Genomic DNA, 56,771 nt, shown 5'->3' with positions numbered 1-56,771 from the left:
CAGTACGCAACCGCCCCGCGGCTTGTTCCTATGGCCAGGACGGTTTGTGCACCATCGACGAAGGTGGTGAACGCGGTCGCATGGTCCCCTTCCGAGGTCCAGGCGTCCATCAGCCACCAGTCGCCGCTCCAGCAGCCAACTGTCCCGTCTGGCAGTCCGACAACGACCGTCACAGAGCCGTCCGACGCTTTATGCGTGGTGAGGGCTGTCACCGGGCCGTCGATTCCTGTGTGGGGCAGGGCGATCGATCTCGTGACCTCTCCCGTGTCGGCCAACCTCATGACCAGGTTCCGGTCGGGGCCGACCGAGACCAGCTCGGCGGGACCGAGGCTGCCTGGCAGCACTGCGAGCAGCGTTCCGTCGGCAGACCGGGAGGGTCCCACCGCGCGACGGGTCCACACCTCGGGGTTCCAGACACGGACAGTCTGGTCGAGCGAACCGGAGACCAGGATGGGGGCTCCGTCGAGACCGGGTACAACCGCCATACCTGTTACGGCGCTTGTGTGGTCGGTGGGGAACCGGCAGGTCTCTTCGCCTGTTTCGGGATTCCACAGCTGTACGGCGCCGTCATCAGTGCCGACCGCGAGCAGAGAACCGGAGCCTGGCTGAGGGTAGGGCGTCAGCACGGTTGCGGACTGCCTGATCGTGCAGTGCCGGCGTTCGGCACCGGTCAGGGTGTCCCAGAATCTGACCGTTCCCGAGGCGTGCGTGGCCAAGGCCAGCACGGGACTGCCGTTCCGCCCATCGAGCAGGGCAAGTGCGGATACCTGCTCCCTCGGAACCGGCACGGTGCACACCGGGTCGAGAGAGGTGCCGTCGAGGATTTCGACGGCGTCTGCTCTGTGAACGGCCAGGAGTGTGCGGTCATCGGGGAGGGCCAGGGCGGCGAGTGTGTTAACCGGACTCACCGGGGCGTCTCCATCCGCTGCATCGTCGGTCAGAATGATCCTGGTGAGCGGATCGCATAGGACAAGGCCCTCGGACGTACCGATCGCCAGCCGGACCGCCCCGTCCCGGCCGCTGAAGGACACCATGTCGTGAACGGGCCTGGTGACCGGCAGTTGCGCGGTATGGCCGCTCAGCGGGTCGCACGTCCACGCGCCGTTGTCGCAGCCGACGGCCAGCAGGGGCTCTCCCTGCGGACCGGACACGACAGCCAGCGCACGCGCGAAGGGGCCGTGCCCAGGGACCGGTGGGCCGACCGGAGTCACGGTGGACGGATCCCATACCCGTACGGTGCCGTCGGTGCCGCCCGCGGCAATCAGCGGTGTCCCGTCCCGCAAGGCGAAGGACACGAGGGAGCAGACATCCGCGCCTTCCCGTGCCAGGACGTTGCCCGGAACCTTGAGGTCCTTCCACCTCGGCACGAAATGCCCGACGGCCGGGCTGCTGGTGTCGCGGGTGTCCAAAGGAACAGCGGCCTCGGGCTCCCATAGGGAGAAGCGCAGGCTTTCCGCACGCGCGAGGGGTGGCGCGTCGGCGAGGAAGGGCTCGATCCGCGTCCACGCCAAGAGGCGCGTCATGCCCTCGGCGTGCTCCGACAGAAGTCCGAGCGCACCCCGCACGTTGCCGCTCGTCTCGTAGGGCAGGAACTTTTCGGTGACGATCCTGTCGTTCAGCACACCTCCGGCTGCTGCGTGCTGGATCAGGTGGCGGCACAGATACGGGTGCGGCGGTTCGTCCCTCGGTTCCTGCAGTGCGCTGAAAGCGACAGCCAGTTGCTGGTGGGCCTCCCTGGTGGCCGCCATCGATTCCTCAGGTGTGCTGGGCGTCGCCGTGTCACCGAGAAGGGCGCGGAAGTTGCCCCGCAGCACTTCGCTGATGCGCTCGTGAATCGGCCGGTAGACGTACCTGTCGTCCTCCACTCCGGTCGTCAGGTAACCCTTGAGCCGGCTCTCCTGTACCTGCCGGACCACCGTCTGGGGAGCGGCGGTGGCACTTCCTGCCAGCGTTTGCACCGCGCATGGCCACACGTCGGCCCACGGGAGGCCGCTCCCTTGCGCGAGTGCTGTGGCTCGCAAGGCCTGAACGAGGTGCTCGGCTGCCAGGCCGGTGTCGCGTTGTGTCGCGTCGAGGTCCTGCCGCAGGAGCTCCTGTGTCCCCTGCCGCAGGGTGCGCCGCCACTCCGGGTCGTCCGGGTCAGGCAGCCGCCGCCCCAGTGCGTGAAGCGCTGCGGCGGCGAGGCGGGCGTCGAGGAACGACGGTGCCACCTCCTCGGCCACCGCGGCAGCGAGCTCGTCCAGCCTGCAGGGGTCCGGACGTTCTGACGAGTCGGAACCGTCGAACAGGGCCCTGAGCAGCGTGCTCACGTACGCCGCGATGTCATCCGCGGTGCCGGTGTCCGTCCGCAGGGGCTCGTCCGCGTCCGTGGAACGGACCAGGAGGTCTAGCAGATCCGATGTCCGGTCCTGTGAGGGGCGGAGTCGGCCAACTGTGGCTGCCTGCGCACTGCGGATGCCCAGAAGCATCCGGACGGCGGGCTGTCCGTCGTCCGTCCACTGGTCGGCCAGTTGGCGGATGAGGTTGGTGACAATCCATCGGGGGTTCCTCGCCTCGTCGATGCCGTCGATGACGATCGTGAGAGGCCGGCCCTCCTGGCGGACGGTGGCCAGCACGTGGTCCAGAAGCTGATCGAGTGGGCTGATCCCTCTGGCACCGGTGGGCGGCTTGTCCGCGATCGCTGTGTACAGTGCCGCGGCCAGCCCATCAACGTCCGTGTTCCGGGCGAGCACCGCAGCATCGACGACTCCCTCCGGCACGAGGAGATCGGGCGGTATCGCCTTGATGAACGGCCGGTACCTCTCGTCGGACCGGAACGTCGGATCGCTGAGTGTGACGGCCCGAGCGAGCAGTGCGGACTTGCCCGACCCTGCTTCCCCTGTGACGACGAGTGTGCCGCTCCGCCCCTCAAGGAAGTCGGTCATGCGCCGTGCATGGCTGGTCCGGCCGGTGAAGTACCAGCCAAGATCATCGTGAGAAGGCCGACCGGAAGCGCGGGAAAGCCAGTACGAGTCGAGGTCGGGCCGGAGCTCGTAGCCGGGGTTGGGGAGGCAGGGGCTGGGCTGCTCGTGGTCGCTGCGACTCGGCAGGCCATGTTCCGGCCAGAGGAACTGGACTTCGGGTGCGACCCCCGGTTCGTACAAGGCCGTCATCGACGCGAAAAGTTCTTCAAAGCTTAGGTGAGAGCGTGCGAACCCAGACTCTGGAGACTTGAAGTGAGCGAAAACTGCTTCAAGAAAGCGCGTGAACTGTTCCGGATGTGGGGTCCCCGTCTCGTTGGCAGACGAGATGACAACGAGCGAGTTCAGCTTCCGCCGTGTGTCGTTCAGCGCTTGAACGCGCTTCAGCAGATCCCTGCGGAGGACACCGGAGAAGCAGGAATCAACCATGACCAGGACATGGTCGGCATCGGAATCCAGCACCCTCGTGATCAGGTCGGCGGTCTGAAACGCCGTCGCCGGAAGACGGTGCTCGCGGGACTTCGGCAGCAGCAGGAAATGATCATCTGACGGCCGACCGACTCCGTGGCCAGTGATGTAGACGACAAGGGCGTGATCGTGGGCAGCGTCCTCCGGCCTCTGCTCATCCAGGAATGCGCGGAGATCGTAAACGCTGTGGAGTTTCTCGGGTGCAGCAATGGTGAAGCTGCGCTCCGTGCCGAGACCCTCATCGGCCCACCACCCCCTCACGGCAGCGACCTGTGCGGCGATGCCCTTTCTGAAGACGGCGTCTCTGGCAGCGTCGTCGGTGTCGTACTCCGAGACAGCAATCTCGACCAACCGTCGTTGCTTCGTCTTCGGAGCCGTGCCCTGATTCACCGCCAGTCGTCCGCAATCACGCGCGCGACCGGAGTGGTCCGCAGGTAGCGGAGTGCGCTGTGCGGGTCACCGATGCCGTTGTTGACTTCCGCATCGGTGACCTCCGGCGAGAGAGTGCTGAGCCCCGTGCCTCCGGAGATGAAGTCTCCGGGGTCGAAGACGTTGACCCATGCGATGCCGCCGGGCAGCTTCAAAGGCTCTCCGTCGGCGATGTTCAGCCCACGCCGCACCGAGGGGATGGTCAAAGGGGACCCGCACGTCACGAGCGTGTGCACGGCAGCTGTCCGGTCCGGCGCGATCTCGCCCCGGCGCAGCAGGTCGTAAGCGATCACGCTGCCCAGTGAATGCCCGATGACGACGGAGGTATCCGCACCGAAAGCCTCGGCAACCAAGGCCCGAACCTGCGCGGCGAGGTCGGGCTCGTACAGGTAGAACCGCACCTCACGCATCGTGCTCACGAAGAGCTTGCCCCCGCCTCGGGGGAAGCGGCGGTCGTACGCCATCACCAGCCGCGTCAAGCGCGCAGGCCAAAGCTGCGGCAAACCAAGCGTCTGCAACCCCAGCTCCTGGACACGGGCCAGGTCTTCCTGACGGACGACTTCCTCCAGCGCCGTGGCTACGAAGTCGGCTTCCTCCTCGTTCAAAGGCACCGAGGCGTCGAAGAGATCCTCCTCTGGGCCCAGATGGTTCGCTCCTCGTGCCAGGAGCCCCGTCCAGTGCGGCAGTTCCAACGCGCCAGCAGGTAGGTCCGGCATGTCCAGCTCGCCAAGACCGCCATTGAGAGCTCGGGACCAGTCGTCCGTCAGCTGCGCTTTCGACGTCCTGGTATGCCGAATGCCGTGTACCCCAACTATGCCCGTCACGTTCCTGCTTCCCCCACCTGCATGCCGTTCAGTCAGACAACGAGACTAGTGCGGCTCCGTGTTCTGACGAGCGGAATCCGACTTCTTGGGCGCCGACTGCTCCACGGCTCCTTGCTGCGCCACCAAGCAGCATTCGGATGAATTGTTAGCGTGTACCTGGTACACCTGCGGCGATGCATCCCCGCGGGTGCGGGGAGCAGCACGCGTGACCGAGGCCGATCAGGTGGGTGTCGGGAACATCCCCGCGGGTGCGGGGAGCAGAACGCGCTCGGCCACCTGGACGCGAACGCGCTGGGAACATCCCCGCGGGTGCGGGGAGCAGGCGTTGGCCATGCCCCCGGGACCGGTCGCTCGGGGAACATCCCCGCGTGTACGGGGAGCAAGTGAGGATCCCCCCAAGGACGTCGAAGAAGTCGCGAACATCCCCGCGGGTGCGGGTAGACAGGGCATCCGGTCCTCCACCGACACCCAGTCCGGAGGAACGTCCCCGCGGGTGCGGGGAGCAGGCCGGAATGGACACGATCGGCCCGGTGCCCGGGGGAACATCCCCGCAGCTGCGGGGAGCCGGGCAGGTCGAACACTCCGGCGAGCGTGGTGGGTGGAACATCCCCGCGGGTGCGGGGAGCGGCGAGGATCAGAACCTAGACCCCGCGCGATTCGTGGGAACATCCCCGCGGGTGCGGGGAGCAGTGCCGGAGGCGCCGCTGCATCGAGGCGCGGATGGGAACATCCCTGCGGGTGCGGGGAGCAGCCATCGACAGCAGCTTTGGCGGAGGGCGCCCAGGGAACATCCCCGCGCGTGCGGGGAGCAGTCGAGCTGGTGGAGGGAGCCGAACGGCCACCAGGGAACATCCCCGCGGGCGCGGGGAGCAGGCCGTGGCCTTCCGTGATGACCACAACGAGCCGGGAACATCCCCGCGGGTGCGGGGAGCAGTACCTGCGCGCGAGCACGGTCACCACCGGCGGGGGAACATCCCCGCGGGTGTGGGGAGCAGGCGGTCGGGTTTTGGGTAGCGGTCTTTGCTCTGGGAACATCCCCGCGGGTGCGGGGAGCAGCCACCGACGGCTCCGGTGGTGGCGGCTCCGAGGGGAACATCCCCGCGGGTGCGAGGAGCAGATCATCGACCAGGCGATCGATATCGCCAAGCAGGGAACATCCCCGCGGGTGCGGGGAGCAGGACAAAGCAGCTTCCAGCGCGGGCCAGGGCAAGGGAACATCCCCGCGGGTGCGGGGAGCAGACCGGTCCGAACGCGCGCCTGATGCTGCATCAGGGAACATCCCCGTGGGTGCGGGGAGCAGTCGGGCATGCTGGCACTGACCCCGGAGGGCTGGGGAACATCCCCCGCGGGTGCGGGAAGCAGCGCGAAAGCGAGTTCGGCGCCGAGGTCCGCATGGGAACATCCCCGCGGGTGCGGAGAGCAGCGCACCTCGTGCAGCGTGGCGAGACTCCTCGGGGGAACATCCCCGCGGGTGCGGGGAGCAGTGGTCGGGATCGGCAGCATCTACACCGCCAACGGGAACATCCCCGCGGGTGCGGGGAGCAGTCCACCGGTCCCGGCGGAAGCCAGTCCGGCAGGGGAACATCCCCGCGGGTGCGGGGAGCAGGCGACGGTCCCACCCGCCCCGATGATCGCGGCGGGAACATCCCCGCGCCTGCGGGGAGCAGCCGTGCCCGACAAGGTCAACGGACAAGTTCCAGGGAACATCCCCGCGCCTGCGGGGAGCAGCTGAGCTTGGACGGGATGAAGCGGACCGTGCGGGGAACATCCCCGCGCCTGCGGGGAGCAGGGGAAGTGCGCTGGGGGGAAGTGACCACCGCAGGGAACATCCCCGCAGGTGCGGGGAGCAGCGAACTCGTGGCGCGCGACCTGGTCGCGGGGGAGGGAACATCCCCGCGGGTGCGGGGAGCCAGACGGCCACGTCCTCCGCAGCGACGAGAGCGCCGGGACCATCCCCGCGGGTGCGGGGAGCAGGCCGGAATGGACACGATCGGCCCGGTGCCTGGGGGAACATCCCCGCAGCTGCGGGGAGCCGGGAAGGTCGAACACTCCGGCGAGCGTGGTGGGTGGAACATCCCCGCGGGTGCGGGGAGCAGGTGATGACGTTCGTCAGCGTCAGGCCCGGCACGGGAACATCCCCGCGGGTGCGGGGAGCAGGCTGTCTGACCTGCTGGTCTGGGGCTAGGACTGCACGGTTTCGCGTACTTTCACCGATCTCAGCAAAGGGTGCATTTCGTGCTTATCTCTTTCTGGGGTGGGTGCCGATAGCGAATCGGTCACCTTATGGCTTGAGTGTGCCTGTCGGGGGCTGGATAGCTCTATCGGCTGCAGATCAAGTTTGTTTCCTCGGTTTGGCCTGCTGGGTTTTAGTTTGCGTGTAGGCATCTTGCATGACCAGTGGAGGTGTTGTCGGTTGTGGGTGTTGTCGCGGCTTCAGGTGTCGGCGCGGTCGCAGACCCGCGGGCGGAAACGGCGCCCCCTCCATCCCGGTGCCGGCCGATCCCCCGCCGGAGGCATTGCCTTGACCGTGGCCCGCATCATGCGGTGGTCGACACAACCGGGAAGATGGCAGACCCGCGCAGCCCAGCGGCCCATGCGCCGGCGCTCACTCCGGCGACTGGGTGCGTCCGGATCGGCGCGGACAACCCGATTCCACGGCATCGCTCATCGCACTGCGCGCTCACCGCGCGCCGCCGCCAATAGGATCTAATGGGCAGGCACACGCGGAGTAGACGAATACTGATCATCACTGGTCGAAACTCCGTCGTGGACTCGAATGCCCCTCAACCTTGGATGGTTGTGCATGACCTCTGCCTCCCCTCATCTCGATCCTGCCCTGCCCTGCCCTGCCCTGCCCTGCCCGCACAGGACACGGCAGGCTCGCGACCTGCGCCGCAGCACAGCGATCTTTTTCTCCAGCCGCGCTACACCGTCGACCTGCCGCCGCTGGATGAGGAGGAAGACACCTTCTCCCCGCCCTCGCCCCGGCCCGCACAAAAGCGGCGCGGAGCCACCCGAGGTCGTTGACCGCGGACAGTCCCGTGCGCGAAGCCTCGGTGCTATCCACGAACGAGGTGGTCAAGTCGGTACCGTGCCAGCTCCGCAACCGGCCCGCTCCAGCGAGGACCTGGCAGCGCCATCCGTCCCTCTCCAGACCTCGGCCTATCTCGTGAGACGGGCCGTGTGCGATCCAGCGAAGGCGCTCAGGCTCGCGTCGGCCTCGCCGAGGTGGACCAGCGCTGAGTGCCGCCAAGGATGAAGCGGTGCCGCCACATCGTCAAGACCTCTTGGCGGGTCATTGACCCCGTCGGCGACGTCCAGGTGTCGGAGGCGAACGACGTGGGTGCGTCGGGCTGCTGGACGTCGACCGGACACAGATTCACCCACTTGTTGGTGTGGATCTGTCGCTCACCGTGGGTCTTTCACTCCGTACCTGCGGCGCCTCTCGATCGGTCTCCAGGCGCCCCGCCGAGCTCCCAGCGGCCTCAAACGGCGCAAAGTCTCCATCGGGGCATGCGGCCGCGCGTTCGGCACCCCCTGCATCCACGAACACGCCTGCGTTCGCTGTCCGATGCTCTGGCCCGACGCTGCCCAGCGTGACCGTCTCGTCGAGATCCGCGACAACCTCCTCGCCCGCATCGCCGAGGCCGAACGCGAAGGATGGCTCGGTGAGATGGAAGGGCTGCGGGTCAGCCTTGCCGGAGCAGAGGAAAAGCTCACCCAACTCGAAAGGCGCCCATCCCGCGTCGTCGTTGACCTCGGCATTCCCGTCAGCAGGACGCCATCCTCATGACGGCCGTCCGAGGCCCGGACAGCTTGGTGCCGCCATGCGGCAAGATACGAGCGAGGACATAGAGGGGGGTCTCATGGACGGCAAACTCTGCGATGGCTGGGTTCACTCGCTCAATGCTCAGACACTCTGTTTCACGGGCAAAGTGCTCATCGATGGGGAATGGACAGTCCGAAAGGACTGCGAGGAGATAGCCCAACAGCTCGGTGCAAGCTGGAAGACGGACTTCTCCCGCAAGATCACAGTCTTCGTACACGGCGATCTCGCCAGCCAGGCCGTGACCGACCCGCACCGCGAGTACAGCAAGAAGCTCGTGCGCGCGGCATGGGAACGCGACCGGGGATACCACGTATGCGTCGTGGACGGGGATGGCTTCGCTGACCTGATCGGCGGACATCCCGCGCGCTGCCGAGAGCTGCAACGGGCGCAGGGCATCGACGATCACGTCCTTGTCCTTCCTCAGACTGGAGACGGGATCTTGGGCGGCCCGCTTCAGCAACACAGAGTCGGCCGCCACGAGCCTGGTGCACTGGCGCTCGACCTTGCCCACCTCGACAAGGGCACGGAAGCGCACGAGTCGACTATCGCGGAACTCATCGAACACCTGGGACGCCAGCACATCGAACTCCGCGGACACGCTCGCAATGCTCCCCGCTTCGATGCGGGCTGGTCACGCGGCAACGATGTCTTCATCGCCGAGGTCAAGAGTTTGACTGGCGCAAGTGAAGACCAGCAGATTCGACTGGGGATCGGGCAAGTCCTCGACTATGCCCATCAACTTCAACTGGCGAGGACATGTGGTCGAGTGCGTCCCGTCCTGGTGCTGGAGAAACAGCCGACCGCCTCCAGATGGACCTCACTCGCGGAGGCCAGCGGGATCCTACTCACATGGGCCCCCGACTTCGCCGGGTGCTGAAGCCTCGTATCACCCTTCCACGGAAGGGTGATACGGCGGAGAGCAGCTGCTCACGCGGAGCCGCATCGCACAAGTTCAGAGAAGGCGTCATCAACCAGGGCCTGTTCTACCTGGGATGGCTGATGGACCATCGCGCCGAGTTCGAGCAGCTGGTCCGCGACTGGCTCGGGGTGACGGCCGCGTCCCAGGTCCTGTGGAGCGGACCGCGCCTGATCTGTATCACCGGCGACTTCACGCGCTACGACGTGCATGCCGTTCGCGAGCACAGGCGGTCGATCGACCTGGTCCGCTACCGACTCTTCGGCAGCGACCTGCTCGGCCTTGAGACCGTGGCGTCCGTGAGCGGCGGCATGCAGGTAGCACGTCGGCCGCGCCGCCAGGCGGTTGCCCGGGCGGCGGCCGACGTCCAGGGCGCGTCGATGGTGGAGCTGGCGAACGCTGTCGATGAGGTACTACTCGGGCTCGGGGACGGTGTGAACCGCGTCGAGCGCAAGACCTACCGGGCCTATCAGCGGCTGCGGAACTTCGCCTGTCTCTGCCCGCCGCAGCGCAGCAAGCTGCTGGTCTACCTGAAGGTCGATCCGCAGGACGTCGACCTCGTTCCGGGTTTCACCCGTGACGTGTCCGGTCTCGGTCACCACGGGACGGGTGATCTGGAGGTGCAGCTGCGTACGCCGCGAGACGTGGAGCGGGCGCAGGATCTGTTCCGCGCCAGCTACGCGGCGGCGTGATCGTCTGCCGGCCTATGGCTGCTCTGTGGCCGTGGGGTGGCCCCTTTCGACGTGCGAGTAGGGCGTGGCGGTGGACTACCAATGATGTGCGGGATCGCCGGTTGGGCTAACCGGCGATCCCGCGCTATGTTGCCCCGCTCTTGCGTGCTGACGATCAGCGCGTACGGCTGGCAGCGGGGGTGGCCGCGACCGCGGGGGTGACCGGCGGGCTGGTGACGAGGCTCGTTCTGCGTTCGGGGGTTCCGGTCTGTGGGTGGCGAGTGCCGGTTTTGTGGGCGAGGGCCTCGGAGAGATCGGCCAGCAGCGAACTCGGGGTGTGCGGGGACGCGGTGACGGCCCAGGTGGGCCGGTCAGGGCCGGGACCGGCCCAGACGGTCCAGGTGGCCAGGTTCTGGCTCGGGTGCTGGGCGGTGAAGGCGTCGAACTGGACGCCCGCGTCCCCGGTGGGGGACGTCCAGCGGATCCATCGCCCGTCCACGGTGTGCTTCCACCCGGCGTCGGAGAGGGGCTGCGTGGCCACGGTGACCATCTTCTCGTCCACCGGGGCGCTGATGGCCGCGTCCCAGCCGTCGCCGTCGCCGTCGCCGTCGGCGAGGTGGTTCAGCAGCTCCTCCAACATCGGGTCGGGGATGGCGCCGGTCGCGGTGAGGACCCACATGCGGTCGGAAACGGGTGTCTCGTAGGCGGCCACGGTCCACGCTGTTTCGTGAGCGGGCGTTTCGTGGACGCGCTCGATGCGCAGGGTCTGGGACTCGTGGATGGCGTGGGTCGTCTCGTCCGACCAAGTCCGCCACTTCTCCCATTCGCTGTGGGAGTCGAGGAGCGCGTCGTGGTCGCCGGCATCGGCCAGGTAGGCCGGGACGGTCTCCGGCTCCGCACGGGCCGGTTCGGCCTTGGCTGCGGTGAGCGAGAGCGGGGCGCGGGCCTCGGCAGCGGCGCGTTCGTTGTCGGTCAGGGGTGCCGGGCCGGGGCGCATCTCGGCGCCGTGGACCTTCTCGAAGGCGAGCAGGGCCCCAGCGGGTCCCCTGGACGTCGGCCGCCGCCCGGGCAACCGCCTGGCGGCGCGGGTGAGTCGAAGGTGTCGGTGACCTGGCGCAGGTGGTCCTCGCCGTGGAGGTAGACGGACTTGCCGTTGCGGTGGAGGTAGGTGCCGACCGCGACGGTGGTAGTGGCCGTCGTGGGCGTGGGCGTGGGCGTGGATGAGGAGCTGGCCGTGGCGGATGTCGTCGTGGACCTTCTGCGCCTGATTGGAGACGTCGCGGATTTCGCTGCGGGTGCACCACGACATCGGATAGTTCGCCCAGGTCCATTCCTCGTCCATGGCCTCCTGGAGCCGAGGGGTGATCTCCACGGTGATGTCGTCGGCGGACAGGTGTTTGGCTGCGCCCTTGGCCCAGAAGGGCTCTTCATGGTCGATGCGGACCAGGACCAGGACGTTGTCGGCGACGACGGTCCAGTCGGCTGCCTCCAGACTCAGGTGGGCAACGTGGGCCTGGGTGCCGGTCAGGACAGCAGTCACGGCGCTTGGATGGGCGGGGTGGGTGTCGAGGCGAACGTGGGCGTCGATGGTGGGAGTCACGTTGGGGTGTCGTCTCTTCTGCCGGTGGCCGGGCCTTCGGGTCCGGCCACCGGCGTGTGCGGGGTGCTATCGGGTTGCTCGCGCGGCGCGGCCGGTGTACGCGGCCGTCGTTGTTGGCGGGCCGGCACGGGTGGTGGGCGCCGGTCGCGGTTGCGGCGTCGGGACCGTTCCGGTGGCGTGCTGCCAGCGGGTGCGGACGGCGCCGATGTCGGCGAGGGAGCGGCGGGCACCGACGACGAGCTGGAACGGGGTGTTCGCCGTGTCGCCGGCGTACGCCTCGATGCGCCGGCCGGTGCGACCGGCGGTGGCCAGGAGGGAGCGCTGCAGTGCGCGCTCGCTCCAGTGCTCCACGGAACCGGCCGGTTCGGCCAGCAGGTGGAGCACCTCGCCCGGTTCGCTCCCGTCGTCGAGCAGGCCGCGCTGTTGGGCCTCCCACAGGACGGTGACGGGGTCGACGGGCTCGCGGCGGCGCGCCAGGGCGGTCAGGCACTGCCACAGGCCGACGTGCAAGGGCAGGGTGAGGTCGTCGGGTAGTAGCCACCGGACGGACTCGATGTCGGCGGGGTTGGCGGTGGCGGTCGCGAGCAGCATCTGCTCCTCCTCGACCGCCTCCGTGTAGTCGGGCGCGACGGGCGGCGATGGTGCCGCGGTGCGGGGCAGCACGCCTGCGCGCGGCGGGAAGCGGGCTGCGATGTCGTCCACGACCGCGGCGAGCGCGTCGGCCTCGGCGAGCACCGCCTGGACGGGGTGCGGGAGGGAGACATCGTGGACGGTCTGGACGAGGCGTTCGGCGGCCGTCTGCAGACGGCGGCGGGCATGTTCGGCCTCGACCATCCGCGCGTAGGCAGGCGCGTGGCGGGGCCAGGGGCAGACCTGGACGAGGGTGTGCAGGTACGAGGCGGTCAGCCCGCGAGCCTGCTCGAGTCCCGTGGCGAGCACGCGGTCGAGCCACTTGGTGTTCTTTGCGTGCTCGGCAGGGTCGGGCAGTGGCAGGGTGGTGATCGCGGCGTACAGGGCAGCGTGCGCGGCGGTGGAGAACGAGTCGGCGGCGATGCCGCTCACGTCGTCCAGGCGGTACGGGTCGAGGAGGAGGGCCCCGAGCAGGGCCTGCTCGACGTGGAACACCGGCTGGGGCGGGGCGATGGCGTCGAGGTCGTCTTCGTCGGGTTCGGGGGCGTGGGGCATCAGGCGGCGAGGGTGAAGTCGTCGGAGTCGAGGGTGCCGCCGAGGTGTGGGGCGAGGAGGTGGCCGGCGAGCAGCGGGGGCACGGCGTTGCCTATCTGGGAGAACTGCTGGCCCTTGTTGCCGGCCCAGGGATAGTCGGCGGGGAAGGTCTGCAGGATGCCCGCCTCGCGGGCGGTGATCCGGATCGGCTCGGGAACCGCTGGCGCGTCGACATCCATGGCCGGCGGTGAGGCGGGCTCGGCGATCCAAGTGCACTCATTCGCGCGGTGCCCGAAGAACAGCGTGCCAGTCGGCTCGGACAGTGGACGGACAGTGGCGTTGGCCTGGTTGTTGCTGCGCAGGGACCAGGACCAGCGGTGCGCCTCGGCGGTGAACGTCGGCGCCGGAGCGTCGGCGGCTCGGTTCTCGCGTGTGCCGTGCCGAGCCGCCCATCCGGCGCCTTCGCGGCGGGACTGCAGGACCACTCCGTCCGGCCGGGGCATCCAGGTGCCGCGATCCCGGGCGTCGGACAGCGTCTTGCGGGAGCCCGACGGGAACGGTTCGGGTCCGCCGCCGGGGCCACCGCCCGCGCAGACGGTGGGGACGGGCCGGTCGGTCGCGCCCCATCCCAGGGCCTCGGCCATGCTGACCCAGCGGGCGCGGCCCGGACCGAACAGCGAGTCCGGCTCGGCGAGTTGTGAGTGCGTGGGGGTAGGCGGCTGCGCAATACGGACGCGGGAGGCCAGGAGTATCGCCCGCTTCCTGGTCTGCGGGACGCCGAAGTCGGCCGCGTTGAGGATCCCGTACCAGACGGAGAACCCCCACTCGCGCAGGACGGCCGCGTACTGCTTCCACAAGGGCAGGACGTGCGGCACTTCCTCCATGGCGACCCAGTCGGGCTCGCCGACCGTGTTCAGGGCGTACAGATAGCGCATCGGCTCGGCAGCGAGCAGGGAGCGCTCGTCGCGGCACGCGGCGAGGAGGCGTTCGCGGGTGTCGCGTCCGGCGGCCAGGTCCTCGACCGCCGCGTGCACCAGCGGCTGGTCGAGCAGGCCGAGGCGTTTGCCGGCCATGCTCCACGCCTGGCACGGAGGGGAAGCGATCATTCCGCGGGTGCGGCCGATGAAGGGCCAGGTCGGATACATTGCCACGTCGGTGCGGATGGTCAACTGCCCAGCCGCGGCCCGGGTCTTGCACGCCCACTCGTCCCATTCCAGCCCGACGTCGCGCACGCCGAGGACGTGCAGCGCCCTGCTCCAGCCGCCCGGCCCCGCGAAGAGGTCGAGTATCACGTGGCCAGCCCGAAGTCGGACTGTGTCGGCGCGTGCTTCGCGACGGCGCGGGCGGTGATCGCCTGCGACGCGCGGGCGGACGCCGCGGATAGCTCCTCCGCGCCGGGCTCCCGGTACCACGGCCGGAGGTCGAGCATGGCGGCGCGCATGCCGGTGGCGAAGCAAAGCGCAGTGCCCTTGGGCAGGGCGCGGATCGCGTCGGGGGGCAGGATCCGCTCCTGCCGCATCGACACCGATGTGCTCTTGCCGGACTCTGAGTGCGAGGTGGACGTGGTCTCCACGTCGTGGTCGCCGATCAGGCGGCTGAGCTTGTCGGCGAAGTCGGGGTCGTCGATGCCGCTGCCGATCACCTTGACGGTCGAGGCGGACCACATGGCGTCCATGCCCGCGTCTCCCCAGACCTTCTGGCCCTGGCGGTAGGACTGCAGGATCGTGATCGGGATGATCCCGCGGCTGCCGAGGTGGGAGTACAGGTCTGGCAAGTCGCTGATTTTGCACACGTTGGCGGCCTCGTCGAGGATCGCCAGCATGGGCGGATCCAGGCGCCCGCCGGCACGTTCGGCCTGGGCGGTCGCGGCCCGCATCACCGAGTCTGCGCACGCGGCGATCAGCGCCGAGGCTCCGCCGCCGCCGTCCTTGCTGAGCAGGAACAGCGTGTCGGTGGACGTGACGAACTGCTCCGGCCGGAATTCCGGGACGTCCTTCTGCGGGGTCACCCACGCGGCGATTTCCGCGTTTAGGAGTGCGGAGGCGTACTGCCGGGCTGTCTCGTAGATGCCGTCCCTCGTTTCCGGGGGGCCCTCGACGGTGCCCTTGAGCTGAGTGGCGACGGCGGCGAAGTCGTGGTCGCGCAGGATGTCCAGCGGCGTGCGGTCGGCGGGGAAGGCGAGCCACTGCATGATGTCGGTGATGGGTCGCTCGTCGAGCGCCGCGGCCAGGAGCAGCTGGGACAAGATGTTGCTGCCGGCCTTCGACCAGAAGTCGCCCTGCTGGGAGGCGTCTACCGAGGCTGCGAGGAAGTGTCCGGCCAGCCGGTTCGCCCCGTCCAAGGTGGTCGCGCTGGCGAGAGGGTTCCACCACATCTCGCGGGCGGCATGCGCGATCTGCTGTGGATCCATGGTCCACACCGCCCCCGCCCGGGCCCTTGCCTCGTAGGCGGTGGTGAAGGCGTCGCCGGCGGCCTTGTTCGACGTCAGCAGGACCGGGCCGGGTGCGCCGAGCATGGACGGGATGGCGAGCGAGGTGGTCTTGCCGGACCGGGGCGCCATGATCGCGACGGTGACGTCCTCGAACCCCATCCGTACCTCGTGGCGGCTGCCCTGCAGGTTGCCGAGAAGGATGCCGGTGTCCTTCGCGTCGATGTGCTTGCTGTCCTTCAGGCTGGGGCGCAGGGAGCGGGCTTTGTCGGTGATCGCCTTGGCCATCAGCGGCTCGATGTCCCGGGCCTTGGCCATGTCGGTGATCTTCTTCCGGCCGCCTCTTCGGTTCTTGTGCTGGGCGCACAGGACGCCCGCCCCCACCCCGAGGGCGAGGAGCAAGAGAACGGGGACGATGCGGGCACCGATCAGAAGGGACGTTTCTCCTGTGGCGGGCCAGACCTGCTCGGGGTGGAGCAGGGCGTTGGTCGGCTGGTAGGGGGCCCAGCTGGCTCCGGTGAGGTAGGCGGTGATGTTGCCGGACAGCCAGGCCAGGTGGGACAGGGGGACGACGACGGCGAGCACGCCGATCAGGAGGCGCAGGACGAGGTCGTATCCGTCGGTGTTGCTGCTGGAGGAGGAAGGGGGCAAGGGCTACGTGCTTCCGGGCGGGGAGGTGAGGGTCAGCGGCTGCGGCCGTGCCTGGGCGGCGCCTGCCGCGAGGGGATCGGGACCGGCGGCGTGGGGGTGTGCCGGGCAGCGAGGGAGTGGACGCGGTCTTCCAGCGCGTCGGCGACGCACACGGCGAGCACGTCGGTGGTCTTGCGGGTGACGACGTCCTGGTCGAGGGTCGGCAGACTGCGCCGGCTGTCGGTGCGGTGCACGGGCTTCGGGTCGGCGAGCGCGGCGGTGAACGCGGCGACGAGGTGTGGCGGGGTGTGGGCGCCGAAGCGGGCCTGCCAGACCTTCTGGTGCATGGCGAGGGTGACGGTGACGAACCAGGCTCCCGGATCAGCCGGTGTTCCCAGCCGCTCGACGTACGCAGTCTTGTCGGGGGAAGCGAGGCCGTTACCGGCGTACGGTGACCAGCCGGCCTGCCGGAGCGCTCCGTACGGGTCGCACGGCGCGTCAGTCGCTGGGGCCGGATCGGTGAGGGCGTCGCTGACTGCGGCGATCAGCTCGACCGCGGTGCGGGCGCCGAAGCTCGCGTACCAGGCGGGCCGGTTCGGCTCTGCGGCGTGGTGCAGGCTCCACCACTGGTCATCGGGGTCGGGCTCCAGGCGCAGGAGGGCCTTCTGATCGGGGCTGGAAAGCAGGACGCGCGGCATCAGGGGGTCGTCGCCGTGACTCCATCCGCAGGCGCGGTGGAGGGGGACGGTGATCCAGGCGGGATCGCCCCCGCCGGCGAGGTGGCGCGGGGTGATGAAGTCGACCTCGACGGTCTCGGGAGTCGGCGGCATGGTCACTTCCGTGCCGCAGTTCGCCGGGCGGATGCGAGGGCCGGTGTGGGAACCAGGGGTGAAGGGGCACTGCGGGCTGCGGCGCTGATTTCCCGGAGCGCCTTGCCGTGGCTGGCCCAGTCGTCGAGGTAGCTCCACGATTCGGCGTGATGTTCGGCGAGGGCGTCGTCGAAGTCGGCGGTGCCGGGCTTGGCGGTGGCGGGCAGGGCATCGCGGGGGCGCAGCCATTGCTCGTGCAGTACGTCGAGCCGGTCGAGGGCTGTGTGCAGGACGCCAAGCTGGTAGACCCAGTGGCTCTGCACCGTGTTCTCCGGCAGTTGGGCCAGCTGTGTCTCGGCCGTCGCCAGCAGATGCCGGGCGCCGTAGCGGAGCGGTTCGAACGCCTCGGCGGTGTCGGCGTCACGCTGGCTCTTGCGCATGCCGTAGGCGTGGTCGTCGTGGGGCCAGCCGTCGAGGTCGGTGTGCTCGTCGGAGTAGGCGTCCCAGGCGTCGAGGATCTTCTGGCTGTCCCGCATGTAGTGGTCGAGGCGGCGCAGGAAGTCGCGGTGTGCGTGGTCGTCTCGGGAGATGAGGAGGAGTCCTGTCGGTTCAGCGGCGAGCGGCCGGCTGCGCGGTGCTGGCGTGGGCCGGGGCCGTCGCGGGATTCGTCTGCTGGCGGCGTGCGGTGCGGGCCTGCGCGCGGAGTGCCTTGACACGGGTGGTGTGCGCGTCGACCGTCTGCTCGGGCGTGAGGGGGCTGGGCTTCTGCGTCACGCCGTAGGTGGCAGTGCGGTCGAACATGCCGCGCTGCAACGGTGCGGGGTCGGTGAGCGCGGTGACGAAGGCGGTCACGAGGTGCTCGGGCGTATGACCGTGGAAGGCGGCGTGCCAGAGGTGAGTGCCACGGCTGCCAATGCCGACGGGGTGGTCGCGCACGTCGAAACGCCAGGCGACTCGCACCTGTTCGCGCCAGGGCACCGTGCCCGCGCCGTTCTCGGGTAGGCGCTCCACCTTGCAACCCGGCGGATCGCTGTATGCGATTCCGCGGCCGTCGATGAGCCAGCCTGCGGCGTCCAGGACGGACAGCGGGCTCGTTGGTTCGGCGGGCGCTTGAGCGACGAGCGCGTCGGTGAGGCCAGTGAGGACTTCGGCGGGGACGTGCTCGCCGAACTCGGCGTACCAGCCCGGCACGGTGCCGGAGGGCTCTGCCCGCAGCCGCCACCACGCCGAGGTGCGGGACTGCGGGTCGAACTGGAGCCGGTGGCGAAGGTCAGGGCTCACCAGGATGATCTCGGCGCTCAGGGGGTCGGAGACGGCCTTCCATCCGGCGGCGGCCAGACCGTGGGTGACGTGGCGGGCGTCTCCGGGGCCAGCGAGGTGGCGGGGGCTGGTGTCGTACGGGATCTGCACGGCGTGCTTGTCGGCGAAGGCGGCGAGCTGCCGTTCGCTCAGGGGCACCAGCAGCACCCCTGCTCGCTCGTCGGCGAACTGCCGTACAGGTCACGGAGATCGTCCAGCACGTAGTGGAGGGTGTGCTGGTCGGCCAGTTCCCATGCGGCCGTGCGCAGCTCGGTGATCAGCAGGTCGCCCTTCGCCGTGCGCGGCGTGTCCTGGTTCTCCTGCACGGCGCGGGCGAGGGCACGCAGCGTGTCGGCGAGTTGGACGGGTAGGCCCGTGTACTCGTCGAGGAGGGGCTCGACGAGGGCGAGGGCTTCTGCGGGGTCGGGGTTCTCGCGCAGGTAGTCGGTGAGGTCCGCGAGCGTTTCGGTCAGGGTGTGGATGGTGTCCGGGGTGAGTGCGGGCATCGGGCTCCTCGGGGCGGGGCTGTTGCGGTCAGCGGCGGGTGCGTGCGCCGTCGGCCGGGGTGTAGGGGCGGGCGCTGGTGCGCGGCCTGGTGCTGCGGGCGCTGTTGCGGGCCCAGGTGGCGGTGCGGGCGGCCGTGATGCGGGCTTGCTGCCACTCGCTGAGCTGGTAGGGCTTCACGGACACCGACCAGGTCCGGATCTGCGCGCTCAGCGGCACGCGTCCGCGCGGGCGCACCACGGGGTCCGGGTTGGCGAGTTCGGTGGAGAAGGCTTGCACCAGGTACATCGGGGCGTTCAGCGTGAAGTTGGCCGTCCAGCCGTTGCCCTGCTTGTCCTGCGCTCCGGTCCACCACATCGCCGCCCCGTCGGGGCTCTGCCGGTACTGCATCCACGCGGTGCCGTCGGGGCTCGTCGCCATGTAGTCCTGGCCCTCGAAGCGCGTGTGCCAGTTCTGCTCCTGCAGCGGGGCCCAGACGTTGGGGGCGTGGGCGGAGCGGGGGCGGGTGAGGGCGTCGGTCAGGCCGGCGACGATCTCCACCGGCGTTTGCCGACCCAGGTGGGCGGACCACTCGCCGTTCGCCCCGTCGGCCCGGCCGTGGATGGTCCATCCGCCGGGGAGAACGTAGGGGTCGTAGGCGATGCGGACGGTGCGGTCCGGGCTCTCCATGTGCAGGGGGCCGCCCTTCTTGGACTTGTCCCGCCAGCCGGAGGCGCGCAGGAACTCCGAGACGTGCCGGACGTCGCCGCCGCCGGCCAGGGCACGGGGCTGGACGAGGTAGTGCTGCTCGGCCTGCTCGCCCGGTCCCCAGCCCTGCCACTGCTTCTTCTTCATCGGCGGCGCCGGACGACGAGCGGTGCGGGTGTGGGGGGCTTCGCCGCCGTAGTGGCGGGCTGGGCGCCGACGCGCTGGAGGGTGTCTTTGTGTTCGTCCAGGTCGAGGGTGATGTCGCCGAGTTCGTTCGAGGCACGGCCCAGGGCGAGCCACACCTCCGCGGGGAGCGCGCCTCGCTCTGCCTGGTGCTTGGCGAACACGCTGCCGGTGGCGACGAGGTGGGTGACGCCGCCGAGGACTCCGCTGTCCGGGTCGAGCACGCTCGCGATGACCTGAGCGGCCTGCGGCGGGGGAAGCTGAGAGAGGTGGTCGGCGAGCTGGCCGAGCTGGCGGGTGATCTCGGCGGCCAGTCTCACCGGGTAGGGGGTGGGGTGGGACATGCTCCTCCGGGGCGGTGGACGGTCAGTGGTGGTGGCGCTGCCCGATGCGCTGTGTCTCGGCGAGGACGGCCTCCGGGCGGGCGCCGGCCAGCGGTGAGGTGCGGTCGGGGCCGGTCGGAATGCAGGCGCGCAGATAGCGGCGGAAGTGGGCTGTGGCGAGTCGGGGCTTGAGCCGGTTGCTGATCGGAGGGGGTGTGCGGGTTGCTACGGGTTTCTCCGGGTCTCGGATGGTGAGGTGGGCGGCCCCGGCGCGCTGCCGGGACCGCCCAGGCGCATTACTGGGTGCGGCTGGCCGGGGTTGCAGGCGAGGAGGAGCCGGCCGGTGCCTGTTGCCGCGCGGCAGGGCGGCCCGCTCGGGTGCGCAGCTCCTGCACGGCCTGCTGGTAGGCGGATTCGTCGAAGACTTCGGGCGTGCAGTTGACCTCGTACCCGGCCAGGAGCAGGACGGGGATGGCGCGGTTTGCCAGCCGCTTCTGCTCGCCGGCGTTGAGGTGCTCGGGCACGGTGTGCCAGATGTAGAGCGGCGTGTCCGTGGGGTATGCGTGGCGCTCCAGACCGAGGTGTTCCAGCAGGTCGTGGAGCTGGGCGGGGGCGCCGGTCGGGGTGTCGGCGTGGATGGTGGTCGTCAGGGCCTTGATGTAGATCTCGACGTCCGTGCCGTATTCGTCGGCCAGGTTGGCCATGTGGTTCTCCGGGGTCAGCGGCGGCGGGATTCCGCAGGCTGGGCGCGGCTCGGCGGTGGTGAGGCAGTGGCCAGCCGCTGTGTAGGGCGTGCGGCGTGGTTGCGGGCGTGAAGGATGGAGCGCGCGGCCTCGCTCATGGAGGTGGCGGTGCTTCCGAGCCGTGCGATGGGATCGGGTTCCCCGGCGGGCGCGGCCCCTGGGAAGTCGCTGGCGGCGATCCAGGCGCGGACGACGACCTCTCTGGCGAGGGGCAGCAGCCCGTGGACGAGGGCAGCGACCTCGGTCAGGACCTCGGCCACCTCGCTGCTCGTTGTGGCGGCTGCGGCTCGCTCAGCGAGCCCCGCCAGGTAGCGCAGGGCGGCCTCACGTTTACCGTCTGGTGCGACCAGCATGTTCAGCGTGGGGTCGAGGTGGACGCTGTGACCGGCGGCGAGCAGGGCGTGCGAGGCTGCGGTCGCCTTCAGGCGCTGCTGCTCGACGGGCAGGCCGTGCGGAAGCCGGTGATAGTCCCCGCGAGGTCCGGGAGCGGAGAGGAAGCCGCCGGTTCGCTGGAGGATGTCTGCCGCCTGTTCGGTGCCGCCGATGGCGACGACCAGGTCGGTGAGTGGGTCCTTGGTGATGGTGACGTACTCCAGCACCCAGAAGTCGGGCTCCGTCTGCTTCACCGAGACCGGGTGGCCGGCGTACGGGGACCGGCCGGGACGGGCGGCACGGAAGCGGCGGCGGCGATGGGCGCGGTCCGGCCTGCGGGATGCTGCAGAGCGGTGCCGATGCCGAGCGCGTCGAGGCGCGGGCCGATCTCGCGCAGGCCGCGGGCCTGGGCCTGGGTGTCGTCCCCACTCAGGCGGTAGATGCCACTGTGCGGGTCCTGGACGAAGCCGTGGGCCATGAGGACAGCTCCGGAGCGGTCGTCGGCGGGGGCAGTGGCGATGCTGCCGTCCGGCTGCCAGGTCAGGACGACCCGGTCCGGCTGGGAGGGCTGGATGCCGCCCAGGGCGTTGTGGCGGACCTGGGCGAGGGCGCTGTCGTAGCGTGCGAGCAGGTCGGCGGCGATCTGCTCGGCGCTTAGGAACGGGTCATCGGCCAGGGCGATGCCGTTGGGCTCGGGGACGGCGCGGTACGCCTCGTCGGGCAGGGAGTGTGGGGCGATGGCGGCTATGAGGAAGCCGTTGCGCTCGTCGTGCCGGTCCAGAAGGACGAGCTGCGCGCCGTCCGGTCGGCTCAGGACGGCGGCCTGCTGCAGGGGGCGCTCGGCGAGAGAGGCGGCGACCAGGTCCAGGTCCCAGATGCGGTCGGCGAGTTTGGCGAGGTCGTCCTTGGCGTCGGCCGGCAGGTGGGAGCTGGTCCAGCTGTCGGGGAGTTCGCCGGCGAGGACGTCGGCGTACGAGGTGAGGCGCTCGGAGGTGTCGTGGTCGTGCATGGTGTCCTTGGGCGAGGTGGGAGTCAGCGGCGCAGTCCGGCGGCCAACGGGGGCGGCGGGGCCGGGAGGGTGCGCGGCGGTGGCGGGCAGGCGCACACGGCAGAGCGCTCTTGCTCGGCTGACGGGACTTCCCCGGTGCAGGTGCTGCGGCCGGGGTGCGGGGCATGCCGGTCGGCGAGCTGGTTGCGGGTCTCAGAGAGGTCGGTACGGACGACGCGAAGGTGCTCGTCGGCGAGGTAGCGCAGCCGCCGCGCGATGTAGGGGTCGGCCGCCTGGCCGAGCCCGTCGTGGAAGTCGGCGGTGGCGGTGAGGACTTCCTCCAGCGCGGCGAGGATGCCGTCGTGGGAGGCGGTCAGCTCGGTCAGCGCATCGGCCGCCTCGTCCGTGGTGGTGGCCTCACGAAGGCGCTCGGCGAGATGCGCGACGGAGGCCCCCAGCGGCAGGTAGCTGGCCGGACGCGAGTCGGTATCGAGGTCCGCGTCGCAGTCGACGTGGTATCCGGCTGCTCGCAGGCGGGCGACGGCGTCGGCGGCGAGACGGGACTCGTCGTCCTCGGCCATGCCGGTGGGGACACGGTGGTACGTCTCGTGGACGCGGACGACGGCGACGAAGCCCGCGCGCTGGAGGATGCTGTGCGCCTCGGAGTCGCCGCCGCGGGCGAGGAGTTCGTCGGAGTGCGGGTCGCGGCGGATGTCCAGGAAGCGGTCGGTGCGGGGCAAGGAGACGTTTCTCCTACGGCGATCGGTGGGCGATGTGCCGGACGGCGGCTGGGGCCGGGACGGCACGGGGCTGGACCAGGCGGGTTGCGGTGGTGTCCAGGTCCTGCTGGATGGCGTGGAGACGGCGGGCGATCAGCTCCAGGCGGTGTGCCGTATCGGTGCTGGCTGCTCCCGGCTGGCGGGCGATCCGGTGCGAGGTGTGCTCGACGAGTCCGCGCACTGCGGCCAGCGGGTCGGCCTGTTCGTCGGCGAGCTGCGTAAGGATGGTCGCGAGCTGGGCTGATGCCGTGAGTGCCGCGCGGACGGCAGGCCGCGAAGGGGGGGCGGATCGGACAGGGATCAGGTGGAGGTCTTGTTCGATGCGACGCGCCTCCTGTGCCAGGCGCCGCAGTTTGTCCGCGGGAGGAGCGTGCCACGCGCCGTCGAGGTGGATCAGATTGGCGATCAAGTCGAGGCGCCCTGGCTGGGCCTGGACGGCGATCCACCGGCAGCCAGGTTCCTTGCCGGGGATCTCGATGCCGGCGGCCCGTGCGAGCCGCTGAGCGACCTCGGCCTACTCCGGTCCGGTCAGTTCCCGGTCGTCCGGGTGAAGGCGGATGTCGAGGTGGAGGATCGCCCGCCGGTCGTCGTCGGGGCTGGCGGCGAACGGATGCTCCAGGTAGAGATCTTCGAGGTGCTCGGCCCACTGGACAGCCGTCCAGATCCTCTGCTCGTCGTCCAGGGTGAAGTAATCCAGGCCGGGCCAGTGGGCGACGATCGTGTGCTCCGTCAGGCCCTCGTTCGGTGAGACCGGCCGCCCCAGCGCCTCGGCCAACGGGCCGTGCGGCGTGTGGGTGCGTTCGTGGAGGCGGGGGATCACCGGCCGCTCCGGATGTCGGCGATGTGCACGAGCTGGCCCAGGGCGGTGGTGGTGTACCAGCCGCAGTCGATCAGCTCGTTGCGGTCGGCGAACCGTGCGAGGAGGGTGTCCTCCATGGCCCGCAGGTAGATCAGGCAGTCCGGGCAGCGGCGCGAGAGGTGCACGAGGTAGCGGGGGTGGGCGGTGACGTAGGACTGGGCGCCGCCGGTCGCATCCCGCAGGCGCCACCCGTCCTCGTCGGTCGGGGTGTGCCAGGACGGGGCCACGACGCGCATCGCGTCGCCCCACAGTTCTCCGCCGGCCACCCCTTCAGGACGACGACGGTGTCACCGGCCCGGAAGTGGGCGTGGGTGATGTCCCGGTCGGTGGTGAGCGGGTCGGGCGTCGGTGCGAACGCTGAGGTGGGCGGGGGCTGGGACATGAGTTCCTTCCGCGCGATTGCTGGCGGGGTGGGAGCATCAATAGTCCGGAGGAACGCCGGTTTGGCTAACCGGCGTTTCCCGACTATGTTGCCCCGCCGTCAGCGGAACGGGTTCTCCGTCCCGCGGTCCGCCTCACTGGCCGCGTCGAGGAGTTCGAGCAGGTCAGTGCCGTCGGCGTCGCGCTGGTCGATCCACCATCCAACACGGGTGATGACCCGGGCCTTCTCTTCCAGCTCCGCCCAGTCCGCATCGTCCCAAGTGCCCTCGATGACAAGCGCGGTGTGCGCGGCCGTCATCAGCTGGTGGCGGGAGCGCTCGCCCCAGTCCAGGGCCTTCTCCGGACCCTCCAGCTCCGGCATGTCGAACTGCTTGGCCCACGCGACGGCTGCCTGCTTCTCCTCGGCGCGCTTGGCCGCGAGCCATTCCTCCTTGGACTCGGAGTCGGCATCGCGCGCCGCCTTCCAACAGTCGGTGCAGTCCTTCGACGCGAGCCAACGGGCAAAGCCTGCCCGCTTGTCGGCAGGGCGATTGGACAGGTCGTGATCCACACGGTGGGAGCAGGCGTGCTCCACGGTCCACTGCGTACGCACGGCCATAAGTCGGTCTCCTCAAAGGGGTTGGAAGGTGGTGGGGTTGCGCCCTGATCAGGGCGTCTTGCGCCGGCCTCGGAGCGGGCGGCGGTGTTGGCCGCGCAGCAGCTGTCCGGCGGGGCGGAGCTGTCGGTGCGCGGCGAGAAGGACGGCGAAAGTGAAGGCCGCACCGGCGGCGGGGAGCGCCGCGCTGGCGAGCGGCTGCTCGGCGAAGCGTCCGGCCAGGGCGGTACCGGCGGACTGTCCGACGCCGATCGACAGGATCAGCCACGCGTACGCCTCGCTGGTTCGGCCCGCCGGGGTGAGAGCGTCCGTGCTCACGTAGGCACAGGCGACCACGACTGTCAGGAACGCACCGGGCACGGCGACCGCGGCGGTGGCCGCGAACCCGGCCGAGTCAGGAGCGGGAGCCACCCGGCCAAGAACGCGGCTGTGGAGATGATCAGGCGCTTGGTGGTGCTCGACCAGGTGCGGCGTCCGTAGATGAGTCCGCCGACGAAGCTGCCGGTGGAGAACGTGGCGGGGATGATGCCCGAGAGCATGTCCTGGTGGTGGTGCTCGGCCAGGGCGATCGACCACACGTTCATGGCGCCGATCGCGAACCCGATACCGGTGAGGGAGACGAACAGCAGCAGCACGGCGGGGATGGCCAACTGGTGGGCCTGGTTCGCGTCCTGGCCCTCGAACCGCTCGGGTCGCCAGCGCCGCGACGGCGGGGCGAGGGCGACCGCGGCCGTGCCGGCCAGGCTGAGGGCGGCGGTGACGGCGAGCGCGGCGTCGGGGTTGCACGAGGAGGCGAGCGTGGCCACGAGCAGGGGGCCGACGATGTACAGCAGGCCCTGGGTGCCGGTGTCGAGGGCGAGCGCGGCGTGTCGCAGCCGGGGGTCGGGCAGCTGTGACGAGGATTCTTGGTTGGCACAAAAGAGGGATGGTTGACCGGTCAGACGTTTGATCCGCGAGGAGCGGAACCTGAGGTTTGCTGGAGAGGAGCGGCTGACCGATTGCTCCAGTGCTGCGGATCCGCGGCGTGCATGCCTGGTTCGTCCGCGCTGGCGGTGATCGCGTCGATGCCGATCTCCATGGGTTCTGTTGGTCGCCGGCCTGGGCCGGCGCGGCAGCGCAGCGTTCTAGTAACTCCCTTGCCGGGGCCCAGGGTTACGGTGCGACGTGCGTGCGTGGGAGTCGTGAAGAGTTCCCGCATGGTTCTGGGGGTTCGGTCACGGGAACGGAAAGATCCGGGGGGCTTTCTCGGCGCTCGCGAACAGGTCGGGCGCCGCTCCATGCGATGGGAGACCGATCAACTATGTTCACTCTGGTGCGGAGCAGAATACGGACGGCCACGCTCGCGCTCTCGGCCATTACAGCCCTCGCCTTAGGCGCGACCGCCACGACCGGCGCGGCAGCGGCCCCCGCTCCCGCGAAACAGGGACCAACCTCGGTGGCGTACGTCGAGGTGAACAACAACAGCATGCTGAACGTCGGCAAGTACACCCTCGCCAACGGCGGCGGCAACGTCTTCGACGTCGCAGTGATCTTCGCGGCGAACATCAACTACGACACGGGCACGAAGGCGGCGACCCTGTACTTCAACGAGAACGTGCAACGCGTCCTCGACAACGCCGCCACGCAGATACGGCCGTTGCAGCAGAAGGGCATCAAGGTCGTCCTCTCGGTGCTCGGCAACCACCAGGGCGCGGGCTTCGCCAACTTCCCGTCCCGGCAGGCGGCTTCGACGTTCGCGAAACAACTGTCGGACACCGTGGCCAAATACGGCCTCGACGGCATCGACTTCGACGACGAGTACGCCGATTACGGCAACAACGGCACCGGCCAGCCCAACGCCAGCTCGTTCGTGTACCTGGTGTCGGCACTGCGCGCCAACATGCCGGACAAGATCATCAGCCTCTACAACATCGGTCCGGCCGCGTCGCGCCTGTCCTACGGCGGCGTCGACGTCTCGTCCAAGTTCGACTACGCCTGGAACCCGTACTACGGCTCCTGGCAGGTCCCCGGCATCGCACTGCCCAAGTCGAAGCTGTCGCCGGCGGCCGTCGAGATCGGCGGAACCTCACAAAGCACGGCCGCCGCCCTCGCCCGCCGCACGGTCAGTGAGGGGTACGGCGTCTATCTGACGTACAACCTCGACGGCGCCGATCGCAGCGCCGATGTCTCCGCGTTCACCAGGGAGCTGTACGGCAGTGACGCCCACTACACGCCGTAGGCCGACCACACTCTCCGGCATCCGGTGTCCCCTCGGGGCGTGCTGCATCCCGTAGGGCCGCGCCTCGGGCAGGCCGCGCTTTCGACAACGATGTCGGAGGCGCGGTCGCCGCAGGTACGGTGACCTGCGCTGTACCAAAGTGCCAACTATCTCACTGATTCTGTGCTTCCGGCCGCGGAAGCTGGTTGGCATCAGTGCAGGTCACGAACGTCGCCCGATGTCAACTAGCAATCTTCGTCACAGCAGCACGCTCGGCCACAGTGCCCGCAGCCCGGCTTCCAAGGGCGGCGTGGCCAGACCTCCGCCGACGACGATGGCCGTAGCGAGACCCGGTCCGCCGTACGGCTCGGCCAGGGGCAGGGCCACCAGGAGGGCCGAGTTGAGCAGGGCTGCCGGAAGGTGCACCGCGTTCTGGCCGTGGCGGTCCATGAGGCGTCCCTTGACCGGTTGGGCTATCGCGGACGACAGCCCGTACAGGGCGCTGAGCAGTCCGCCGAAGGCGATGCTGCTGCCGCTCGCGGTGGCCCATAGGAGGATGGCGACGGGCGCCATGCCGTTGGGGAGTCGGCCGGTGAGGGTGCCGCCGAGGAGGCGGGCGACGTACGGGCTGCCCAGCACCGCGCCGTAGGTGATGCGCGGTGCTGGGGCCCGGGGGTGCGGTCAGGGACAACGGGTGCTTTCTCGGTGCTCACCGGTGGCGGGCGGGCGTGCTCGCGCGGGGCGGCGGCGTGGGTGGTGTGGTGTCCACGGCGGGGCGCGGGCGGACGCGCAGCACGGGGGTGCGGTGCGGGGGCAGGACGGCGACGGTCGCGCCGAGGTCCTCCGCCGCCTCTTCGACTTCGCGGGTGAGGAACTCGATCTGCCGGCTCAGCGCCGAGAGGCGGGCGGCGATCTGGCGACCCTGCACGGTCTCCAGAGCGCTGGCGAACTGGCCGCTGGTTTCGAGGAGTTCCTGGAGGCGGGCCATCGGCCCTGCGTCGTAGCCGCGCTGGGTGGCGCTGAGGAGGGCGTTGGAGGCGTCGCTGGCGTGCTGGGCCTCGACGACGTCCCGGGTGAGTTCCTGCAGCGAGATCTCGGGGGCGGGCTCGGGCCGGGTGAACCGGGAGACATCGGCGTGCAGCACACCGGGCGGGACCGGTGCCGGCAGTACCTTCCCTGCCTCGTACTCGTGGGCGTAGTGCCCGATCACCTGCCAGCCCGCGGTATCCGGGTCGCCTCGAAGGGCGACCAGTGTCGAGTCGCCGTCCTCGACCAGGTGGGCGAGGGTGATCGGCTGCCCGTCGGCGGCGTACCACGACTCGGTCAGCTCCAGGTCGCCTCGCCTGTGCGCGGCCTGGGCCTTCTCGGTCCACATCCGCTGTTCCTCTTCGGTCAGCGGGGCCTTGTGGTGCTGGCCATCGCGCTGGTCGGCGAGGTTGCTGGCGATGACACTGTGATCCGCCCAGGCGGCGAGGTAGGGCCACAAGGCCGCGTGCTGGGCGCGCTCGGCTGCGGAGCCGGGGGCGGCCGGCCGGTCGAGTGCCCGGCGGATCTCGGCGGTGGAGGCGGCCAGGCCATCCAGCACGGCCCGCCACCCGGCCAGGTGCCGGGCGGGAGGCAGCTCGTCGAGAGCGCGGCGGGCGGCATCGAGCAGAGCGTCGGCGTGCGGGGCGAGGTGGGTGGTGTACGCCTCGATCGCCGTCTTGTCGCGGTGGGCTCGGGCGGCTGCTGCGGCGCTTGCGTGGACGGTGCGGCCGTAGCGGTCGCGTGTCGTGTCGAGCGCGGTCTCGGTTTCGCGGTCGATGACCGCCATCCGCAGCCGGAAGTCGCGGGCGGCGTTGGCAAGTTCGGGTGCCAGCGGCAGGGGGCCGTCGGGGGCTGGCGTCATCGGGACCGCCCGCCGCCCGAGGCCGTCAGGTGGACGGTCGGTGCGTAGGTGGGCTTCGGCGGGATCGGCCGGGCTGCGGGCGGGGATGTGGTGGGTGGTGTGGCGCGACGCTGCGTCGTTCGGCCGGCGGCGGCCTGCGCAAGGCGGCTACGGCGCTCCGGGAGTCCGTTCGGCCGGACCGGGCGCGGCGGGCTGGCGGAGACGGCCGGGTCGAGGCGAATGTCGGCCTGCACGGTGTAGCCCTTGCGACGAAGATCGTGGACGGCCTGGCGGGTCCGGCGGGGACCGTCGCGCTCGGGCTCGCTGAGCCGGTACAGCCCTGGTTCACCGGGGACGGGCTCGAACTGCTCGCGCTCCAGGTACCAATGGGCGAGGTGCGCGGGCATGGCGGAGGTGGAGGAGGCGACGAAGCCGTGTTCCTCGTGGTCGCCGAAGGCGAAGTGGGTGCCGGGTTGCAAGGGGCGGGGTTCTCCTGACGTTGTCGAGGATCGCGGTGCGCAGCAGGTCGGCGTCGGCGGCTAGGTGCTTGTTGCCGTCGGCGGCGATGGCCGTCGCGTAACCGTCGTGGTCGAGGGCGATGTCCGGCAGTTCCGGGCTGTCGAGGTCGACGACGGAGACCATCTCCCAGCGCTTGTGCTGGGAGCGTTCGGCGAACACGGCCAGCCGCGAGGGGGCCTTGCCCTTCTGGTCCGAGAGCGCGGCGGCGAACCAGCGGTCCTGTCCGGCTCCCAGGCGCGGGATGTACAGCTTGGCGCCCGCGGAGTCGTAGGACCACGGCTTGTACGGCTTGCGGTCCGCCGCGGGGGGCCCTTCAGCCTCGGTGTAGTCCGAGACGGACATCGCGTACAGCGGTCCGTCCTCGACTGTGTCGAGCAGGCGCCGGTTCCGGTCGATGTTGGCCTCGTTGTTGATCTTCGAATAGCGGGTGATGACGTCGCGGGCTTGAGCGGTGCTGAGAGCGGGCACGGGCTTCGGGGCGGTGCTGGCGCTGGGCGTCTGCCGGGCCTGGGAGGGGCCGTCTTCGCCGGCGCAGCCGGTGAGAGCCAGGGCGAGGCAGGCGGCGCCGACGAACAGCGGCAGGGTACGGCGAGCGGTGCGGATGGAGGCTCCAAGCATCTGCAGGGCGGAAGGAATCAGCGCGTACGGGCGGCCGTTGGGGCGGTCTTCGGTGATGCCGGCGGTAGGGCCGCGCTGGTGGTGGGCGCCGAGTGGCGGAGGTTCACGCCGATGCCCTTGGCCGTGAGCTGCTGGACCACGCCGTGGACGCGAAGGGCGCGACCGCTGTCCCCGTATGCGGTGGGCAGGAGGAACGCCGCTTGGTGTGGGTGGTACTGGAAGCCGTGGGCGTACAGCGTCATGCGGGCGTCCACCGGCACGCTGTCGTACGGTGCGCCGAGGGCTCCGTCGCTGTACAGGGTCAGGGTGAGGACCTGGTCGACCTGTGGCGGGGCGGGCCAGTACGGAGGCTCGGGATGGTCCGCTGCGTTGGTGAGCACTGCCTGAAGGGCCTGCTCGTAGCGGGGCAGGAGCCGCCGGACGACTCGCGCCGCCGCCCGAGCAGGATCCTTGGGAACAGCGATGCCATTGGGTTCCTCGACCGCGACGAAGTGGTGCGGCTTGATGTGCGTGCCGACGGGGGCGAGCGGCGCGACGACGAACTGGTGCGGGTAGAGGGGCCGGTCGGTCACGTACAGCCGCTGGTTGGCTGGCCCGTGAAGCACGGCGTCGTGGGTGAGGACGTACTGGCTGACGACATAGTCGACGTGTCCGGCGTCCCAGAGCTGCTCGGTACGGGGGAACTGGTCCGCGTACCGCGCGTGGCGCTGATAATCGCTGGTCCAGATGCCCGGCAGGCGGTCGGCGAGGCTGGTGGCGAAGGCGGACAGAGCGGTGCGGGGCGAGGTCATGTCTTCCTGGAGGGAGGCGGCGGTGCGGCGTCAGCGCGTGTGCCGCGGCGGCGCTGACGGGAGGGCTCGCGGCGGAAGGGACGGTGCACGAGCCGGGGCGGAGGGCAGTCGCGGTGCGGGCGCGAGCGAGGTGAGGGCCCGCATCCGATCCTCGGCCACGTGCAGCACCTCTCCGAGGTTGCGGATCTCTGCGGCGGCGTCGGCGAGGTCGTAGGACAGGTCGAAGCCGTCGTCCTCCTCGGCTTCCTTGGCCTTCTCGCCGGCTGCTTCGAAGAACTCGCCGAGCTGCGCCAGCAGGCCGTCGGTGGGCTCCAAGATCTGATGCAGAAGAGCAGCAGCATCCGCGTGCGACTCGGCTCCGTTGAGCCGGTCGGTCAGAGCGCGCAGCGCGTCGCCGTAGACGTATACGGGGCCACGGTCTGGTGTGCCGGGGATGTCCCGGGCCTGGTGCCGGGGCGTCGGTTGGGCTGGGCGCACGCGGGGGCTTTCGTGGGGCAGGACGGTGTGTGGTAGCAGCCCGAGCTGGGCGAGGCGATGGTCGATCGCCTCGATCAGGGGTTGGGCGCTGCCGCCGTGGCGGGCTTCGGGCCGCTGGCGAGCGCCGAGGTCGTCGGAGGGGGCCGAGTCGTAGAGGACCTCGAACAGCGTCTGGTCGTCGGGGTGCTCGCGGGTCGCGATCCAGCCCTCGGGGTCGCCGGGCGGACGCTCGGAGGGCGGTTCCTGCGGCGGACTGATGATCAGGTAGCTGTCGTCGGGGAGCGAGACGCGCACGATGTAGGCGCTGAGTCCGAAATCGATGTCGCATGGCAGTCCGCGCGCTCGCAGCGGCGTGGTGATGTGTGCGTGGCGACGCCACAGCTCCTGCCACCACGGCATGTTCACGTCGCGGTGGTCGGGAAGCGGCGCGATCGGAGCCGCGCGGGCGTCCGTGGCGTTCGCCTCGTCAGCGGCCACGGCTTCTCCTGCGGGATGCTGGTCGGTGTGGCGGAGGCGTTCGGCGAGCGAGGTCGGTTTCCGGCTTCGGAACTGGACTGAAGTCGAGTTCGTACTCGTCGTAGGCGGCGATCAGGTCGTGTTCCAGCTGGGCTTCACGATCGGCGACTTGCGCCATGAGGTCGTCGTGCTCGGCCTGGCACTGCTGGTATTCGGCCCAGTCGGCGTCGCTGAAATGAGCGGGGCGGTTCAGAGCATTCCTTGGGATGTGGGTGGATCGGGCTTCGGGGCAGGCGCGGTCAGCGGTGGCGACCGCCCGGCCTGGGTGGCGGAGGCGCCGGCGGGCTTTCCCGACGGGTGAGCGTCGAGAGGAAGCGTTGGAAGCCGAGGTGGTCGTCGAGTTCCTTGACCGCGTCGCGCAGGGATTCCGAGGTGCGCCGCAGGAAGCCGCGCGCCGAGGCGTGGTCGATGACCATGCGGTTCGTGAGGTAGTGTCGGTCGGTCGGGTTGGCAGACCGTGGCAGGGCCAAGGCACTCTCCGCGGTTTCGGTGAAGTGCGGTGCTGCGTGGCTCGACATGGTCGCCGCCGTGGCGAGATGGCTCAGGACGATGCCGCCGGCGCGGGTAGTGCGGTGCGGGCTCCGGGCGAAGTCAGCAGTCAGCTGGAGGACGTCGCGGGAGAGGTCCTGCGCGTCAGCGGCGTGCTGGAGTAGCGCGGTGTAGGAGGGCGCGGCCGGTACATGTCCGCTCTCGTCCAGCAGCTCCCACTGATGGGCGGCGTTGAGCAGTCTGTCCTTCATCGCGTTGAGCGCGCCGATAAGGTGGAGGGCGTCGTCGCTCGGTATCAGGTCGCGTTGGAAGTCGGGTTTCACGGGCCTCTTGCTGTTTCAGTGCATCCGGGCGTCGGTGTCGAAGAGCGCCAGCTCGTGGCTGTGCAGGAGGTGCTGCACGATGAAGCTCCGACCTGCGACTTTCCACAGGCCACGCCCTCGGTTGAGGTGCGCGATGGCGTCCATCTCGACGGAGGTCAGGCCGAGCAAAGAGGCCGCGGCGTGGAGTTGGTCTGTCTCCTGGCGGTAGATGATGCGGGTGGAGCAGTCGGCGAGGAGTCCTTCGGCCAGGGCCCGACCCTGTGATCCGGCATCGCCGGCGGTGAGCAGGTCGGACAGCCGGTGGATCACCATGAGGTTGGCGATGCCGAGGCCGCGGCTGAGCTTCCACTGGGCCTGCATGCGCTGGAGCAGTCCGACGTGTCGCATCAGACGCCATGCCTCGTCGTACACGATCCAGCGCTGGCCGCCGTTGGGGTCGGAGAGGGCGGACTCCATCCAGGCGGAGGCGCAGGTCATCGCCAGGACGAGGGCGGTGTCGTCGCCGGAGCCGCCGAGGCGGGACAGGTCGATGGTGAGCATCGGCGCGTTCGGGTCGAAGCCGACGGTGGAAGGGGCGTCGAACATGCCGGCCAGGTCACCGTGGACGAGGCGCCGCATGGCGTGGGCGAGGTCGCGTGCTGCGTCGCCGAGTTGGCCCGACATCATCCCGGCGGTTTCGTCGAGCGCGCTGGGGTTGTTGAGGGTGGCGGCGACGTCGCCGAGGAGTGGGGTGCGGTGCGTGTCGGCGGCGCGGGTGACGACGGCGTCGAGGGCGACGTCCAAGGCGGTGTGCTCCATGGGCATCAGGTCCCGGCCCAGGACGGTCCGGGCGAGGGAGCCGAGCAGGAGCAGGCGCCGCTTACGGATTTCGCCGACCCAGTCGGCCTCAGAGACGCTCTCCGGGCGTGGGGCCGCGTCCAGGGGGTTCAGCCGTCCCGGCAGTCCCGGACCGAGGGCGACGGACCGGCCGCCGAGAGCTTCCGCCACCGGCGTCCACTCGCCTTTCGGGTCACACGGCACGTAGACGCGGTATCCGAAGGCCACCGAACGCAGCGCGAAGGACTTGGCGAGGGCGCTCTTGCCCTGGCCGATCACTCCGGCGAGCAAGAGGTTCGGGTTGGTGAACCCGTCGACCTTGCCGTACAGCGCGAACGGATCGAAGACGAAGCTCGCCTCGGAGTGGACGTCGCGGCCGATGTAGATGCCCTCGGCGCCGAGTCCGCCTTCGGCCAGGAACGGGTACGCGCCGCCGGCCACGGCCGTCGTCATGCGGTGAGCGGGCAGCTTCAGCCGGTTCCCACGCGCGGAGGCAGGACCGGGACGTCCGCTCGGGGGGTGGAGCGCGGCGGGCATCTGGTGCTCGGCTGACGTGGTCTCGCTCTGGTGGGCGCTGGCTTCGGCGCGAGCCTTGGCGGTGGCCTCGGCGAGCTGTCGGCGGGCAGCCTTGCGGCTGGCACGGTCAGTGCCGTGGGGGGTGAACAGGGGGCTGGCGGACGCGCGGCGGGCGCGACGGGCGGGCCGGTGGTTCATCGGGGGCCCTCGATTCTGCGGGTGGTGCTCATCGCACGCAGGCCGTGGTGTGCGGGCGAAGGTCGGTGGGGGTGGTCTTGCGGCGGATGACGTGTCCGGCGGTGAGGTGGCGCTGGCAGATCGTCAGTACGGGCGGCCCCTCGGGTAGCCGCTCTGGATGGCAGGCGCTCGCCTCGGCGTCTGCCACGGTGTCGGTGTTGACGGGCAGCAGGTGGAAGGCGGCGTGGACCTCGCTGGTGGCCTGCCAGAGGCTGGTGTGCGCGCTGGCCAGGTGACGACCGGCGGCGGGGTGCGGCGGACAGGTGGTTTCGGCGAGGCGGTCCAGGAGCTGGTGCAGGGCGGTGAGGTGAGCGTGCAGTACGTCAAGGTGCAGGCGGTCCGCCGGCCGGGGCGGGGTCGCGTCCGACGAGGCAAGGGCCCGGGTGTGGTGGCGGACGCCGGCGCTCGCAGCGCGGAGGTAGGGGTGCGCGTCGTCCGGAGGCGTGCGAGAGGTCAAAGGTGGTGGTCCTTCCTGCCGGGAGGCAGGGCGGCGACGGGTGGTCCGTCGCGGGTGATCGAAGAGCAGCGGGCCGGGGTGCTGGCGGGAACGGTGTGGGGACAGGCCCGGCTCACAGGGCGGTCCGAGCGAGCGGGAGCGCGGTGAGGGTGAAGGCGTCCGGTTGCTGGTAGTTGAGCCGTCGTAGATCGACGCCCGAGGTCACGGCGTGGGTCTCGATCTGTGCGCAGGCGGCGTCCAGGAGCGCGTCGGTCTCGGCGGTGACGGTGACCAGGCCGGTCAGCGCCACGTCGGCATGCCCGGCGATGAGCTGGCGCTCACGCTGCTTGACGTCGGCGTACTCGACGGAGTCTTCCTCGCTGTCGACCTGCCCCCGGCGGGCCCTCTCGTTGGCGTCGGCGATGATCGCCGCCTTTTTCCGCTGGACGTCCCGCAGCGCGGACTCGAGCCCCTGCGGCACGTAAATAAGGGAGAGGCTGCGACGCACGCCGGCCGTGAACATGATCCCGTGCAGGAACCCGGCCCCCATTTCGGTGCGCGGCCAGTTCTCCACCCAGTACGTTGCGTGCCGTGCGCTGTCGGTGGCGAGGCGGTCGTACTCCTCGAACTGGACGACGGGCCCGGCTGCGGCGGGGTCGGCCTCGGCGCGGCCGGTCTCGGACCACTGCTGGAGTGCACCGAGCGCTTTCGGGTCGTAGGCGGTGCGGATGACGGCGGCGATCTCCCGCGAGGTCAGCCATCCGGTGACCTGGAGTCCGGCGTTGCGGGCGGCCTGGGCGATGGACGCAGTGGTCTGCTCCATGACGGTGAAGGCCCCGGGCAGCCCGCCGCCGGCCTGGCTGATCAGGCGCCGGGCGGCCTTGAGGTCGAGGGAGATGGCGAGGTAGGTCTCGTGCGGGGCGGCGGCGGGGCCGGCCGAGGCGACCAGTTCGGAGTAGATCTGTCCGGCGACGGGGGCCTGGGGCTGTCCGTTATGGGTCCAGTGGCGGGTGAGGGTGTCGCCGCTGTCGGGGACAGTGCGCTCCAGCACCTGGACGGTGGCGATGTGCCCGGTGCGGGCGATGCCCGCCAGCGCGCGTCCCCAGCTGCTCACGTTGTGGTTCTGGGTGGCGGGGTCGAGGAGGGCGAAGGCGCGGCTGCTGACCCGGGCGATGGCGGTCAGCGTCTGGTGATGAGGGTCATGGACAGCCGCGGCCTGGTTGGCGGAGTCGCCGGGGGTGACGACCTTGAGGGAGGCGGCGGTGCCGGGCAGGTGGAGGATGCCGTCCAGCCGGGGCCGGGTGACGGGCCGGGCGAGCCAGAGGGTCTGGCCGGTGCGGCGGCGGTGTGCGTAGCGGGCGACGATCGGCGCCCAGTCGATCAGGGAGCGGCCGTGCCGGCGGATCGCGACGAGCGCCCCGGATGCCGCCCACAGCGGGGCCAGGGCAACGGCGCCGAGCAGTCCGGTGGAGATCACCGTCATCAGCAGCAGCGCCAACGTGCACGAAACGAGGACGAGTTGGGGCAGGGAGAGGCCGAGGAGGATGCCGCGGCGGGACCGGTGCGGGAACTTCACCGTGACCGGGGCGACGGAGAGATCAGTCAAGGGGCGGGTCCTGGAGGCGCGGGTGGAACCCGGGGGCGGGAGGTGGCGTGCACTCCCCGCCCCCGGTAGTCGGGCAGGGGATCAGAGGCCGGTAGGAGGCGGCGGCGGTCCGCTCGCCCCGCTGGACGCGGCGTTCTGTGAACCGGAGGACGGTGGGGCGCCCTGCGGCGGCGGGGTCGTGGTTGGCGGGGCGGACTGCCATCCGCCGCCCTGGCCGGACGCGGCGTTCGCTCCGGATCCGCCCGGCCCCGGGCTGCCTCCCAGCTGGCCGCTGGTGTTGTCGGACACGCTCGTCGGCGCGGGCTGGACGGCCTTCCCCAGACCGGACTTGACGGCATCGCCACCGGGCGAGCCGCCCGTTCCGCTGCCCTGCGAACCTTCCTTGCCCCCTCCGCCTCCGCCGGTCGGGTTGGCGGCAATGTCGCCGGGGAAGCCGCCTCCGCCAGCGGCGTCGGGGCCCTGCGGTGCGGCGCCTGCTCCGGCGGCGGCGCCACCGGTTCCGGCGGTGGCCGCGGCTGCTGCGGCCTTGCGGGCGGCCTTCTCGGCGTGGGCCTTGGCGATCTGGGCTCCGGCTCCGCCGGCGCGGTGGATGGACTCGCCGTCGGTGCCGTCGGCCGCCCAGTGGACGAACTTGAAGACGGCATACGGGCACAGCAGGACCAGAATCATGATCACGATGCCGGACATGACATCGGCGAGGGCCGCGATGCCGTCCTTGGCCTCGGTCCTGCCCATGGCGGCGATGCCGAGCACGAAGATCACGGTCATCAGCAGCTTGGAGACCACGAGGGTGGCGGTGGCCTCGATCCAGCCCTTGCGCCAGCGCCGCGCGACCTCCCAGCCGCCGCCGGCGGACGCGAAGACGGCCAGCGTGACCATGACCAGGATGCCGACCTTGCGGACCATCATCACGCACCAGTACAGGAAGGCGCCGATGGCGGCACCGAGGCCGACGACGACCGGGACGAGCCAGCCCAGCCCGGCCAGGGACCCGATCTGGCTGACCTTCACGATGCGGCGCACGGCCGACTCGATGTTCAGGTGCGCGGTCTTGAACAAGCCGTCGGAGACGGCGTCGACCACCTCGACGGCGACCGTGGTCAGGGCGATGGCGCAGAAGGCGAACAGGACGCCGCTCATGGTGCCGGTGAACGCCTGTGTCAGGGCTTGTCCGTCGCGCCGGACGGCGGCCCGGACCAGCTGCGCGCAGAACGTGGCGACCAGCAGGACCAGGCCCAGTGGCAGCAGCATCTCGTAGTTGTCGACGAACCACGATGCGTTGAGGTCCACCTTCGTGGTGGTGTCGACTGCCTCGGCGGCCAAATCGGCTGCGGCGGCTGCCAGTTCACCGGCAGACTTTGCCATCCAGTCACCGATGGCTTTGCCGGGGTCCGAGGCGAAATCCACCGCGTCGCCGACGGCGCACAACTTGTCTGCCAGGGGGTAATCACAGAAACCCACGAGGAGTTGTCCCTCCTTTCTTGTCTCAGGCGCGGGTCACTGCGTGACGCTCGGAGCGATGGCGGCCAGGGAGCAGTCGTGGCCGGGGCGGCATTCGATGGCGAGGGTCACGGCCCGTTCCTCGGCCCCGCTGCCTCCCTTCTTCCAGGCGATCTGCTGCTTGCCGTTGACGGTGACGACGTAGATGTACGCCTCGGTGATCGCGGACGGGTCGTCGGCCAGGGCCTGCTTGAACGCGCCGGGGTAGTGGCCCTCGGTAACGCTGGCGGTGGCGTGCTGGTCCTGGTCGGCCATCCGCGACCACAGCAGCGGATCGGGAACCTGGCCGGAGACGGACGCCCAGTCGGCGTACTTGGTCTCGGCGGTCATCCAGGCGCGCATGCCGGCGAGCTGTTGGTCGCGGCTGGTGTCGCGGGTGTCGTAGGACCACAGCATCTGCGCGGCTGCCTTGGCGTAGGCAACCGGCTCGGCGATCTGCGGAGGCTTGGGCACGGAACCGGATCCGGAGGAAGGCTTCGGTGCGGCTTCGGAGGCGGTCGGGCTGCCGGTCGGGGCGGGCGCAGTGGCGGCCGGGGTCTGGTGACCGTTCCTGCCGCCGGTCAGCAGGGCGACGATCCCGGCGATGGCGAGCAGGGCGGCGACGGCGGCGGCGACGATCGCGATGCGCCGGTTGGCCGACCAGCTCGTGCCGTACGAGGACAGCGAGAAGGCGGGGAATCGCTTCTGCATTAGTGGACCTGCGCCCCCAGGCCGGAGAAGAAGGCCACGATTCCGTTCGCGGCGCCCAGACCGAGGGCGGCGCCGGCGGCTACGACCGCGCCCTTCTTGCCGTTGGCTTCGGCCTGGTGGCCACCGGTGTGGTGGCCCCAGGCCCATACGGCGAGCGAGACGGCGAGGGCGCCGACGACGGCGATGATTCCAAACATGTTGATGCTGTTGACGACGTTCTTCAGCACGCTCAGGCCGGGCAGGCCACCGCCCTTGGGGGAGATTCCTGGGTCGTAGGCGAGCTGGATGACGCGGTCGGCGAGAGGAACGGACATAGGTGTGGCGGGGCTCCTTGCTTACGCGGGCCAGGCGAGGGCCGGCGGGAAAGGGAAAGCGGAGAGGGGAGGTGCGCGTGGGGCGCGGAAGTGGCCGCGGCGGCGGCCCCACCCGGGGCGGTGCCGGGCGGGGGCGGCCTCAGAGGACGCGGCGGGCGGCGAGGATCGTCCAGTCCTTGATCGGAGTGATCCGGACCGGCTTGGTGGTGCGGGGCGCCTCGATCACGAGGCCCTCGCCCATGTACATGCCGACGTGCTCAGGCCGGGCGGTGGTGCCGCGGCTGAAGATCAGGTCACCGGGCTTGAGTTGGGCGGGCGATACCGCCTTGCCCTCGTTGACCTGCGTGTACGTGGTGCGGGTGAGTGTCACGCCGGCGTGGGCGTACGCCTGCTGCATCAGGGAGGAGCAGTCGCAGCGGCCCATGGGGTCGGGGCCGTGCGCGTTGGTGCAGGAGCCGCCCCACTGGTAGAGCGTGCCGAGTTGCTGCATCGCCCAGGTGATGGCCTTGCGTGCCTTCGGATTAGCGTCCTTGGGGATCTTGTAACCCTTGGGGACGCTGCCCTCGGGGATGCGGCCGAAGCCGGAACCGTCCTGTCCCGGAGCACAGCCGGTGGTGCCGGGTGACGCCTGCTTGCTCTGGTCCGCGTCCTTGCCGTTCGTGTCGTTGCCGCCCGGGAAGGTCTTAGCGATGGCCTCTTGCAGCGCGATGGCTAGGTTTTCCCACTGGGCATACGCGTCCGGCAGGCCGGACTTCTGCACGGCTTGGGCGGCCTGAGTGACGGTCATCTGCTGCCAGCCGTCGACCTTGAGCAAGTGCTTGTAGAACTGCTCGGAGGCGTAGACCGGATCGCCGATCTGCTGGGCGCTGCCCAAGCCTTGGGAAGGGCGCTGCTGAAACAAGCCGAGCGAGTCGCGGTCCCCGTAGTTCAGGTTGCGCAGCCGGCTCTCCTGCATCGCCGTGGCGAGCGCGATGATCTGTCCCTTCTTGGGGACGTCGAGCGAGAGGCCGGCGGCCACGATCGTCTGCGCGTTGGGAACCTGCTCGGCGGGCAGGTCCAGGCCCTCGACGTGGACGTCTTTGCCGGACGCGCCGTCGAGGATCTTGGTGACCTCCTCGGCGACCTTGCCGGTGTCGATGTCGGTCACGCAACTGCTGAAGGAGCCACTGCTCTGCACGGCGTCGGCGGAAGAGGCCAGCATTATGCCGGTGCCGGCGATCAGGACGGGGGAGAGGAAGACGACGCCGATGCCGGCGGCGAGCCCCTTCAACCCGAGCGGACCGCTCGCCGGTCAGCGATGTTGGGCAGGGGTGGGTAACGAGACGTCATGAACGTGTCCTTCGGAGTGCGGTGTCCGGCGAGCCGCGTGCGCGAAGCGTGTTGGAAGGCCGCGGCGGCCGGGGCGGGCGATCGGGACGGGCCGGCGCGGGCGAGTTGCCGCTCGCTCTGCGAGGCCGGACCGTGAGCTAAGTGTGCCGGGGCAGGGGGTACCTCCGTGAGGCGTGGCGGGAGTAGCCAGCGGCGGTGTGCGCCGGGGCGGTTCAAAAACAGTAGGCGCAGATCGGCGGTTGACCAAAAAGTCGGCGTGAGGTGCCGGAATCCGATACCCCAGCACAGCACTTCTTGGTCGTCGGCGGATTCGCCTCTACAGTTTTTGGACTCCCTCTCGCCCTCCTCGGCCTGTGGCTCTGGGCTTCTGCATGCCCACTTACGGCCCGCGAGGACTCCTGCACGAGACGGGTATTTCCCTCCGCGATTCCGCACCCGAATAGGGGTTCCTCTTTGCCTTTTTCCCTGCACCAGGGCGACGCCCTCAGCGTTCTCGCCGGCCTCCCGGACGGTTGCGTCGACTCCGTCATCACCGACCCGCCGTACAACTCCGGTGGGCGGACCGCGAAGGAGCGCACCACCCGCTCCGCGAAGCAGAAGTACACCTCCGCCGACGCCCAGCACGCTCTGCCGGACTTCACCGGCGAGAACATGGACCAGAGGTCGTACGGGTTCTGGCTGACGCAGATCATGACCGAAGCCCACCGCCTCACGAAGACTGGCGGCACCGCGCTGCTGTTCACCGACTGGCGCCAGCTCCCCGTCACCACGGACGCGATCCAGGCGGCCGGATGGCTGTGGCGCGGGGTGCTGGCCTGGCACAAGCCGCAGGCCAGGCCGCAGAAGGGCCGGTTCACCCAGAACTGTGAATTCATCGTCTGGGCGTCCAAGGGAGCGATCGACGGCTCCCGCAACCCCGTCTATCTGCCCGGCCTCTACAGTGCCTCGCAGCCTTCGGGGGCGAAGCGTCAGCACATCACGCAGAAGCCCGTCGAGGTGATGCGCGAGCTGGTCAAGATCAGCCCCGAGGGCGGTACGGTTCTCGATTTCTGCGCCGGCTCCGGCTCGACGGGCGTCGCCGCCCTGCTGGAAGGCCGCGACTTCATCGGCGTTGAGAAGACCGAGCACTACGCGTCGATCGCGGCCGACCGGCTCACCGAGACGATCCGTGAAACGCTCACCCAGGACGACTTGGTTCTCACCGTCTGATCCGCTCTGCCGTGTTTCGCTCCAGGGCCCCGCGCACCCTCCCAGTCTTTTCCGGAGCCCGCCGGATGTTCGTGTAGCCATCCGGCGGGTCCGTGCGCCGAGGATTCCGCCCACTTGTCATCTCGCGTCTCGTAGGAGGCCGTACTTTTCATGCCCGAATCCATAGAACCCGCAGACGGCGGGGAATTGGAACCGGTTCGCATTCCGGACCCGCAATTGGAGGGGATCGAGGCGAGCGTCCGACGGCTCATGGAGCAGTCGGCTCAGCAGGCCCAGCAGCTCGACCATCTCGCGTCCTCGCCGGCGCCGGGCGGATCGCCGTTCGCGGCCTTCGGCATGCCGGGGCTTGGTGGGCTGGCTCCCGCCGCGCCGCCAGAGCCCCGCCCGATCCTGGAGCTGGACGGAGAGGAGCGCGAGGACGAACTCGACGCGCTCAGCGACTGGGTCGACGACTTCTTCCTCCCGGTCTACGGGGCGGAGGTCACCACCGCGGCGCCCTGGTGCCTGCAGTGGCAGGAGCACGACGACGTCGTGGCCTGGCTCCACGCCCTGTGGCTCGCCTACCAGCAGCACAAGGACCCCGAAGCCGGATTGAGCGGTCTGTTCGTGTGGCACCGGGACTTCCTCACCCACGCCGTTGCGGCGATCCGCGCGCCGGGTGGCCCGCTGTCGGCCTGCATGACCTCTCCCGACCGGCCCGCGCACCGTCTTCTGCCCGGCCCGCCGCCGTCCGTACGGACGGAGACGGCGTCCACGACGGAAGCCGCCGGCGCCGCCGAGCCGGACGAGCCGACGTCATGACCGCGGGACAGGGACAGCCCGCCTTCGGACTGAGCTTCGACCCCCGAGCGCTGACCGATCTCCTCCAGGCCCCCAGCGACATCCGCGACCTCACCCTCGCCTACCTGCAGGAAGTCGTGAACGCACAGCGCTTCGGACTGCGCCTCGACGGCGACCTGGAGGGCTATCGAAAGCTTTTCGTGGACTCCCGGAAGGACTGGCGCGTCGTCTACGGCGTCCGTCCGGCACCCGCGGAGTCCGCACATCAGAAGGAGATTCACGTCGTCGCGGTCCGGCCGCGTGCGGGCAACGACGTCTATGACGAGGTCGGCCACAGATTGGGCATGACCCGCCGGCCGCTGAGCGCCCGCACCCACGCGGCCCGTTCCCGTTCCCCGCAGCTGACCACCCGCACTCCCGCGCCCCGGCCCGGTCCGCCGTCCACCGCACTGCCGGGTCTGCCCCGTCCCGCACACAACCCCGCGCACCACCACACCCGCTGAACGCACGGAGTGTCGCCCATGCCCCCTGAAGCCGCGCCGCTACCAGCCCGGCGTGCGGTGTCCCCGCTCGACCATCGCCTCGAAGCCGTCACCGGCCACGACATCGACACCCTGTGGTCCTACCGCGACCGCGGCGTCCTGGACGAGTCCCACGCCCACCTGGTCGACCGCCACCGCGAGCTGGCTAAGACCCAGACCGGTGTCACCTTCTACCTCCGCCTCCTCAATCGCCTGTCCAGCGGCGAGTTCGACGTCGACGACGCCCTGTTCACGCGCATCGATCGCACCGTGGACCAGCTGGAGGATGACGCGGGCGCTCGCGACGCCGCTGCCCGGGAGGTGCTCGCCGCACTGGAGCCGATCGAGGCCGCCGCGGCGGCCTCGGCGCCCTGCGCGCAGCAGCTCTCGACGGACGACCAGGCCGCGCTGCTCGCCATCGCCAGCGGCGCCAAGCTCTATGAACACCTGCTGACCGGACGGATGTCCGTGACCGCTGCCTCCGGCACCCGCATCCCTCACGCCAAGCTCCAGCGGCTGGAGGATGCCGATCTGGTCGTCCGGGACACCGGCCACCCCGTGCACGCCGGCCAGCCGGTCGTCCTCACCGACGCCGGACGTGCCGCGCTGTTCGCCGCCCGACGGACCCCCACGACCCGGGCACCCAAGCTTCCGGCCCGCCCCGGCACGTCGCCATCCACCCCGGCACAGCGGCGCTGAACTCCACCGAAAGGCCCTTGTTGTCCCCCACCGAACGGCGCCGGCTCGGCAGTCCATCCCTCAAGTCGATTTCGAGTTGGACGACTTCGACGCTGACGAGGAGAAGTACCTCGACTTCTACCGCAAGGTCGCCGTCCACGAGGACATGCTCGTCCCCCTCGCCGAACACCACACACCCAACGGCGCGCACAGCTACTACGTGCTGTTCGACCGCACCGCCACCTGGGGGCACCCGGGTATGCCGCAGGTGCTCGCCGTACATCTGCAACGGGAGCGGGAGAAGCGGACGTTCACCTTCGAGCAGGCCCCCATGCCTCTGCCCGCGATGGCGCAGTCCTGGCTCATTCACCGCGGCTGCCCGCGCGACGCCATCAGCCTCAACCCCGAGCTGGGCCCACCGCCGGCGGACGAGGCGACTCGTGCGCTGGAGCGACGCCTCGCGGGCGACGGCAACCACTACGCCATGGGCTACTCCTACACCTGCGACGACCCGGACGACATGGTGACCGTCGTGGCACTGCGCGCCCTGGACGAGCGAGCCCCTTCGCCGTTCCGCGTCATCGTCGAGGAGGTCGACACCGACGCCTGGACGCGCACGCTGCGGGAGGGCGGCTTCGCCACGGTCGAGGACGCCTTGCAGTGGTGCGACGACCGGTTCGCCGGCGAGGCCGACCCTCTGCCACCGGTCCGCCCGGCAGCTGCAGCCAGCCGCTCCGTCGGTGTGGCGAAGTCCCCTGCTCCGCGCCCGCCCGGCCGGTCCCGCTGAGCCCCGCCAGCGTCTACAGCGGCGCAACATAGCCGACGATCGCCGGTTAGCCAAACCGGCGATTCTCCGGACTCTTATGCAGCCGCCGGTACAACACCCGCGGCGCCTTCCACCCAATCCCTATGCCTTCACGGAGGTTTTTTTCGCATGCGCTCCACTCGAATTGCCATATCCGCAGCGATGCTCGGCGCGCTCGCGCTGCCGGTGCTTTCCGCCACCACCGCCAACGCGGCACCCGCTGCCGTCTCCGCGGCCCCGGCGAGCAGCTGCTCGTCCAAGCCGCCGCTGCCGTACGCGGTGCACGCCAAGGCCGTGACCATCCGGTCCAAGGCCAGCTCGAAGTCCACCGCGCTCGGCGTGCTCTACAAGAGCCACAAGTTCAGCGTGGCCAAGAAGAGCGGCAACTGGTTCTACATCACGGACAAGACGACCGGCGTCAAGGGCTGGGTCTCCGGCACGTACGTCTACCGCGACGTCCGAATGTGCCTCGACTGACAGGCCCCAATAGGTGGCCCGAAAGGGGCTGAGTCGCCGGGCACGGCCGCCCCCTCATATTCGTCCAGGCATCGGCCTTTCCAGAACAGGAGTTTCCCTATTGTCCGACGGCACATTCGATGACGCTGAGGATGTCGTGGGCGTGCTCACCGAACGGATCGAAGCGCGCTTCGGCATGGACATGGACCAGTTGAAGGCCGCGGTCGCCGCAGCTCCGCTGGCGAATCCTGACGCCACCGATGTCGTCAAATGGCACGGCCTCCTCGTCGAGGCCCAGTCCGTGCTCGACCGCGCGGAGGACGACCTCCTCGCCGCGTTGGAAACCCAGCCCAGCGAGGTCGACGACCCGACGATGGGTCTCGCCCACCGCGTGAACGCGGCCGTCACTGCCCGCGACGGCCGGGCCATGGTCGTCCGGTGGCTCCTCGACCCGAACGCTCCGGGCAAGAAGGACCTCGCCGCCGAACGGCTCGCCCGCCTTCGCCCCCGAACCGGGCCGGCGGTGCAGACCAGCGCTCCTCGCCAACCCGCGGCTTCACCCGAGCCGGCGTCGGCGTGGCGGGCGGGACGGGCTGTTCGATGAGCCCGGTCAAGGCCAGCACCATGGACGCCGACCTGCAGCAGGTCTTCGGTGGCACGGTCCCTGAGCTGCACGAGGTGGCTGTCGGCCACGATGCCTCTCCGGCCCTCGCCCGTTCCCTGGAACTGCGTTCGTTCCTGGCTCTGACCGAGGAGCAGGTTGTCCGCGTCCGCGATCGCGTGCACGCGGACATGGACCCGGACCGCGACATGGGCGAGCTGTCGGCGGACAAGCTCCGCTTCGATGCTCAGTGGCTGGAGGCCGCGCTCGATGCCCGCGACGGCTACCGCGCGGCGCTCGGCGAGCTGCTGCGCACGATGCCGCCGCCCGACCAGCAGGCCCGGCCCGTCCGCATGACGCAGCTCAAGGCCACCGCCACCCTGCCTCCGTCCGCCGCCGCGTGCCGGGGCGGCCCGGGCCCGCCGACCCTGAATGCCCCGTTTGCCCCACCTCACGTCCACCGAGATTGCCGGACGGATCGAGGACCTGTACGGCTCGCCGCTCGCCGACCTCGAAGCCCACGCCCAGGACCAGCCGCCCGGCATGCTCTCCGCCCTGCTTGGCATGCACGACGACCTCGACCTCGCCGAGCGCAGCATCGACTTCCACCGCGACCACCTCGCCAGGCTCATCCACCCCGAGCGGCAGATCGGCCGGCACGAGGTCCCCCACCTTCTCGACGGTGCACGACGGCTCGCCGAAGCCGTCGCCGTCCGCGACGTCCAGGCCAAGTCGGTAGCCGCCGTCCTGCAAAGCCTCGCCCGTGTCCCGGCCCCAGCGCCGTCCCCGCCGACACCGTCACCGCCACTACCGGCTCCGCCCCTCCCGGTGCAGACCCGGCGCACAGCCGCTGACCCGCAGGCGATTCCCCCTCACCCACCCAGGAGTTCCTCCCTTGGCCATCACCGCTCTGCCACCTGACACCGACATCGACATCGCCCGGGTCACCGAAGTCCTCGCCATGATCACCCCACGCTGGAACGTGAGGATCCTGCTGGCACTCTCCGGGCCGCCACTGCGCTATAGCGAGTTGGCGGCCAAGGTGTCCTGGCTGCAGAGCGGCCAGCTCCACCCCAAGCTCAAGTCGCTGTGCGACGCCGGGCTCGTCGAGCGCACCGAACACACCGCACGGTATGTGACCTACGGCCACACCGAGCGTGGCGCTGCCCTGCTGCCGGTCCTGCCGATGCTCGTCACCTGGGCCGAAGAGCATCTGGAGGCCCCGGACCGTCCGCTGCCCGCGATCGAGCAGATCGAGGACAGCCTCACCCTGCTCACCCGGCGGCACGCCGCTGCCATCCTGTGGGTGCTGAAGTCCCGCGAGGAGGTCAGCGGGCGGGCCTTGGCCCGGATCGTGATGCCCAGCAGCGACTGGACCAACGTGTACCCGCCGCTGCGGCAGCTCGTGGCCGACGGCCTGGTCGACTCCGAGGGCGTCGGCCGGCCCTACCGGCTGACGGCGGCGGGCGACGGCCTGGGTCCCGTGCTCGGCGCGCTGTCCGCATGGTGCGCCGGGCAGCCTCTCAACCGGGCGGTCCACCACCCGGTCTGGGGGCACCCGCAGGCGAAGTCCGCGTCGAGGCCGTGGGTCAGCAGCCAGTCCCGGCCGGCGCCCGCGGCGATCCCCCCAACCCGGACAGGCGAATCCGCTCCGGCCTGGCAGAACCGCGATCTCTTCTCCCATGCCACGACCGCCCGCCCGAAGGCGGCCGTCCCGGCGGGAGGCCCGCGCCGATGACCACCCTCTTCACCACAGCCGAAGTACGGAACGCAGTCGAGCTGCTGGCCTCTCGCTCCTTGATCCGCCTGGTCACCGAGATCGACGACAACGGGGCAATACCGCCAGGACGCTTGGCCGCGACCCTCCCCGACCTCTCCACGCATCAACTGCGGCACGCGACCGAAACAGCCCGCGCTCGCGGTCTCGTCCGGACCGCGCCCGGCACCGGCCTGGAACTCACAGACGCTGGGTCGAAGTTGGCCGACCTGTACGACGCGGCTGCGCGCTGGTCGAGACGCCACGCCTCCCCGTCACCGGTCTGCGAGTTCAGCAACCGCGTCTGCCACGTCCTCGACCTGCTGACGCCCTCGCTCGCGACCGAGAGCGCCGACAGCCTCGCACGGTTGTCCGCCGCGTGCCCACCCGGCGCGGAGGCCGAGGAGGACCTGGCCCGTCCCCGTGCCCTCCTGCTCCAGTGGCTGGCCGCGAACCCGCAGGTCACCGCCCTTCCTGATCCCGAGCCAGTCGCGTGAGCGTAGCGGTCACACCCCGGCACGCGCGCCACACCGCCGGGCTGCTGCGCGGCATCTACCTGCCGCGCGCAGCGGACGCCCTCGCGTTCGCGATGTCCACCTACGGCATCCCGCTGCTAGTGCTGGCCACCACGCGCTCCGCCGCGCTGACAGGCGCCGCGTTCGCCCTGGAGTGGATCCCGCGCCTGGCGGCGTTCGGGTGGGCCGGATCGGTCGTCGACGGGCGTGGGGCATCCGTGGTCTTCCACCTCGCCTCCCTGGGACGCGCTTTGGCTCTCGCCGTCGGCGCGGTCCTTCTCCATCTCCACCCGTCCGGCGCCGTGGCGAGCGTGACCGTCATGGTGCTCGCGGCGGCCACCGGCGTGCTCACCGAGTTCAGTTACATCGCGGCCGAGACCGCGGGCGCCGCCGCCGGCCGCCGGGCAGGTGCACGCGCTCACCGTGTCCAGGCCGTGCTGCTCGGTATCGACCAGACCGCGACGCTGGCCGGCCCGGCGCTCGCCGGACTGCTCCTGGTCGCTGGGCCGCCGCCGATGCTCGCGGTGATCACCGTGCTTTCGCTGTTCGCCGCGCTGCTCGCTCTGCGCACACCCCCCTCGCCTGTGGCCCCGGCCCGCGCTTCGAAGGGGCGGCCCGGCGCCGGTCTCCTCACCGGGTGGCGCACCATCCGCTCGCTGCCCGCGCTCGGCTGGCTCGTGGCCGGGCTGACCCTGTCCAACCTAGCCACCGGGTTGCTCCAAGCGGCTGGCCCGGTGATCGTCGTCGAGCGCTTCGGGAAGTCCACCACTGCCGTCGCCCTGGTCTGGTCCGCAGCCGCCGGAGCGACACTCCTCAGTGTCACGCTCTGCCGGTTCGCCCTGGACCGTCTGGGCCTGTGGCCGGTCGGCGCCACCTGCGGTGCTCTCGCCTCGCTCGCCTGTCTCGCCGCCGCCCAGGCTCCCGACTACCTGTCCTACCTGGTCCTGGTCGCCGTCCTCATGGCGGCAGACGGCGGCATGACGGTCGTCCTACGCACCCTGCGCTCCCGCCTGATCCCCCCGGAGAAGTTCGGCAGCACCCTGTCGGCGACCATCCTCATCCTCCTGCTGCCCTTCCCCGTCGCCGGCGTACTCACCGCGCTCACCCCGCCCGACGCACTGGGCCACGTCATCACCGCCTGCGCCGCCCTGCAGGCCCTCGGCCTGTTCTGCGCCTTCGCCCGCCTGCGCACCGATCCCGCCCTGCGCACCTGACCCTGCTGCGTCCCTAGCCTGTGGAGAACCTCATGCCCCCCACCGTCCTCGGGAGGAACCGCGCCAGCGGTCGCACCATCACCGAGCAGTTCAACGCCTTCGACGCGCACAACCCGCACGTCTACCGCGCTCTGGAACGCATGGCCGCCCGCCGCTTGGCCGCCGGCGCCACGCGGGTCAGCCTCAAGGACCTCTTCGAAGACCTGCGCCGCCAACTCCCGTACGGAGTCGCCGGGCTGAACAACAACTTCACCGCCCTCGACGCCCGCCGCCTGATCGACGACCACCCCCACTGGGCTGGCGTGTTCGAACTGCGTCGCCGCCGCGCCGCCTGACAATCCCCTCCCTCCCATCGCTTCGGCGCCTCCCTCGGCCGGACGAGGCCGCCTGTCGGGCCACCTCGTCAGTGCCACCCCCACAGTCTGCGGGCTGCGCGAGCAGCCTCGGCCCGAGGTCCCACCACGCCGCCGGCCGCGCGTCGGCTTCTCGCCGAGCAGCCGTCCTCTGCCGCTGCAGTCCGCCGCCTCATGCCCTCCGCATGTCCACCCTCCGACCCCAAGGAGCTTGCCCTTGTCCGACCGTCCCGTCGCCTTGATCGTTGCCGCGGCCGACATGGAGGCCGAGGCGTACCGCGGGTACTGCCTTCAGTCCGTGGCCGCCGCTTATGACGTTGTCTTGATCACCGGAGAAGAGCCGTCATGGGAGGTGCCGTACCTGCGGGACTGCGTGGTCGTGTCTGATCCGACCGACCAGGCGGAGCTGTCCGCCGCCGGCCGGACCCTGGCCGAACGCTACGACCTGGCTGGGGTCTTCACCTGGACCGAGTGGTACCTCGTCCCCGTGGCCCGCCTCGCACGCCAGCTCGGCCTGCCCACCACCGCGCCGGAGGCCATGCAGGCGTGCCGCAACAAGGCCACGTCCTGTGCGCTGTTCGCACGGCATGGCGTGCCGTCGGCTGCTTCGGTGAGCGTGCGTACCTTGGCCGAGGCCGAGGCGGCGGCCCAGCAGATCGGCTACCCGCTCGTGCTGAAGCCCGCCGCGCACGCGGCCAGTATCGGCGTGATCCGCGCTGACACCCCCGAACAACTCACCGTTGCCTTCGCGTTCGCCGACCAGGCGGCCGGGCTCGGGCGGGAGTCCACCAGCGTGCTCGTGGAGGAGTATCTCGACGGGCCCGAGGTGTCGGTCGAGTGCGTCACCTACCGCGGCGAGACCACCGTGGTAGCGGTCACCCGCAAGACGGTCAGCGCTCCGCCCTTCTTCGAGGAACTGGCCCACTGCGTGGACGCCGCCGACCCTCTGCTGGACGTGGTAACCCCTGTGGCACGGGCCGCGATCCGTGCTCTGGGGATCACCGACGGCGTCTGCCATGTCGAGATGCGGCTGGTCAACGGTCGGCCACGGCTCGTCGAGGTCAACGGCCGGATCGCCGGCGACATGATCGGCCATCTCGTCCGACTCGCTACGGGCATCGACCTGCCGCGCGCCGCCGCCGACATCGCCTGGGGCCGGGCCCCCGACGTCACCCCGACCAGGTCCTCGGCCGCCGCGATCCAGCTGCTCTACCCGGACACCTCCGGTACCCTGCTCCGACTCGGCTTCGACGGCGTCAACCCGGATTGGCTGGACCGCGTGCACTTCCAGCACCAGGTCGGCGACCAACTGCTTCTCCCGGCCGACGGCGGCAACATGTGGACCGCGCGGATCGGCTACCTGATCACCACCGCGCCCACCGCGGACCTCGCACAGGCCCGCGCCGAGGAAACTGTCCGCCGTATCCAGGTCCACGTCGAGCCCCGCCCGGCCGACGAGCCTGTTGCCGGTGGGCGCCCCGCGTGAGCCGACCGGACGCTTCCCTCCGGCGCAGCCGTGCCCTGCTGACCGGCTACTTCCTCGGCCTGGGCGTGGTGATGGCTGTCTGGGGCGCCCGGATGCCGGCCGTCCAGAACGCCGCCCACCTCACGACCGGCAGCCTCTCCCTCGTCCTGCTTGCCGCCGCTCTCGGCATGGTCGCCGGTCTGCAGGCCGGCGGCCGGCTCGCCCGGCCCGAACGACTCCCATTGCTCCTGATCGGCGGAGCTGTCGCACTGGCGACAGCACTCGCCCTGCTGGGGCAATGCCGGACTCTGGCCTCGCTGCTCGCAGCGGCGATGGTCTTCGGCGCCGCGCACGGTGTGTTGGACGTCGCCGCGAACACCGGGGCAGTCCGCTGCCAGAACGCCTACGGCAAGCCCATCATGTCGTCCCTGCACGCCGCATACTCGATCGGCGCGCTGGGCGGCGCCGCCCTGGCCGCCGCCACCGCCGGCACAGCCCACAGCGCACTGTTCCTGACGGTCGGCGCCGCACTGACGGCGAGCGTGCTCGTAGCCGGGCCGCGCACCCTCACACTGAGCGGCGCCGACCCCAAGACCTTCGGCCCCCAGCGGGCCGATCGGGATCCGGCGCCGGGGAGGGTATGGCTGCTGGGTGCGCTGGCGGCTGCCAGCCTGATGGGGGAGGGAGCGGCAGCCGACTGGGCCGCCGTGCACGTGCACGCCCTGCACGCCGGTACGGCTGTCGCCGCGAGTTCCTTCGCCCTCTACAGCACCGGCATGGCGATCGGCCGGCTGACCGGCGACCGGCTCACGAACCGCTTCGGTGCCCCTGCCGTGGTCCGCGTCGGCGCGGTGCTCGCCGCAGCCGGACTGGCCACCGGCGTCCTGGCCGACAGCGTGGCCGCGGCGCTGGCCGGCTGGGCCGTGTTCGGGCTCGGCCTGTCCGGCACCGTCCCCTCCCTGATCACCGCCACCGGGAGCCACGGGCCGAGGGCCGTCGCCACGGTTTCCGTAACCGGCTACCTCGGCCTGCTCGTCGGCCCCGCCCTCATTGGCGCCCTCGCCGCCATCACCACCCTGCCCACAGCCCTGCTGCTGCCCGCTCTCCTCGCAGCAGCTCTCGCCGCCCTCGCCCGTCGCGCCCTGGAGAACACCGCCCCTTGACCCGCCCCACCAGCCTCGACGCCGTTATCCTCGACTACAACGGCGTCATCGGACTGCAGCCCACCCGCGCCCACTGGCTTCGACTGGCCCGCACCGCCTCCTGGCCCGAAGACGATCTCGCAGGCTTCCAACGAGCCTTCTGGAACGCCCGCGACCTCTACGACGCCGGCCAGCTCAGCGACCTGGCGTACTGGGCGCGCGTCCTTGGCGCCCACCCCGGCTCCCGCCTGCTGCGCGAACTCCTCGCCGCGGACACCGCCATGTGGACCGAGACCGACGAGAGCGTCCTGGCCGTCCTACGCCGCGCCCACGCCACCCGACTGCGCATGGTGCTGCTGTCCAACGCACCCGCCCATCTCAGTACCGTGCTCGACATCCACGGGTGGCGACGCATGATGACCCAGGCGCTGTACTCGGCCCGACTTGAGGTGTGCAAGCCCGACCCGGCCGCCTACCAACACGCTCTGCAGGCCACCGGAGTTCGCGATCCACGACGCGTTCTGTTCGTGGACGACCGCGCCGGCAACTGCCATGCCGCCGCCCGATTGGGCTTGCGAACGCTGCACTACACCGGCTCCAGCGATGCCCTCCAAGAAGCCCTGGTGCTCGCTGCCTGACCCGCCTTCACCACTCAGGAACCTGTGACCTCTCACGACGACCTGCGCACGATTGACGGAGACGTCTTCGTCTCTCCGCGCCACCTCGCCTCTACCACCGGAATCGGCGATCCAGCTCTCGCCCCGCTCATCGACCTCGGCTGGGACCTCCATCACGACGACCTCGGCAACGCCTACGTCAACGCCCCCGACCGCAAGATCCGCCTGGGCTACCTCCCCGAGGGCGAGGACGACGGGCTCTGGCGCATCAACGCCTACCGCGATCCGTTCGGGCCACCGACCTGGGGCGTCTGTTTCAACGACCGCGTCCCGACCGAGTTCGTCCAGGCGTTCACCACCGTCCTCGCCACGGCGTACCAGCAGGGGCCGGACGCCTACCTCGCCCGGCCGGTCTCCGGGACTGATGAGCACGATCCCTTCTTCGCGGTCGTACCCCTGCTGAAACGGGGTTGGGAGATCGACCGCCCGCGCTGGGGCGTCTTCGCCATCTGGAGTTCACCACCGGCGATCTCGACCCGGATGCCGAACTGACCACGCGGGACGCCCGCTGGCAGTTGTGGGCGGGCAACTCCATCGACCGGCCCGTCTGGTACGCCACGGCCAGCACCGACACCCCCGTCGCCCTGCTCACCGCAGTCACCCAGTGCTTCGCCGACCCGGCTCCGTTGCCCCGGTGGCGCGAGGAGACCTACAGCTACATCAAGGGCATGGCCCAGCTCACCCCGATCCTTCCTCCCGGACCGCCGGCCCCCACCCCGCTCGATGTGCAGCGGGCCGTCGCGTCCCACCGCCCAGCCACGCTTCCCGCGGCCAGCGTCCCGCGCTGGAGCACCACCAGCCGACCGGCCCTCCCCGGCCCCCGCCGATAGGACCAGCCCGACCCCTACCGGAGACCCCTCTTGTCCCTGCAGGCCCCGGAGTTCTTCGCCGAGCTGTGCCTCCCCTTCCACGACAGCACCGTCGTGGGCAACACCTACTTCGCCGCCCCCGTCCCCGGTCTACCGCTGCGGCTGCGGATCGATTTCACTGGCACCATCCACGCGGACACCTACGGCGGCCTGCGCCTGGCGGTCGTCCACCCGGACCGCGGCGAGATCGACGCAGTCGCCCTCAGCTTCCTCGACCACGGCACCTTCCACCGCCGCGACGAAGCGACCAACACCCGGCCCAACACCAAGCAGTACGGCACCTTCGACACGTACCACCGCCCCGGGCGGCCCCCGTGGGAGGGAGCCGTCACCACCGGGTTGCGCGATGCCATCGAGCAGTACACCGCCGTCTGGTTCCCCGGCGCCTGAACCGCGTCCGCGCCGAGCCGCACCGCAGGCCGGACTCCGCACACGGCTCCCGCCGTGCCGGTCACCCGCAGCGGCACCCGCGCCCGCTGATCCGCGCCCACACCGCCAGCCCCGGCGTTCCGCACCCTCCCAGCAGGAGCCCTGCCCGTCATGACCCACCCGTTCGAGAACCTCGACCCGGCCCAGACCGTGCAGGTCCTTCCCCGCCACCTCGCCGGACCCGGTGCCCTTGACCCCCGCACCACATGGGCCTTCCCCTACGGCGAGGGCTGGCCGTTCGCCCAGACCGACGAAGGCACAGCCGCCGCTTTCAGCCCGTGCCTGCGACTGCAGACCACCTACGACCCCCAGCCCGACAAACCCGGCAAGGGCACATGGACCATCAACGCGCACCGAGCCCCGTTCACCCCGCCGGCCTGGCGGATCACCTTCGACGCCACCACCCCCGTCGAGCTGCTCCACGACGTCCACACCGAGCTGCTCGACCTCTACCTCGAAGACCGGCACAGCGACCAAGACCGGTTGTTCCAGGACGAGACCGCGCCGCACGAGGCATACGCGCCACTGCTCACCCTCGGCTGGAGCCACGACGTCAAGACCGACGGCACACAGACCTTCCTCACCCCAGAAGGTCTCGGCGGCGTACGCCACCGCTACGCCAACAGCGACTCCAGCAAGTTGGCCTGGTTTTCCTGGAGCGGATACCCCAGCGAGCCGCACTGGAGGGCACGCTTCTCGTTCGGCACGCCTACCACACTCGTCGCGGCCTTCACCGCCTCGCTCATCTCCACCGAGCCACTACGCCGCACCGTCCAGGACGTCCCCTTCCACACCCGCCGCGCCCTCTACGTCGCCACTCCGACAGGCAAGCAGCCGCAGGGCAACACACCCGCCGCCCCGCCACCTCCCGCTCCGGTCTCTGGCCGCACCCGATGACCTTCCCCGCCCCCTGACCCAAGGAGTCCTCCTCCTCGTGCACGCACGATTCGTCCGATCCACCGCCGTCGCCGTCGCGGTGACTGGCACCCTCACCTGGGCGCCGGCCGCGAGTGCCCAGCCCTCCGAACCGCCCCCCTCGGCCTCCGTCACTACCGACGAGACACCAGCCCCGGACGTGGGCAGCGTCGAGATCACCACCAAGGACACGGCCGGGGATGTCCTCCCCGGCGCCGCGTTCCTGCTGCTCGACTCCGCAGGCGCAGAAGCCGGACGGGGGAAGACCGACGCACAGGGGAGGCTGACCTTCTCCGACCTCGCGCCGGGCGTCTACCGCCTCAAGGAAATCTCCAAAGGCCGTGGGTTCGCGCTTTCCGAAGGGGGCTCAACGTGGAACCCGCGGGCGATGTGGTCATAACGGTACCCGGGCGGGCCTGGGTTCGTACGAGTCCGCCGAACCGGCGGCGCCCCCGCACCTTTCGCTCGCTCTCGTTGGAAGTGCCTCGGCCGACAGACGAGGCAGAACACCACCCGGCCCGGCCACGTGTACGCGCGTATACCCACACCTGCGTCCCGGCGTCCCCGGCACAGGGTGCTGGTGTTCACGCGCCGGCATGCAGGTAGGCGGCCCACAACAAGGGAGCCCGCCTCCGGTCGAAGGGGGCTGGCAGGCCGTGGCCGTCGCGTACCCGGCGTACAGCCCTATGGAGAGCCCAGGCTGCCCGGTCAGTGTCCAGACCGGAGTCGGTCTGTAGGGCGGTGTAGAACAGGTCAGCGATGGTGACGGCGATCTGGTCGTCGATCTCCCACAGGGTGCCGATCACATGGGGAAATCCGGCGAGTTGGAAGGCGGAGGTGAGGTGGATGGCCTCGTCGAGCAGCGCGGCTGTGTCGATGGCTGCGGTGCGGCAGGCGGACAGGTAGGCCAGTCTGGCCTGGTCGAGTGCGATGGGGCCGAGGCTGGCAACGGTCATGGGATTGTCCGCGTGGTCGTGCAGCAGCAGCTGGCTCTTCGAGGGATCGGTGGAGTTGCTGGCACCGTGGCAGGCAAAGTGCACGATCGCACATTCCGGCAGGTGCTCCAGCACATTGGCCTTCGTGGGCATGGGCCTAGTCGGATCCACAGGCCCGTCGGCTGGGGCCGGTTCCCGCAGTAGCACAGGGTCGGGCAGGCGGGCTTGGAGCATCGTGGCTTCGGCATCGGCGAAGCGCAACCGTCCGTCCTCGGGTAGCCCGGGTGTGATTGGCATTGCGACGATCAGACTTCGCACCGCTGTGGGGGACGGGGCGCGCTCGCGAGCGTAGCGCAGCGCACGCACGGTGGGAGTGTAGGACGAGACGACCCGGTCCATCACGGTACGCCGATGCGGATTGTCAGCCGAGTCAGTGTGATAGCCCGCCGCATGCAGTGGCAGCAGGCTCAGCAGTCCGCCCGGCGACCACCACACCCGCGGCCACTCCTCCTCGCAGTTCCCGCCCTCGCCCGCGGGCACGCCGTCATGTCCCAACTCTTTCAGCACGGGGCCGGCGGCCACATCCCACAGCCACTGAAGGACTTCGACGAGCGTGGCCTGTGCCCTCTCCCGCTCGGCGGATGAGTTCACCGGGGACACCGCCATTCGCAACGCCTGCCGGAAGACGTTGATCTGATCGATCACCTTGCTGGGGATGAGATGGGGCAGTTTCAGACTTGTAATGCCCTCGTCGGTGAGCAGCAGGGCATCACTGCGGAACCAGTTGACGTTGAGTACCACCACCGGGCTCTGAGATGCCTGAGCTAGGAGTTCGTCCGTGGTGGGCGGCAGGGCGAAGGAAGAAAAGCCCTTCAGGTCGCGAATCTCGGCTAGGAGCGTGTCGAACTCCTCCGCCATCCGTTGCCGTTCGCGCACCAAGTGCTCGTGCTGCAGCCCAAGACCAGCGACGTCGTTGCCTGCTTCGGTCGGGACCATGGTGCTCGTGGGCGCTTCCAGCCGCTTACGCAGCTTTGCGAATCGGCGGGCCAGCTCGGGATGATGTTCACGCAGATCGGTCAGATCACTGCGAGTTTCCAAAGCCTGACTGAACAGCACTGCCCGGCCCACCTCCAAGAGCCCCAAAGCCCGCTCCGCCCGGGTGGTAGCAGTTCCGCCTGGAGAAGCGAGCGCCAAGGCAGCGGCCGTACCTGCTAGTCCTGCAAAACCGCCGACCGCATGCTGCTGGTCCCCGCGCTTCAGACGGCGTGGGGGCACCTGGGGCAGCAGCCGAACCGCTGCCTCCGCCAACTGCGCTGCCTGCTTCACATCACCGGACTGCGCTAGCAGGTTAGCCGCCGCCATTCCCGCCCGGACGCGGAGTAAGGGCGTCGCCGCCTCCGTCTCCACCGCTTCCAGCCAGCAGGACGCTGCTTCTTGCAAGTCCTCCGGCGTGCCGGTCCACTCGAACCGGGCCCGTAGGGCATACCCAAGGTTGGACAACGTCTCGGCTCGGTTGGGGTGGCCGGCGGGAGTCGTGGCTACCGCCTCATGCCCTGCAGCGAGAGCGGCGTCCAAGTCTCCTAGCATGCCGTTCCGATGGAACCTTCTCAGCAGAATTTTCCCAAGTTCGGTCAACTCCATATTGCGGCCTAGATGGTCGACCGGGATGGTGGCCACCCCGTTTTGGAGGTATTCGATGGCGGTGTCCAGGTCTTCCGGCGTGCCGGTTCGTTCGAACCGGGTGCGTAGGGCATGTCCGAGGTTGGACA

At 70.2% G+C, this 56,771-nt stretch carries 54 protein-coding genes and 8 pseudogenes (1 of these 62 only partly in view); 24 read left to right on the top strand and 38 right to left on the bottom strand.

Annotation, left to right across the window (positions count from 1 at the left end):
- The 3 genes and pseudogenes from KVT44_RS38875 to KVT44_RS58735 all read right to left on the bottom strand — a co-directional run.
- A protein-coding gene (locus tag KVT44_RS38875; RefSeq protein ID WP_217572331.1) for an AAA family ATPase crosses the window boundary here: on the bottom strand, positions 1 to 3,779 show its 5' portion. It extends 598 nt beyond the left edge of the window; the window shows 3,779 of its 4,377 coding nt (coding positions 1-3,779); its start codon is at positions 3,777 to 3,779; its stop codon lies off the left edge, out of view.
- A 35-nt stretch (positions 3,780 to 3,814) separates the two neighbouring features.
- On the bottom strand, positions 3,815 to 4,681 hold the full coding sequence (locus KVT44_RS38870) for a hypothetical protein (protein ID WP_308314219.1): 867 nt from the start codon (positions 4,679 to 4,681) through the stop codon (positions 3,815 to 3,817).
- Between the two features lie 3,254 nt (positions 4,682 to 7,935).
- Positions 7,936 to 8,082, bottom strand: a pseudogene (locus KVT44_RS58735) (NUDIX hydrolase); the annotation flags it as partial.
- Positions 8,083 to 8,252: 170 nt separating this feature from the next.
- Between KVT44_RS58735 and KVT44_RS38865 the strand changes: the two are divergent.
- From KVT44_RS38865 to KVT44_RS38855, 3 genes and pseudogenes are all read left to right on the top strand, one after another.
- Complete coding sequence (locus tag KVT44_RS38865; RefSeq protein ID WP_217572330.1) at positions 8,253 to 8,474, top strand: hypothetical protein; 222 nt, start codon at positions 8,253 to 8,255, stop codon at positions 8,472 to 8,474.
- A 73-nt stretch (positions 8,475 to 8,547) separates the two neighbouring features.
- Entirely contained in the window at positions 8,548 to 9,387 is an 840-nt protein-coding gene (locus tag KVT44_RS38860; protein ID WP_254650504.1) for a hypothetical protein, read from the top strand.
- Positions 9,388 to 9,470: 83 nt separating this feature from the next.
- Positions 9,471 to 10,118: pseudogene (locus KVT44_RS38855) on the top strand (DUF5655 domain-containing protein); the annotation flags it as partial.
- Between the two features lie 154 nt (positions 10,119 to 10,272).
- Here the strand turns inward: KVT44_RS38855 and KVT44_RS38850 are convergent.
- The 20 genes and pseudogenes from KVT44_RS38850 to KVT44_RS58730 all read right to left on the bottom strand — a co-directional run bounded on the left by KVT44_RS38850 (position 10,273) and on the right by KVT44_RS58730 (position 25,316).
- A pseudogene (locus KVT44_RS38850) lies at positions 10,273 to 11,697 on the bottom strand (DUF317 domain-containing protein).
- Positions 11,698 to 11,763: 66 nt separating this feature from the next.
- A complete protein-coding gene (locus tag KVT44_RS38845) occupies positions 11,764 to 12,882 on the bottom strand; it encodes a DnaB-like helicase N-terminal domain-containing protein (protein WP_217572328.1) in 1,119 nt (372 codons plus the stop codon).
- A complete protein-coding gene (locus tag KVT44_RS38840) occupies positions 12,882 to 14,153 on the bottom strand; it encodes a DNA cytosine methyltransferase (protein ID WP_217572327.1) in 1,272 nt (423 codons plus the stop codon). The genes KVT44_RS38845 and KVT44_RS38840 overlap by 1 nt, the downstream gene beginning before the upstream one ends.
- The gene (locus KVT44_RS38835) at positions 14,150 to 15,940 is read right to left on the bottom strand and encodes a type IV secretory system conjugative DNA transfer family protein (RefSeq protein ID WP_217572325.1); all 1,791 of its coding nucleotides are present in this window, start codon (positions 15,938 to 15,940) and stop codon (positions 14,150 to 14,152) included. The genes KVT44_RS38840 and KVT44_RS38835 overlap by 4 nt, the downstream gene beginning before the upstream one ends.
- 32 nt (positions 15,941 to 15,972) lie before the next feature.
- Positions 15,973 to 16,749 (bottom strand): DUF317 domain-containing protein, encoded by a 777-nt coding sequence (locus KVT44_RS38830; protein WP_217572323.1) that lies wholly within the window; start codon positions 16,747 to 16,749, stop codon positions 15,973 to 15,975.
- Positions 16,750 to 16,751: 2 nt separating this feature from the next.
- Positions 16,752 to 17,264: a hypothetical protein gene (locus KVT44_RS38825; RefSeq protein WP_217572321.1), complete on the bottom strand. Its 513-nt coding sequence runs from the start codon at positions 17,262 to 17,264 to the stop codon at positions 16,752 to 16,754.
- A 73-nt stretch (positions 17,265 to 17,337) separates the two neighbouring features.
- Positions 17,338 to 18,186, bottom strand: a complete 849-nt coding sequence (locus tag KVT44_RS38820; protein WP_217572319.1) for a DUF317 domain-containing protein — start codon at positions 18,184 to 18,186, stop codon at positions 17,338 to 17,340.
- The gene (locus KVT44_RS38815; protein WP_217572317.1) at positions 18,177 to 18,533 is read right to left on the bottom strand and encodes a hypothetical protein; all 357 of its coding nucleotides are present in this window, start codon (positions 18,531 to 18,533) and stop codon (positions 18,177 to 18,179) included. Before KVT44_RS38815 ends, KVT44_RS38820 begins: the two co-directional genes overlap by 10 nt.
- Positions 18,534 to 18,561: 28 nt before the next feature.
- On the bottom strand, positions 18,562 to 19,365 hold the full coding sequence (locus tag KVT44_RS38810) for a DUF317 domain-containing protein (RefSeq protein WP_217572315.1): 804 nt from the start codon (positions 19,363 to 19,365) through the stop codon (positions 18,562 to 18,564).
- Positions 19,362 to 19,745, bottom strand: coding sequence for a hypothetical protein (locus tag KVT44_RS38805; RefSeq protein ID WP_217572314.1), 384 nt, complete (start codon positions 19,743 to 19,745; stop codon positions 19,362 to 19,364). Before KVT44_RS38805 ends, KVT44_RS38810 begins: the two co-directional genes overlap by 4 nt.
- Before the next feature lie 275 nt (positions 19,746 to 20,020).
- Positions 20,021 to 20,428 (bottom strand): hypothetical protein, encoded by a 408-nt coding sequence (locus tag KVT44_RS38800; protein ID WP_217572312.1) that lies wholly within the window; start codon positions 20,426 to 20,428, stop codon positions 20,021 to 20,023.
- Positions 20,429 to 20,442: 14 nt separating this feature from the next.
- Entirely contained in the window at positions 20,443 to 21,093 is a 651-nt protein-coding gene (locus KVT44_RS38795) for a hypothetical protein (RefSeq protein WP_217572310.1), read from the bottom strand.
- Positions 21,090 to 21,848, bottom strand: a complete 759-nt coding sequence (locus tag KVT44_RS38790; RefSeq protein ID WP_217572308.1) for a hypothetical protein — start codon at positions 21,846 to 21,848, stop codon at positions 21,090 to 21,092. The genes KVT44_RS38795 and KVT44_RS38790 overlap by 4 nt, the downstream gene beginning before the upstream one ends.
- Before the next feature lie 23 nt (positions 21,849 to 21,871).
- Entirely contained in the window at positions 21,872 to 22,567 is a 696-nt protein-coding gene (locus KVT44_RS38785) for a hypothetical protein (protein WP_217572306.1), read from the bottom strand.
- Between the two features lie 13 nt (positions 22,568 to 22,580).
- Complete coding sequence (locus KVT44_RS60705) at positions 22,581 to 23,015, bottom strand: hypothetical protein (RefSeq protein ID WP_308314218.1); 435 nt, start codon at positions 23,013 to 23,015, stop codon at positions 22,581 to 22,583.
- 105 nt (positions 23,016 to 23,120) lie between these two features.
- Positions 23,121 to 23,426, bottom strand: a complete 306-nt coding sequence (locus tag KVT44_RS60700) for a hypothetical protein (RefSeq protein ID WP_308314217.1) — start codon at positions 23,424 to 23,426, stop codon at positions 23,121 to 23,123.
- A pseudogene (locus KVT44_RS38775) lies at positions 23,423 to 23,847 on the bottom strand (hypothetical protein). Before KVT44_RS38775 ends, KVT44_RS60700 begins: the two are co-directional and overlap by 4 nt.
- Positions 23,848 to 23,946: 99 nt before the next feature.
- Positions 23,947 to 24,444 (bottom strand): hypothetical protein, encoded by a 498-nt coding sequence (locus tag KVT44_RS38770; protein WP_217572304.1) that lies wholly within the window; start codon positions 24,442 to 24,444, stop codon positions 23,947 to 23,949.
- A gap of 48 nt (positions 24,445 to 24,492) precedes the next feature.
- Positions 24,493 to 24,759, bottom strand: a complete 267-nt coding sequence (locus KVT44_RS38765; RefSeq protein ID WP_217572302.1) for a hypothetical protein — start codon at positions 24,757 to 24,759, stop codon at positions 24,493 to 24,495.
- A gap of 23 nt (positions 24,760 to 24,782) precedes the next feature.
- The gene (locus KVT44_RS58730; RefSeq protein WP_302832160.1) at positions 24,783 to 25,316 is read right to left on the bottom strand and encodes an MFS transporter; all 534 of its coding nucleotides are present in this window, start codon (positions 25,314 to 25,316) and stop codon (positions 24,783 to 24,785) included.
- Between the two features lie 425 nt (positions 25,317 to 25,741).
- Between KVT44_RS58730 and KVT44_RS38755 the strand changes: the two genes are divergently transcribed.
- Positions 25,742 to 26,659, top strand: coding sequence for an endo-beta-N-acetylglucosaminidase H (locus KVT44_RS38755; protein ID WP_217572300.1), 918 nt, complete (start codon positions 25,742 to 25,744; stop codon positions 26,657 to 26,659).
- Positions 26,660 to 26,896: 237 nt separating this feature from the next.
- Here the strand turns inward: KVT44_RS38755 and KVT44_RS38750 are convergent, their stop codons facing one another.
- The 14 genes from KVT44_RS38750 to KVT44_RS38685 form a co-directional block, all read right to left on the bottom strand.
- Entirely contained in the window at positions 26,897 to 27,277 is a 381-nt protein-coding gene (locus KVT44_RS38750) for a hypothetical protein (protein WP_217572298.1), read from the bottom strand.
- A gap of 70 nt (positions 27,278 to 27,347) precedes the next feature.
- Positions 27,348 to 28,526, bottom strand: a complete 1,179-nt coding sequence (locus tag KVT44_RS38745) for a hypothetical protein (protein ID WP_217572296.1) — start codon at positions 28,524 to 28,526, stop codon at positions 27,348 to 27,350.
- Positions 28,523 to 28,912, bottom strand: a complete 390-nt coding sequence (locus KVT44_RS38740) for a hypothetical protein (RefSeq protein WP_254650503.1) — start codon at positions 28,910 to 28,912, stop codon at positions 28,523 to 28,525. Before KVT44_RS38740 ends, KVT44_RS38745 begins: the two co-directional genes overlap by 4 nt.
- Positions 28,851 to 29,642, bottom strand: coding sequence for a hypothetical protein (locus KVT44_RS58725; RefSeq protein ID WP_254650502.1), 792 nt, complete (start codon positions 29,640 to 29,642; stop codon positions 28,851 to 28,853). Before KVT44_RS58725 ends, KVT44_RS38740 begins: the two co-directional genes overlap by 62 nt.
- A 17-nt stretch (positions 29,643 to 29,659) precedes the next feature.
- Positions 29,660 to 30,433, bottom strand: a complete 774-nt coding sequence (locus tag KVT44_RS38730; protein ID WP_217572292.1) for a hypothetical protein — start codon at positions 30,431 to 30,433, stop codon at positions 29,660 to 29,662.
- 30 nt (positions 30,434 to 30,463) lie between these two features.
- Positions 30,464 to 31,387 (bottom strand): hypothetical protein, encoded by a 924-nt coding sequence (locus tag KVT44_RS38725; RefSeq protein WP_217572290.1) that lies wholly within the window; start codon positions 31,385 to 31,387, stop codon positions 30,464 to 30,466.
- 278 nt (positions 31,388 to 31,665) lie between these two features.
- Positions 31,666 to 32,238 carry a hypothetical protein gene (locus KVT44_RS38720; RefSeq protein ID WP_217572288.1) on the bottom strand — a complete coding sequence of 191 codons (573 nt, stop codon included), beginning with the start codon at positions 32,236 to 32,238 and terminating at the stop codon, positions 31,666 to 31,668.
- Between the two features lie 15 nt (positions 32,239 to 32,253).
- Positions 32,254 to 33,768 (bottom strand): VirB4 family type IV secretion system protein, encoded by a 1,515-nt coding sequence (locus KVT44_RS38715; protein ID WP_217572286.1) that lies wholly within the window; start codon positions 33,766 to 33,768, stop codon positions 32,254 to 32,256.
- A 28-nt stretch (positions 33,769 to 33,796) separates the two neighbouring features.
- The gene (locus KVT44_RS38710; protein WP_217572284.1) at positions 33,797 to 34,264 is read right to left on the bottom strand and encodes a DUF6238 family protein; all 468 of its coding nucleotides are present in this window, start codon (positions 34,262 to 34,264) and stop codon (positions 33,797 to 33,799) included.
- 112 nt (positions 34,265 to 34,376) lie between these two features.
- Positions 34,377 to 35,849 (bottom strand): SCO6880 family protein, encoded by a 1,473-nt coding sequence (locus tag KVT44_RS38705; RefSeq protein ID WP_217572282.1) that lies wholly within the window; start codon positions 35,847 to 35,849, stop codon positions 34,377 to 34,379.
- An 81-nt stretch (positions 35,850 to 35,930) separates the two neighbouring features.
- Complete coding sequence (locus KVT44_RS38700; protein ID WP_217572280.1) at positions 35,931 to 37,310, bottom strand: ATP-binding protein; 1,380 nt, start codon at positions 37,308 to 37,310, stop codon at positions 35,931 to 35,933.
- Between the two features lie 36 nt (positions 37,311 to 37,346).
- On the bottom strand, positions 37,347 to 38,039 hold the full coding sequence (locus KVT44_RS38695; protein ID WP_217572278.1) for a hypothetical protein: 693 nt from the start codon (positions 38,037 to 38,039) through the stop codon (positions 37,347 to 37,349).
- Positions 38,039 to 38,353 carry a DUF6112 family protein gene (locus KVT44_RS38690; RefSeq protein ID WP_217572276.1) on the bottom strand — a complete coding sequence of 105 codons (315 nt, stop codon included), beginning with the start codon at positions 38,351 to 38,353 and terminating at the stop codon, positions 38,039 to 38,041. The genes KVT44_RS38695 and KVT44_RS38690 overlap by 1 nt, the downstream gene beginning before the upstream one ends.
- A 139-nt stretch (positions 38,354 to 38,492) precedes the next feature.
- Positions 38,493 to 39,623, bottom strand: a complete 1,131-nt coding sequence (locus tag KVT44_RS38685) for a C40 family peptidase (protein WP_217572274.1) — start codon at positions 39,621 to 39,623, stop codon at positions 38,493 to 38,495.
- Between the two features lie 512 nt (positions 39,624 to 40,135).
- Between KVT44_RS38685 and KVT44_RS38680 the strand changes: the two genes are divergently transcribed.
- The 20 genes and pseudogenes from KVT44_RS38680 to KVT44_RS38590 all read left to right on the top strand — a co-directional run.
- Complete coding sequence (locus tag KVT44_RS38680) at positions 40,136 to 40,891, top strand: site-specific DNA-methyltransferase (protein ID WP_217572272.1); 756 nt, start codon at positions 40,136 to 40,138, stop codon at positions 40,889 to 40,891.
- A 249-nt stretch (positions 40,892 to 41,140) separates the two neighbouring features.
- Positions 41,141 to 41,692 (top strand): DUF4913 domain-containing protein, encoded by a 552-nt coding sequence (locus tag KVT44_RS38675; RefSeq protein WP_217572402.1) that lies wholly within the window; start codon positions 41,141 to 41,143, stop codon positions 41,690 to 41,692.
- Entirely contained in the window at positions 41,689 to 42,174 is a 486-nt protein-coding gene (locus KVT44_RS38670; protein ID WP_217572270.1) for a hypothetical protein, read from the top strand. Before KVT44_RS38675 ends, KVT44_RS38670 begins: the two co-directional genes overlap by 4 nt.
- An 18-nt stretch (positions 42,175 to 42,192) precedes the next feature.
- The gene (locus tag KVT44_RS38665) at positions 42,193 to 42,891 is read left to right on the top strand and encodes a hypothetical protein (protein WP_217572268.1); all 699 of its coding nucleotides are present in this window, start codon (positions 42,193 to 42,195) and stop codon (positions 42,889 to 42,891) included.
- 76 nt (positions 42,892 to 42,967) lie between these two features.
- The gene (locus KVT44_RS38660; protein WP_254650500.1) at positions 42,968 to 43,657 is read left to right on the top strand and encodes a hypothetical protein; all 690 of its coding nucleotides are present in this window, start codon (positions 42,968 to 42,970) and stop codon (positions 43,655 to 43,657) included.
- 147 nt (positions 43,658 to 43,804) lie between these two features.
- The gene (locus tag KVT44_RS38655) at positions 43,805 to 44,152 is read left to right on the top strand and encodes an SH3 domain-containing protein (RefSeq protein ID WP_254650499.1); all 348 of its coding nucleotides are present in this window, start codon (positions 43,805 to 43,807) and stop codon (positions 44,150 to 44,152) included.
- Between the two features lie 100 nt (positions 44,153 to 44,252).
- Entirely contained in the window at positions 44,253 to 44,735 is a 483-nt protein-coding gene (locus KVT44_RS38650; protein WP_217572266.1) for a hypothetical protein, read from the top strand.
- Positions 44,732 to 45,164 (top strand): annotated as a pseudogene (locus KVT44_RS58720) (hypothetical protein). Before KVT44_RS38650 ends, KVT44_RS58720 begins: the two are co-directional and overlap by 4 nt.
- Positions 45,165 to 45,173: 9 nt before the next feature.
- Entirely contained in the window at positions 45,174 to 45,653 is a 480-nt protein-coding gene (locus tag KVT44_RS38645) for a hypothetical protein (RefSeq protein ID WP_254650498.1), read from the top strand.
- Positions 45,628 to 46,470 (top strand): winged helix-turn-helix transcriptional regulator, encoded by an 843-nt coding sequence (locus tag KVT44_RS38640; RefSeq protein ID WP_217572264.1) that lies wholly within the window; start codon positions 45,628 to 45,630, stop codon positions 46,468 to 46,470. Before KVT44_RS38645 ends, KVT44_RS38640 begins: the two co-directional genes overlap by 26 nt.
- The gene (locus tag KVT44_RS38635; protein WP_217572262.1) at positions 46,467 to 46,985 is read left to right on the top strand and encodes a regulator; all 519 of its coding nucleotides are present in this window, start codon (positions 46,467 to 46,469) and stop codon (positions 46,983 to 46,985) included. Before KVT44_RS38640 ends, KVT44_RS38635 begins: the two co-directional genes overlap by 4 nt.
- Positions 46,982 to 48,217, top strand: a complete 1,236-nt coding sequence (locus KVT44_RS38630) for an MFS transporter (protein ID WP_217572260.1) — start codon at positions 46,982 to 46,984, stop codon at positions 48,215 to 48,217. The genes KVT44_RS38635 and KVT44_RS38630 overlap by 4 nt, the downstream gene beginning before the upstream one ends.
- Before the next feature lie 32 nt (positions 48,218 to 48,249).
- Positions 48,250 to 48,552, top strand: a complete 303-nt coding sequence (locus tag KVT44_RS38625) for a hypothetical protein (RefSeq protein ID WP_217572258.1) — start codon at positions 48,250 to 48,252, stop codon at positions 48,550 to 48,552.
- Positions 48,553 to 48,829: 277 nt separating this feature from the next.
- Positions 48,830 to 50,056 (top strand): ATP-grasp domain-containing protein, encoded by a 1,227-nt coding sequence (locus KVT44_RS38620; protein ID WP_217572394.1) that lies wholly within the window; start codon positions 48,830 to 48,832, stop codon positions 50,054 to 50,056.
- Complete coding sequence (locus KVT44_RS38615; RefSeq protein WP_308314216.1) at positions 50,053 to 51,198, top strand: MFS transporter; 1,146 nt, start codon at positions 50,053 to 50,055, stop codon at positions 51,196 to 51,198. Before KVT44_RS38620 ends, KVT44_RS38615 begins: the two co-directional genes overlap by 4 nt.
- Positions 51,195 to 51,815 (top strand): HAD family phosphatase, encoded by a 621-nt coding sequence (locus tag KVT44_RS38610; RefSeq protein WP_217572256.1) that lies wholly within the window; start codon positions 51,195 to 51,197, stop codon positions 51,813 to 51,815. The genes KVT44_RS38615 and KVT44_RS38610 overlap by 4 nt, the downstream gene beginning before the upstream one ends.
- A gap of 24 nt (positions 51,816 to 51,839) precedes the next feature.
- Positions 51,840 to 52,684, top strand: a pseudogene (locus KVT44_RS38605) (DUF317 domain-containing protein).
- Between the two features lie 30 nt (positions 52,685 to 52,714).
- Positions 52,715 to 53,203, top strand: a pseudogene (locus KVT44_RS38600) (hypothetical protein).
- 60 nt (positions 53,204 to 53,263) lie between these two features.
- The gene (locus KVT44_RS38595; protein WP_217572254.1) at positions 53,264 to 54,049 is read left to right on the top strand and encodes a DUF317 domain-containing protein; all 786 of its coding nucleotides are present in this window, start codon (positions 53,264 to 53,266) and stop codon (positions 54,047 to 54,049) included.
- Positions 54,050 to 54,086: 37 nt separating this feature from the next.
- Positions 54,087 to 54,395, top strand: a pseudogene (locus KVT44_RS38590) (collagen binding domain-containing protein); the annotation flags it as partial.
- Between the two features lie 256 nt (positions 54,396 to 54,651).
- On the opposite strand, the gene KVT44_RS38585 reads toward KVT44_RS38590, so the two are convergent.
- Positions 54,652 to 56,771, bottom strand: a 2,120-nt coding sequence (locus KVT44_RS38585) for a CHAT domain-containing protein (protein WP_217572252.1), incomplete at its 5' end; no start/stop codon positions are given.

Origin of the sequence: Streptomyces sp. GbtcB7, from assembly GCF_019091445.1 — a bacterium.
GTDB classification, from domain to species: domain Bacteria; phylum Actinomycetota; class Actinomycetes; order Streptomycetales; family Streptomycetaceae; genus Streptomyces; species Streptomyces mirabilis.
Note: the sequence above shows the minus strand (reverse complement) of the source record. Positions and strands in the feature narration are given on the sequence as shown.

Coding starts and splice junctions, on each gene's coding strand:
- KVT44_RS38865 (WP_217572330.1), top strand. CDS start 8,253: ATGCTCTGGCCCGACGCTGCCCAGCGTGACCGTCTCGTCGAGATCCGC.
- KVT44_RS38860 (WP_254650504.1), top strand. CDS start 8,548: ATGGACGGCAAACTCTGCGATGGCTGGGTTCACTCGCTCAATGCTCAG.
- KVT44_RS38845 (WP_217572328.1), bottom strand. CDS start 12,882: ATGCCCCACGCCCCCGAACCCGACGAAGACGACCTCGACGCCATCGCC.
- KVT44_RS38830 (WP_217572323.1), bottom strand. CDS start 16,749: ATGCCGCCGACTCCCGAGACCGTCGAGGTCGACTTCATCACCCCGCGC.
- KVT44_RS38825 (WP_217572321.1), bottom strand. CDS start 17,264: ATGCGGGACAGCCAGAAGATCCTCGACGCCTGGGACGCCTACTCCGAC.
- KVT44_RS38815 (WP_217572317.1), bottom strand. CDS start 18,533: ATGCCCGCACTCACCCCGGACACCATCCACACCCTGACCGAAACGCTC.
- KVT44_RS38810 (WP_217572315.1), bottom strand. CDS start 19,365: ATGAAGAAGAAGCAGTGGCAGGGCTGGGGACCGGGCGAGCAGGCCGAG.
- KVT44_RS38805 (WP_217572314.1), bottom strand. CDS start 19,745: ATGTCCCACCCCACCCCCTACCCGGTGAGACTGGCCGCCGAGATCACC.
- KVT44_RS38800 (WP_217572312.1), bottom strand. CDS start 20,428: ATGGCCAACCTGGCCGACGAATACGGCACGGACGTCGAGATCTACATC.
- KVT44_RS38790 (WP_217572308.1), bottom strand. CDS start 21,848: ATGCACGACCACGACACCTCCGAGCGCCTCACCTCGTACGCCGACGTC.
- KVT44_RS38770 (WP_217572304.1), bottom strand. CDS start 24,444: ATGGCCGTGCGTACGCAGTGGACCGTGGAGCACGCCTGCTCCCACCGT.
- KVT44_RS38755 (WP_217572300.1), top strand. CDS start 25,742: ATGTTCACTCTGGTGCGGAGCAGAATACGGACGGCCACGCTCGCGCTC.
- KVT44_RS38745 (WP_217572296.1), bottom strand. CDS start 28,526: ATGACGCCAGCCCCCGACGGCCCCCTGCCGCTGGCACCCGAACTTGCC.
- KVT44_RS38740 (WP_254650503.1), bottom strand. CDS start 28,912: ATGCCCGCGCACCTCGCCCATTGGTACCTGGAGCGCGAGCAGTTCGAG.
- KVT44_RS58725 (WP_254650502.1), bottom strand. CDS start 29,642: ATGCTTGGAGCCTCCATCCGCACCGCTCGCCGTACCCTGCCGCTGTTC.
- KVT44_RS38730 (WP_217572292.1), bottom strand. CDS start 30,433: ATGACCTCGCCCCGCACCGCTCTGTCCGCCTTCGCCACCAGCCTCGCC.
- KVT44_RS38715 (WP_217572286.1), bottom strand. CDS start 33,768: ATGAACCACCGGCCCGCCCGTCGCGCCCGCCGCGCGTCCGCCAGCCCC.
- KVT44_RS38695 (WP_217572278.1), bottom strand. CDS start 38,039: ATGCAGAAGCGATTCCCCGCCTTCTCGCTGTCCTCGTACGGCACGAGC.
- KVT44_RS38690 (WP_217572276.1), bottom strand. CDS start 38,353: ATGTCCGTTCCTCTCGCCGACCGCGTCATCCAGCTCGCCTACGACCCA.
- KVT44_RS38675 (WP_217572402.1), top strand. CDS start 41,141: ATGGAGCAGTCGGCTCAGCAGGCCCAGCAGCTCGACCATCTCGCGTCC.
- KVT44_RS38670 (WP_217572270.1), top strand. CDS start 41,689: ATGACCGCGGGACAGGGACAGCCCGCCTTCGGACTGAGCTTCGACCCC.
- KVT44_RS38665 (WP_217572268.1), top strand. CDS start 42,193: ATGCCCCCTGAAGCCGCGCCGCTACCAGCCCGGCGTGCGGTGTCCCCG.
- KVT44_RS38655 (WP_254650499.1), top strand. CDS start 43,805: ATGCGCTCCACTCGAATTGCCATATCCGCAGCGATGCTCGGCGCGCTC.
- KVT44_RS38635 (WP_217572262.1), top strand. CDS start 46,467: ATGACCACCCTCTTCACCACAGCCGAAGTACGGAACGCAGTCGAGCTG.
- KVT44_RS38625 (WP_217572258.1), top strand. CDS start 48,250: ATGCCCCCCACCGTCCTCGGGAGGAACCGCGCCAGCGGTCGCACCATC.
- KVT44_RS38620 (WP_217572394.1), top strand. CDS start 48,830: ATGGAGGCCGAGGCGTACCGCGGGTACTGCCTTCAGTCCGTGGCCGCC.
- KVT44_RS38595 (WP_217572254.1), top strand. CDS start 53,264: ATGACCCACCCGTTCGAGAACCTCGACCCGGCCCAGACCGTGCAGGTC.